The organism is Kitasatospora sp. NPDC059146, from assembly GCF_042786665.1.
GTDB lineage: Bacteria > Actinomycetota > Actinomycetes > Streptomycetales > Streptomycetaceae > Kitasatospora.
The window spans coordinates 1-49127 of sequence record NZ_JBHZCY010000069.1 but is presented as its reverse complement, the minus strand read 5'-3'; the positions used below and the strand labels follow the sequence as shown (position 1 = coordinate 49127).

The window sequence follows — 49127 nt, the reverse complement described above, 5'->3', positions numbered from 1 at the left end:
CGACGGCGACCACCGGGTGCGGGAAGTCGATCATCGCGAGCCGCTTGACCTGCCGCTCCGCGGTGAGCACCACCGGGCGCGGGCCGTCCTGGAAGTCGGGGTGGCGCGGGCCGCCCCGGCCGGAGCGGCTGACCGGCGGCAGGCCCGGGTCGAGGACCAGGGCGAGGCCGGCGAACTTGCCGGTGGGGACGTGGATGACGTCGCCCGGCTTGAGCTGCTCGATGGACTCGACGGCGGCGGCGCGGCGCTGGCTGCTGCCCTCGCGGGCCAGCTCGTTCTCGCGGTCCTTGAGCCGGCGGCGCAGCTCCATGTACGCGTCGAAGTCGCCGAGGTGGCAGGTCATCGACTCGCGGTAGCCGTCCAGCCCCTCCTCGTTGCGCTGCACCTGGCGGGCGATGCCGACGACCGAGCGGTCCGCCTGGAACTGGGCGAAGGAGGTCTCCAGCAGTTCGCGGGAGCGGTGCCGGCCGAACTGGGAGACCAGGTTGACGGCCATGTTGTAGGAGGGCCGGAACGAGGACTTGAGCGGGTAGGTGCGGGTGCCGGCCAGGCCGGCCAGCGCCTCCGGGTCGAGGCCGCGCTGCCAGAGCACCACGGCGTGGCCCTCGACGTCGATGCCGCGCCGCCCGGCCCGGCCGGTGAGCTGGGTGTACTCGCCGGGGGTGATGTCGGCGTGAGTCTCGCCGTTCCACTTGACCAGCTTCTCCATGACCACCGAGCGGGCGGGCATGTTGATGCCGAGCGCCAGGGTCTCGGTCGCGAAGACGGCCTTGACCAGGCCCTTCACGAAGAGCTCCTCGACCACTTCCTTGAACCGGGGCAGCATCCCGGCGTGGTGGGCGGCGATGCCGCGCTCCAGTCCGTCCAGCCACTCGAAGTAGCCGAGGACGTGCAGGTCCTCGTCGGGGATGTCGGCGCAGCGCTCCTCGACGATGGCCCGGACCACGGCGCGGTCGGATTCCTTGTTGAGCCGCAGGCCGGAGCTGAGGCACTGCTGGACGGCGGCCTCGCAGCCGGCCCGGCTGAAGATGAAGGTGATCGCGGGCAGCAGGCCCTCGGCGTCGAGCCGGTCGATGACGTCGACCCGGCCCGGCGTCCAGACCTTGCCGGGGCGGCCGTTGGGCATGGAGCGGCCCCGGCCGCGGCCGAACCGGTCACGCGGGTTGCGGTCGAGCTCGGAGCGGGCGAGCCGGACCAGCTCGGGGTTGACGGCCTTGCCGGGGTTCTTGAGGCTGTGCTTGGGGCGGCCGTCCCGGTCGGGGTCGGCGAACAGGTCGTACATCCGGTTGCCGGCCATCACGTGCTGCCACAGCGGGACGGGGCGGGTCTCGGAGACGATCACCTTGGTGCCGCCGCGGACGGTGTCCAGCCAGTCGCCGAACTCCTCGGCGTTGGAGACGGTCGCGGAGAGCGAGACGAGGGTGACCGACTCGGGGAGGTGGATGATGACCTCCTCCCAGACGGCGCCGCGGAGGCGGTCGGCGAGGTAGTGCACCTCGTCCATCACGACGTAGCCGAGGCCGTCGAGGGTGCTGGAGCCCGCGTAGAGCATGTTGCGGAGCACCTCGGTGGTCATGACCACCACGGGGGCGTCGCCGTTGACGGAGTTGTCACCGGTGAGCAGGCCGACCTTGGCGGCGCCGTAGCGCTTGACCAGGTCCCCGTACTTCTGGTTGGAGAGCGCCTTGATCGGCGTGGTGTAGAAGCACTTGCGGCCGCCCTGGAGGGCCAGGTGCACGGCGAACTCGCCGACGATGGTCTTCCCGGAGCCGGTGGGGGCGGCGACCAGGACGCCGGAGCCGGCCTCCAGGGTCTCGCAGGCCTCCAGCTGGAAGTCGTCCAGCGGGAAGTCGTACAGCTGCTGGAAGCCGTACAGGGCGGTGGCCTGCTCCTTCGCCCGGCGACGGCTGGCCGCGTACGCCTCGGCGGGGCTGAGCTCCTGGTCTTCCTGGGGCTCTGGATCGGGGGTGTTCATCGCCGTCCGGGTGTGGTTGGTGTGATCTCGCATCTCAGCGAGAGGTTACCCGGGAGGAGTGACATCGATAGCACCGTTTTCCGAGGCACCGTTTTCAGAGCCGGGAGATCACTCCTCTCTCAGATCCATAGTTGCAAATGTCTTCAAGTGATCAGAGTCCGGCAAGATCCGAGCGACTCCGGTCATTCGCGGTGGAGTCCGGGATTCGCTCCCTACCTTCGTGAGCCAGGGCCGCGAGCGACGCGATCACCGCGCCGTCCCCGGCCACCGACTCACGGGAGGACCGCCACGATGGCGAACCTGGAGACGTCCCTCAAGGACTCCATGTCGATCGACGGCGCGATCGGCGTCGCCCTGGTCGACTACGGCAGCGGCATGGCCCTCGGCACCCTCGGGGACGGCGGCGAACTGGACCTCAACGTCGCCGCGGCCGGCAACACCGACGTGGTCCGCGCCAAGATGCGGGCGATGGAGGCGCTCAACCTGCTCGACAACGAGATCGAGGACATCCTGATCACGCTGACGCACCAGTACCACATGGTCCGGCCGATCACGACGCCCAGCGGGCGCGGGCTGTTCCTCTTCCTGGTGCTCCACCGCAACCGTTCCAACCTGGCGATGGCCCGCCACCGGCTCAAGCAGATCGAGCTCTCGCTGGAGATCTGAGCCCGCCGACACCAGGGAAGGGGGGCCTCGTGACGATCGGAGTACCTCCCGGCCGACGGCCGGGGGAGCTGTACCAGGCCAAGGCCGAGTTCTTCCGGATGCTCGGCCATCCCGTCCGGATCCGGGTGCTGGAGCTGCTGCAGGCCGGACCGACACCCGTCCGCGGACTGCTCGCCGAACTGGAGGTGGAGCCCTCCAGCCTGTCCCAGCAGCTCGCGGTGCTGCGCCGGTCCGGCATCGTCACCGCCACCCGGGACGGCAGCACCGTGGTCTACGCGCTGGCCGGCGGCGACGTCGCCGACCTGCTGCGAGCAGCCCGGCGGATCCTCACCGGGCTGCTCGCCGACCGCGACCTGCTGCTCGCGGAACTGCGGGCGGCGGGCGACCAGGGCCCGGCCGGCCCCGCGCCCACTCCTTGAACAGGGGCCGGTCGGCCGCGTGCCTACTCCTTGAACAGTTCCACCAGCGCGTCCGCGAGCCGCTCGTAGTCCGCCGCCCGGTTGTACAGCTGGGCGCTGACCCGCAGCACCGCGCCGTCGGGACCGGGCCGGACGGCGACCCGGATCCGGTGCCGCCGCCACAGCTCGCCCAGCAGCGCCTGGTACTGCGCCTCGGTGTCGCCGCACCCCGCCGGCAGCCGTACGGCGCGCATCCACACCCCGGGCGTCGCGGGCAGCGCCCGCAGACCCGCCCGCTCGACCAGCACCCGCTGGCCGTACGCGGCGAGCGCGGCGTTGTGGGCGGCGACCGCCCCGACGCCCAGTTCGCGCAGCAGCTCGAAGCCGGCCGGGGCGGCCAGCCACGGGGTGTAGTCGCAGGTGCCGCGCCACTCGACGTTGGCCGGGAAGCCGCGGTGGTGCTCCCAGGACAGCGCGAGCGGGCGCACCCGGGCGGTCCACTCCGGGCGGACGGACAGCACCCCGGTGGCGCGCGGCGCGAAGGCCCACTTGTGCAGGTTGCCGAACCAGAAGTCGGCGTTCGGGTCGACCGGCCCGGGCAGCATCCCGGGGGCGTGGGCGCCGTCCACCACGGTGGTCACCCCGCGTCCGCGCAGTTCGGCGACCAGGGCCGGGGAGGCCACCGCACGGGCGGTCAGCGAGGTGATCCGGTCCAGGACGGCGACGGTGGTGCGGTCGTCCACGGCGGCGAGCACCGCGGCCCGGACGGCGGCCTCGTCCGGGGCGTCCAGCGGCACCTCGGCGACCACCAGCTCGGCCCCGGTCTCGGCGGCCCTGCGGGCGACGGCCTGGGTGACGGCGCCGTAGCCGTGGTCGGTGACCAGGATCCGGTCACCGGGGGCGAACGGGATGCTGTCCAGGGCGATCGCGGCCGCCTCGGTGACGTTGGCGACCAGGGCCAGCCGCTCCGGGTCGGTGGCCAGGTCGGCGGCGATCCGCGCCCGGGCACCGGCGATCCGGGCCGGCAGGTCGGCGAAGAAGCCGTCCGGGTCCAGCTCGTGCTCGGCCCGCAGCTCCTGCTGCACCCGCTGCACCGGGACCGGCACGGCCCCGAAGGAGCCGTGGTTGAGGTGCGCGGCCTGCGGCGAGACGCTGAACAGGCCCTCGGCGGCGGGCAGCGGGACCGGGGGCTCGGCGGTGCTCAGGTCGTCGACCACGGCGGTACTCCCTCTGGTGATGTGTGACATTGCATGCGTCAGGCTACGGCCCGGCCCCTGTTCCGTACACGTCTTCGGGGCGATCCATTGAGTTCCCGCCGGACCGACTGGGAAACTCCGCCTGACCGCGGAGACCGCGACGGAACGGGGAGAGCACAGGATGAGGATCGAAAGACCGGGACCGGTCGGGCAGCGGCAGTGGACCCCGCTGACCATGGCCAACGCGGGGCTCGCCTTCGGGCTGGAGCTCGCCCTGCTGGCATCGCTCTGCTACTGGGGGTTCAGGACCGGCTCCGGCCTGGGCACCCGGCTGCTGCTGGGCCTCGGCGCACCGGCCCTGGCGGCCGCGTTCTGGGGGCTGTTCCTGGCCGCGGGCGGGCCGAGGTTCCGCCAGCCGCTCGGCGTGGAGATCGTGCTCAAGCTGCTGGCCCTGCTCACCGGGGCGCTCGCGCTGCACGCCGGCGGGCGGACCACCCTGGCGGTGGTCTACGCGGTACTGGTGGTCGTCAGCGTGACCGTGGAGTACACCGTACGCTGACCCCGCAGAAGGGTTCGCGCCGTCCTCCGAAGGCACCGGCCGGCGGCGACTGCGCAGGGTAACTCCGCTGTCCGACAACGATCGTGGCGCCCCGGGAACGGAGTGTTCGGTCACGTCCGATAAGCTGGGACTTCAAGAGAGCTTGAAGTCGAGCGGCAGCGACGAGTCAAGGAGCGGTGACCATGACCGGGACGGCACCCGTCGACCTGCTCAGCGTGGGCGAGGTGGCCCGCCGGGCCGGGATCGCCACCTCCGCCGTGCGCTTCTACGAGGAGCAGGGGCTGATCTCCTCCGAGCGCTCGGCCGGCAACCAGCGCCGCTACCGGCGGCACGTCCTGCGCCGGATCTCGCTGATCCTGGTCGCCAAGCGGCTCGGCATCCCGCTCGCCGAGGTCGCCGAGGTGTTCACCGGGCTGCCCGAGGACCGGATGCCGGGCAAGCACGACTGGGAGCGGATCTCCCTCCGCTGGGCCGAGCAACTGCGCGCCCGCCGAACCGAGTTGGAGCGGCTGGAGGACGAACTGACCGGCTGCATCGGCTGCGGCTGCGTCTCGCTGCGCCGCTGCCGGGTGCTCAACCCCGGTGACGAGCTCGCCACCGAGGGGCCCGGGCCCCGGCTGCTGCTGCCCTCCGAGGAACAGCAGGGGGAACAGTAGGGGGACCAGCGGGGGGAGCAGTGGCGGGTTGGTACCCGGTCGGACGCGGCCCTCGTGAGGTTCCCCGCCACGCCCGACCGGGGGCTTTTCCGGTTACGGCTGCTCCGGGAAGTGGCAGGCCGCCTGGCGCCCGCCGACCCCCACCACCTCCAGCAGCGGCCGTTCCGTCCGGCAGCGCGCCTGCGCCTTGGGGCAGCGCGGGTGGAAGCCGCACCCGGTGGGCGGGTCGGCCGGGCTCGGCGGGTCGCCGAGCAGCACGATCCGTTCCCGGGCCCGCTCCGCCGCCGGGTCCGGCAGCGGGACGGCGGACAGCAGCGCCCGGGTGTACGGGTGCGCCGGACGGCCGTACACCTCGGCCTTGTCGCCGATCTCCACGATCCGGCCCAGGTACATCACCGCGACCCGGTCGCAGACCCGCTTGACCACCGAGAGGTCGTGCGCGATGAACACGTACGCCAGGCCCAGCTCCCGCTGCAACTGCTCCATCAGGTTGACCACTTGGGCCTGGACGGAGACGTCCAGCGCGGAGACCGGCTCGTCCGCGACCACCAGCTTCGGCGAGGTGGCCAGCGAGCGGGCGATGCCGATCCGCTGCGCCTGGCCGCCGGAGAACTCGTGCGGGTAGCGGTCGAGGTGCTCGGGGATCAGCCCGACCAGCTCCATCAGCTCGGCCGCCCGGCCGCGCGCCGCCGCGGCACCCGCGCCCTGGACCAGCAGCGGCTCGGAGATGATCCGGGCCACCGTCTGCCGGGGGTTGAGCGAGGAGTACGGGTCCTGGAAGACCATCTGCAGGTGCCGCCGGTGCGGCCGCAGCCGGGCCTGGGACAGCCCGCCGATCTCGGTGCCGTCGAAGGTGACGGTGCCCGAGGTGGGGTCGAGCAGCCGGACGATCATCCGGCCGGTGGTGGACTTGCCGCAGCCGGACTCGCCGACCAGGCCCAGGGTCTCGCCCGCGGCGAGGTCGAAGCTCACCCCGTCCACGGCCCGGACCGGCGCACCGGCCCGGCCGGTGCGGCTGCGCCGTCCGGCGAAGGTCTTCACCAAGTCCCGCACGGACAACAGCGGTTCGGCCATCAGAGGGCCCCTTCCGGCACCAGTGGCAGATGGCAGGCGGCCCGGTGGCCGGCCCCGGGCGGGCCGGACGGGTCGAGCGGCGGGCGCTCGGCCAGGCAGCGGGCGTGCTCCTCCGCGGTCGCCGCGGTGGTGCGGGCGCAGCGCGGGGCGAAGGAGCAGCCGGGGGCGGGGGTGAGCAGCGAGGGCGGGCTGCCGGGGATGGCCCGCAGCGGGGCGTCGTCGGAGTCGTCCAGGCGCGGCAGCGAGTCCAGCAGCCCGCGGGTGTACGGGTGTGCGGGTGCGGCGAACAGCCGTTCCGCCGGGGCCTGTTCGGCCGCCCGGCCGCCGTACATGACCAGCACTTCGTGGGCGACCCGGGCGACCACGCCCAGGTCGTGGGTGATCATCACGACGCCGAGCCCGCGGTCCTGTTGGATCCGGGCGATCAGGTCGAGGATCTGCGCCTGGACGGTGACGTCCAGCGCGGTGGTGGGCTCGTCGGCGATCAGCAGGTCCGGTTCGCAGGCGAGTGCCATGGCGATCATGACGCGTTGGCGCATGCCGCCGGAGAACTGGTGCGGGTACTCGTCGACCCGGCGGGCCGGTTCCGGAATGCCGACCTCGGCGAGCATCTCGACGGCCCGGGCCCGGCCGGCCTTGCGGCCCGCCCGGAAGTGCACCCGGTAGTGCTCGGCGATCTGCTCGCCGACGGTGTAGAAGGGGTGCAGGCTGGACAGCGGGTCCTGGAAGACCATGGCGATCCGCCGGCCCCGGACGGCGCCCAGCTCCCGCTCCCCCAGACCGGTCAACTCCCGTCCGTCGAGCCGGATCGAGCCGGAGACGGCGGCGCCGCGGTGCAGGCCCATCAGGGCCAGCGAGGTGACGGACTTGCCGCTGCCGGACTCGCCGACCAGGCCGAGGGTGCGCCCGGCCTCGACGGTGAAGGAGATGCCGTCCACGGCCCGGACGGTGCCGCGCGGGGTGTCGAAGGCGACCTTGAGGTCCTCGACCTCCAACAGGCTGGCCATCAGTACCTCACTCTCGGGTCGACGTACGCGTAGAGCAGGTCGACCAGCAGGTTCGCGACGACGATGAAGAAGGCCGCGAGCAGGGTGACGCCGAGGATCACGGGCTGATCGGAGCGGGCCAGGCCGTCGTAGAACAGCCGGCCGACGCCGGGCAGACCGAAGATCGACTCGGTGATGACGGCCCCGGCCAGCAGCCCGCCGAGGTCCATCCCGAAGATGGTCAGGATCGGTGTCGTCGCGGAGCGCAGCCCGTGCTTGACGGTCACCGTGCGCGTCGGCATCCCCTTCGCCCGGGCGGTGCGGATGTACGGCTCGGCCATCGCCTCGATCATCGAGGTGCGGCTCTGCCGGGCGTACATGGCCGCGTACAGCAGGGCCAGGGCGGTCCAGGGCAGCAGCAGGTTGGTGGCCCAGTCGAGCGGGCCGTCGGTGAACGCGTGGTACGAGGGGTAGGGCAGCAGCCCGGCCGTGCGGACCACGCCCCAGATCAGCATGATCGAGGTGAAGTAGACCGGCAGCGAGGCCGCCCCGACCGAGAGCACCATCAGGGCCCGGTCGGTGAAGCCGCCCTTGCGCAGCGCCGAGGTGACGCCCGCGCCGAGGCCGAGCAGCAGCCAGAGCACGGCCGCGCCGAGGGCGAGCGAGACGGAGACCGGCAGGCGGTCGGCGAGCAGGTCCCGGACCGGCAGCCCGTACTCGTAGGAGTAGCCGAGGCAGGGGAAGCCGCAGTGCACGGCACTCGGGCCGGTGCCGTAGTCGCGGCCGGCGAAGATGCCGGTCAGGTAGGTGGCGAACTGCTCCCAGACCGGTTTGTCCAGGCCCATCGCCGCCTTGACGTCGGCGAGCCGTTCGGGGCTGCAGGTCTTGCCGCAGGCGGCCGCGGCCGGGTCGTTGGGCAGCAGGTAGAAGATGGTGAAGGTGATGGCGCAGATGGCGAGCAGGATGCCGGCCACGCCGAGCAGGCGGCGGCCGAGGTAGAGGATCACGACCGGCCTCCGCGGGGGTCGGGGTGGCGGTTCACGAGCGGGCTCCCCGGGGGTCGAGGATGTCGCGCAGCGCGTCCCCGAGCAGGGTGAAGGCGAGCACGGCGAGGAACAGGAAGGCGGTCGGGATGAGGAAGTAGGTGGGGTCGGTCTCGTAGTGGGCGATGCTCTCGGCGATCATCTGCCCCCAGGAGGGGGTGGGCGGGCGGACGCCCACGCCGAGGTAGCTGAGCGCGGCCTCGGTGGCGATCATGCCGGGGATCAGCAGCGTGGTGTACGCGATGACCGGGCCGGAGACGTTCGGCAGGATCTCCCGGGTGAGGATCCGCCAGGAGCGGGCGCCGCCGACCCGGGCGGCCTCGACGTACTCGCGGTGCTTGAGCGAGAGGGTCTGGCCGCGCACCACCCGGGCGATGCCGGGCCAGGTGAACAGGCCGATCACCAGGGTGATCAGCAGGATCCGGTTGACGTCCTTGGCCACCGACATCATCGCGATCATGAAGATCAGCGAGGGGAAGGACATCGTGAGGTCCATCAGCCGGGACAGCACGGCGTCGGTCCGGCCGCCGAAGTAGCCCGCCGAGACGCCGGCCAGGGTGCCGGTGACCACGACCACCGCGGTCGCGGTGAACGCGATCAGCAGCGACACCTGGCCGCCGTGCAGCACCCGGGCGAACAGGTCGCGCCCGGTGATCGGCTCCACGCCCAGCCAGTGCCGGGTGCTGATGCCGCCGAAGTCACCCCTGGGCATGCCGCCCAGGTAGGCGTCCACGGCACGTTTGTCGAACTCCTCGGGGGACCAGCCGCCGAGCGCGCTCAGCGGGCCGGCCAGGGCGGCCGCCAGGACCAGCACGCCGACCGTGACCAGGCCGAACCGGGCCGAACCGCGGGCCCACAGCTGGTCCAGGACGAGCCGCCACGGCCCGCGCCCGGCCGCCACGGCGGGGCCCGCCGGCGCGCCCGCCGGCGCCGAGGGGGCTTCGGTGGTGGTGCTCATCGCGCCGCTCACTTGCCCTTGGCCGGGTCCTTGAGACCGACCACGGCCAGGTCGATCATCCCGGCGTAGCCCGAACTGCCGAACGCCCCGGCCACGTTGGTGCCGACCATGAGCGGGCGGCGCTGCCACATCAGCGGGACGGCCGGGGCCTTGCGCAGCAGGTCCTCGTCCAGCTGCTGCCAGGCCTTGTTGGCCTCGTTGACGTCCGGCATGGCCGCGATCGCGTCCATCCGGTCCATCGTGGCCTGGTCCCGGAACTGGCTGTAGTTGCCCTGGTTGCCCTTGTCCTTGATGGTGCGTCCGTCGAACAGGAACGGCAGGAAGGTCGCGGCGGAGGGGTAGTCCGGGCACCAGCCGTTGATGGTCAGCTCGGGAGCGTTCTTCGTGTCGCCGAGGGTGTCGGTGAAGGCGGACGGGTCCACGGTGTTGACGGTGACCTGGACGCCGGCCCTGGCCAGCGACTGCTGGATCGCCTCGGCCCGGGTCTTGTCGTTCTGCGAGACGGTCAGCCCGACCTTGAGGTCGGTCTTCCCGGCCGCCTTGAGCAGGGCCTTGGCCTTCTCCGGGTCACCGGCCGCCGGGATCTTCAACGGGTCGGCCGTGGCCCCGCCGGTGAGCGAGGGCGGCAGGAAGGAGGTCGCCACGTCGGCCATCGCCGGGCCGCCGAACGCGGTCACCTGGGCCTCCCGGTCGACGGCCCACATCATCGCCTCGCGCACCTTCGGGTCGTCGAAGGGCGCCTTGGCGGTGTTCAGGTACAGCATGTCCGTGCAGCCGGTCCGCTCGGCCGCCATCCGGGACTTGACGTCCGCCTTGGGCAGCACCTTGGCGACCGACTCGTGCTGCATCCAGGGCATGTTGAGGGCGTTGGCGTCGGCGCCCTCGCTGGCGATGATCCGGTCGTCCGCCTGGCCGCCCTTGATGCCCTCGGTGACCACGATCCGGTCCGGGTAGGCCTTGCGGACGGTGTCGGTGGCCTGGTCCCAGTGGGTGTTGCGGACCAGCACCAGCTGCTTGCCCCGGTCGTAGGTCTCGATCTTGTACGGGCCGGAGGAGAACGGCCGGGAGTCGTACTGGGTGCCCTTCTCCTGGGACTGCGGCACCGGGGCGAAGGTCGGCAGGGTGACGGTGTCCGAGAACTCGGCGACCGGGCGCTTGAGGTGGAAGACGATCGTCCGCTCGTCCGGGGTCTCGATGCTCGCCAGGTGCTCGCCGGTGAGCGGGCCCTTGTAGTTCTCGCCGCCGGCCAGGTACTGGATCGCGTAGTCCGGTCCGCCGGTGAGGTCCGGGGAGAAGGAGCGCTCGACGTTGTACTTGATGTCGGCGGACCTGATCGGGCTGCCGTCCTCGTACGTGAGGCCTTCCTTGAGGGTGAAGGTCCAGGTCTTGCCGCCGTCCGCGGACTTGCCCAGGTCGGTGGCGAGGTCCGGGACGATCTCGCTGCCGGCGGCCCCCGGCTCGGCCTTGAAGGTGGTCAGGGTGCGGTAGAGCAGCCGGGTGCCGAAGTCCATGTGCGGGACGGTCCAGTTGCGGGCCGGGTCGAGGTGGGCGAAGTCCTGGTTGGTCAGGACGGTGAGGGTGCCGCCCTTGGCCGGGGTGCCGCCGATGACCGAACCGCTCTCCGCGCCCGGGCCCTTGGTGCTGCTGGGGGCCGCGTCGTCGCCGGTGTCGCTCTTGTCGTTCTTGCAGGCCCCGAGGCCGAGGGTGAGGGTCGCCGCGAGGGCGGCGGCGAGGAGGGCATGGCTGCGCCTGGTCATGTGGCAACTCCGCTGTGGGGGGGCCTGCATCGGTCAGCGGGGCCGGCTCTGGCCGCGCCGCTGTGTGACCCGTAACATAGTAATGTGAAATTGCACTGCACAAGAGGTGGCGCCCGCCGTTACCCAGCTGTGTCCCACCAGCCCCAGCTCCCCACCCCCGCCTAGGAGTTCACCGGTGACCCAACCCCAGCCCCGGCTCGCCACCGGCAGCCACGACCTCCCGGTCTCCCCCGCCCTCGACGCCTTCATGGGCACCGCCTGGGCCGCCACCCCGCTCCCCGCCGACCAACGCGTCCCCGGCTACCCCGAGTTCGCCCGCCGCCGGGCCCGGCTCTCCGCCGCCTTCCCCGGCGAACGGCTGATCGTCCCCGCCGGACGCCTCAAGGTCCGCTGCAACGACCTCGACCACCGCTTCCGCCCGCACAGCGCCTACGCCTGGCTCACCGGCCTCACCGGCGAGGACCAGGCCGACCACGTCCTCGTCCTCGAACCGGCCGGCCCCGAGGGCCACGAACCCGTCCTCCACGTACGGCCCCGATCCCCGCGCAGCGGCGGCGAGTTCTACCGCGACCGGCGCTACGGCGAGTTCTGGGTCGGCCGCCGCCCCGACCTCGACGAGACCGCCCGGCTCACCGGACTGCGCACCGAACACCTCGACGACCTCGACACGTTGCTCGCCGGACCGCAGCCCCCCACCCGGGTGCTGGCCGGCACCGACGCCCTCGTCGACCGGGCCACCGGGCGCGGCTCCTTCCCCCAGGACGACGAACTCGCCGCCGTGCTCTCCGAGTTGCGCCTGGTCAAGGACACCTGGGAGGTCCAGCAGCTGCAACTCGCCGTCGACCACACCGTCAGCGGCTTCGAGGACGTCGTCCGCGCCCTCCCCGCCGCCCTGCGCCACCACCGCGGCGAACGCTGGATCGAGGGCGTCTTCGACCTGCGCGCCCGCGCCGAGGGCAACGGCCCCAGCTACACCACCATCGCCGCCTCCGGCGCCCACGCCTGCGTCCTGCACTGGATCCGCAACGACGGCGCCCTCGACCCGGACGCCCTGCTGCTGCTCGACGCCGGCGTCGAGACCGACACCCTCTACGCCGCCGACATCACCCGCACCCTCCCGCTCAGCGGCACCTTCACCCCGGTCCAGCGCCAGGCCTACGAACTCGTCCTCGCCGCCCAGAGCGCCGGCATCGCCGCCCTGCGCCCGGGCGCCCGCTTCCGCGACTTCCACCGCGCCGCCATGCGGGTCATCGCCGAAGGCCTCGCCGACTGGGGGGTCCTGCGCGTCCCCGCCGAGCAGGCCCTCGCCGACGACAACGGCCTGTACCGCCGCTACACCCTCTGCGGCAGCGGCCACATGCTCGGCCTCGACTACCACGACTGCGCCAAGGCCCGCGCCGACCACTACGTCGACGGCACCCTGGAAGCCGGCATGGTCCTCACCGTCGAACCCGGCCTCTACCTCCAGCCCGACGACGAAACCCTCCCCCTCGAACTCCGCGGCCTCGGCATCCGCATCGAGGACGACCTCGTCATCACCGAGGACGGCGCCCACCTGATGTCCGGCGCCCTCCCCCGCACCGTCCCGGCCATCGAGTCCTGGATGTCCACCCTGCTCAGCTGAGCCGGGCCCCCCGCGCGCTCCGCCAGAGGTCCGCCACGAGCTGCTCCGCCGGGCCGGTGGCGGCCAGGCGGTGGGCGGTGCCGGCCCAGAGGTGCATGGCGGCGGTGTCGGCGCGGCGGGTGGCGGCGGTGCGCAGGGGGGCCGTGAGGTGGTGCACCTCGGGGTAGGCGGGCGGGGCGTACGGGCCGTGGCGGTCGATGAAGGCGTTGCGCAGGCCGCGGGCGGGGCGGCCGGTGAAGGCGCGGGTGACCACGGTCTCCGGGAGCTCGGTGAGCGCGGCCCGGTGGGCCGCCGAGGCGCCGGACTCGTCGGAGCGCAGCAGCGCCGTCCCCAGCTGCACCGCCGCCGCACCGGCCCGCAGCGCCGCCGCGACCGCCGGGCCGTCGCCCAGCCCGCCCGCGGCGATCAGCGGCAGCGGCGTCACCGCCCGTACGGCGGGCAGCAGTTCCAGCAGCGGCAGTTCCCCGGGCCGGTCCGTCACCCGGTGGGTGGCGCGGTGTCCGCCGGCCTCCGGGCCCTGGACGCACAGGGCGTCCATGCCGACCGCCTGCGCGGCCCGCGCCTCCTCCGGGCCGGTGACGGTGCCGACCTGCAGCGTGCCCACCGCGCGCAGCGCCGCCGCCTCCTCGGCCGTGGGCAGCCCGAAGGTGTACGAGACGACCGGTACCGGGTCGGCCACCAGCGCGGCCAGCTTGGCCTCCCAGTCGTCCCGGTCCGGCCCGATCTCCTCCGGCAGCGCGACGCCCCAGTGCTCGGCCTCGGGCCGCAGCCGCTCCCGGTAGGCGGCGACGGCCGCCGCGTCCCCGGGCGGGGCCGGCACGAACAGGTTCACCCCGTACGGCCGGTCGCTCGCCTTCCGCACCTCGGCGATCTGCTCGGCCATCGCGGCGGCCGACTTGTAGCCCGCGGCGAGGAACCCCAGCCCGCCGGCCCGGTTCACCGCGGCCACCAGCTCGGGGGTGGAGGTCCCGCCCGCCATCGGGGCGCCGATCACCGGCACGGCGAGGTCATCGAGACGGACGGTCATCGGAGCGGCTCCTCAGGCGGCTGCGGGCACGGATCGCCCCCACCCTACGCCCGGCCGGCTCAGCGGATCAGCCCCCGCCCGCGCGCCTCCCGCACCGCCGCGGTGCGCGAGTCCACGCCCAACTTCGTGTAGATGTGCACCAGATGGGACTTCACGGTGGCCTGGCTCAGGTGCAGCCGCTGGCTGACCTGCTGGTTCGTCAGCCCGTCCGCGACCAGCCCGAGCACCTCGGTCTCCCGCGCGCTGAGCGCCGCGGCCGGCGTCCGCATCCGTTCCAGCAGCCGGTCCGCCACGCTGGGCGCCAGCGCGCTGCGGCCCGCCGCCGCGGCCCGGACCGCCTGGGCGAGTTCCTCCGGCGGCGCGTCCTTCAACAGGTAGCCGGTGGCGCCGGCCTCCAGGGCCGGCAGGGTGTCGGCGTCGCTGTCGTAGGTGGTGACCACCAGGACCTTCGGCGCGCCCGCCCGGGCGGTGATCGCGGCGGTGGCCTGGGCCCCGTTCATCGCCGAGCCGGGCCCGAACTGGAGGTCCATCAGCACCACGTCCACGCCCGGTCCGGCCGCCAGCTCGACGGCCCGCTCGGCGGTGGCGGCCTCGGCGACGATGGCGAAGTCCGGTTCGCTCTCCAGCACCGCCCGCAGCCCGGCCCGCACCACCGGGTGGTCGTCGGCGATCAGCAGCCGGATCACGGCCCGGCCTCCGGCGCCGGGGCGACGGGCAGTTGCACGGCCAGCGCCGTCCCCTCCCCGGGCGCCGACTCCACGGTGAAGCTGCCGCCGAGCGCCCGGGCCCGGGCCCGCATGGAGGGCAGGCCGAAGCCGCCTTCCCCGTCGGTGCGGCCGGCCACCGCCGCCGGGTCGAACCCGGCCCCGTCGTCGAACACGTCCAACGCCACCTCGCCCTCCATGTAGCTGAGTGTCACCTCGGCCCGCGAGGCCTTCGCGTGCCGCACGGTGTTGCCGAGCGCCGACTGCGCGATCCGCAGCAGCGCCACCTCCTGCGCGGCGGGCAGCCGCACCTGCTCCCCGGAGACGTGCAGGTGGACGGGCAGACCGCTGTGCGCCGTGGTGGTCGCGCACAGCCGCTCCAGCGCGACGGACAGCGGATCGCCGTCCAGCGCGGGCGGGGTGAGCGCGCGGACGAAGCGCCGGGCCTCGTCCAGGTTGTCCTGGGCGGCCTGCCGCGCCTGCTCGACGTACCCGGCGGCGGCCTCGGTGCGCTCGGGCAGCGCCCGCTGGGCCGCCCGCAGCAGCAGCTGGATGGAGCTGAGGCTCTGCGCGAGGGTGTCGTGGATCTCCCGGGCCAGCCGCTCGCGCTCGGCGAGCACGCCGGCCGCGTGGTGGGCGGCGGCGAGGTCGGCGCGGGCGGCGGTCAGTTCGTCGATCAGCCGGCGGCGTTCCTCGCTCTCCCGGTACAGCGCCTGGTAGCCGAGCACGGTGGCGGTGGCGACGGCCGCGCCGAGCAGCGGCCCGATGGAGGCGGCCAGGTTGAAGGCGTGCTGGTGGAAGGACCATCCGGCGATCGCCGCCGCGGCCGTCAGGCCGACCGCGACCAGCCCGCTGCGCCGGCCGAGCAGGTGCAGTTCCAGGAAGTACAGCGGGAACGCCAGCCACACCCCGTCCTGGGTGGCGACCAGCACGCCCGCCCAGGTGACGCCGAGCAGGGCCAGCCAGAGCGCCGCGCCCCGACGGGACCGGTGCACGGCGGCCAGCCTCGGTCCGACGGCGTACACGGCGGCCATCGCGGAGGCCGCGGCGCCCACGGCGGCCGGGTCCCCGCCCCGGGCGGCGAAGGCGGCCCGGGCAACGGCGAGCGCCAGCAGGCCCGCCACCAGCAGGTGCAGGCAGAGCCGGAGGACGAGGGCGACGGGAGTGGTTCTGGATCGTTCGGTCGCCATCCCTCCAGCCTAAGTTCCGGCCCGGTGCCCGGCATCAATCAAAAGGTTGAACTCCGCTTCTGCCCTTTGATGCCCAGGATGCAATCCCCGGCGCGATGCCCGCGGGCCCCCTGCTCGGCGACCGTGGGGGCATCGCTCGTTCCGTCCACCGCACCGTCCACCCCACCGTTCCATCCGCCCCACCGCACCGTCCACCGCTCCGCCCGCAGAAAGGCCCACCGTGTTCGTCGCCTGGAGGGATCTGGGGTTCGCCAAGGGGCGGTTCGCCCTGATGGGAACCGTCATCGTGCTGATCACCGTCCTGGTCGGCATGCTGTCCGGGCTGACCGCCGGACTCGGCCGGCAGAACATCTCCGCGATCAGCGGGCTGCCCGCCGACCACCTGGTCTTCGGCAAGCCCGCCGACGGCCAGGAACTCAACTTCACCGACTCCCAGGTCACCCCCGACCAGTGGCAGGCCTGGGCGCGCGAGCCCGGCGTCACCTCCGCCCAGCCGCTCGGCATCACCACCACCAAGGCCGCCGCCGGACAGCGCACCGCCGCGCTCTCCGCCTTCGGCGTCCCCGACGGCTCCGACCTGGCCCCGCAGGGCGGCCTGATCGCCCCGGGCAGGGCGGTGCTCTCCCGGACCGCCGCCGAGAAGCTGGGCGGCCTCACCCCCGGCGCCGGCTTCACCCTCGCCGGGCACCCGCTGCAGGTGGCCGCCGTCGACGGCGACGCCGCCTACAGCCACACCCCGGTGATCTGGACCAGCCTCGCCGACTGGCAGCAGTTCGCCCCCGGCGGCGCCGGCCACGCCACCGTCATCGCCCTCCACACCGCCGCGGGCGCCGACCTGACCGCCGCCGACGCCCACCACGGCACCGTGACCCGCACCCGGGACGACGCCCTCGCCGCGATCGGCTCGTACACCTCCGAGAACGGCTCCCTCCAGCTGATGCGCGGCTTCCTGTTCGCCATCTCCGCCCTGGTCATCGGCGCCTTCTTCACCGTCTGGACGATCCAGCGCAGCGGCGACATCGCCGTGCTCAAGGCGCTCGGCGCCTCCACCCGCTACCTGCTGCGCGACGCCCTCGGCCAGGCGGTACTGCTGCTGGTGCTCGGTACGGCCGTCGGCACCGCGATCGCCCTCGGCGCCGGCTCGCTGATCGGCTCCGCCGTGCCGTTCGTCCTGGACGCCCCGACCCTGCTGCTGCCCGCCGTCGTCATGATCGCCCTCGGCGCGATCGGCGCGGCCCTGTCCATCCGGCGGATCACCTCCGTCGACCCGCTGACCGCCCTGGGGAGCGCCCGTTGAACGAGCGAAGCGAAGTGACCATCGAAAGGTGCGCGTGGGCTCATGCCCCCGCCGAGCGAAGCGAGGCGGGCGCATGAGCTTGGAACTCGACCGCATCACCCTGACCTACCCGGACGGCGACGGCCGGCTCACCGCCCTGGACGACGTCTCGCTGACCGTCCCCAAGGGCACCCTCACGGCCGTCGTCGGCCCGTCCGGCTCCGGCAAGTCCAGCCTGCTGGCCGTCGCCGCCACCCTGATCGGCCCGGACACCGGCCGGGTCGTCGTGGACGGCACCGACACCGCGGGCCTCGGCCGCGCCGAACTCACCGCCCTGCGCCGCACCCGGATCGGCATCGTCTTCCAACAGCCCAACCTGCTGCCCTCGTTGACAGCCGCGGAACAGCTCCAGGTGATGGCCCACCTCGACGGCCGCTCCCCCCGCAGCGCCCTCCCCCGCGCCCTGGAACTCCTGGACGCCGTCGGCCTGCGCGACCAGGCCGCCCGCCGCCCGCACCAGCTCTCCGGCGGACAGCGCCAGCGGGTCAACATCGCCCGCGCCCTGATGAACGACCCCACGGTGCTGCTGGTGGACGAGCCCACCAGCGCCCTCGACCACGAACGCGGGGCGGCCGTCCTGGAGTTGATCACCGAACTCACCCACCGCCGGGCGACCGCCACCGTCCTGGTCACCCACGACCGCACCCACCTGACCGCCGTCGACCAGATCGCCGAGGTCCACGACGGCCGCGTGACCATCCCCGCTCCGACCCGTTAGAAGAGGAGGTCGTCCACGCTCAGGGCCACCACCGCGCCGATCGACTCCGGCAAGGTGAACTCCCCCGAGGCGTGGACGGCCTGCTCCCGGTACACGCCGTCCACAGGGTCCGTCATCACCAGGACCCGACGCCCGATCCGGTCCACGACCACGTAGACCGGCACCCCCGCGAGCGCGTAGGCGGCGGGCTTCCTGGTGAGATCGCTGCACAATGCGGCCGAGGTCACCTCCAGCACGAACCGGAAGATCTTCGGGTCGTAGCAGTTGTACGTGACCATGTGATCGTCGCTGTCCGCATCGACGATCGACAGGTCCGGCATCGCGAAGTCATCGGGCCCGGTCGGCAGCCAGATCGCGATCCGTTGGAAAACCTCGGTATCTCCATCGTCCGACCCCGCCGCAGAGCAGGCCCTCCGCACACGGTTCAGGACCCTGGCATGCCGCATGTCCGGCACCGGTTCAACGGACACCTCGCCACCGAGCACCTCCACCCGGCGCCGGGGAAAGCGCTCGAAAAGGGCGTCAGCCAAGTGGAGCACGAAGACGACTACTTCTTGGTCATGAGTACGTCGTCCACCGAGAGCGTCACCGTTGTCCCGATCGACTCGGGCAGCGTGAACGACTGCCCCGGATGGTGTACCGCGTGCACCCGGTACTCGCCGTCCTTGGGGTCGGTGAGCACCATGACCCGCTGGTTCGTCCGGTCCACGATGACGTAGACGGGCACCCCTGCCTCGGCGTACAGCAGAGGCTTGACCTTCAGATCAGTCGTGAAGTTCGACGATGTCACTTCCAGTACAAGACGGAAGACCATCGGGTCATAGCAATTGAGCTCGATCAGGTGTTCTCGGTAGTCGGCATCGACGACACACAGATCCGGAACCGCATAATCGGACGGTCCGCTCGGCAACCACAGACCCATCCCCGGGACCACTCGGGACACATCACCATGGAGCCCCGCCGCCGACAAAGGGATGATCAGGTCGGTGAGCATGTCATTGTGCGGCCCGTCCGGAGGCGGCGTCACCGTGATCTGTCCTCCAAGAACCTCGACCCGGTGCCCCACGAGTCGATCGGAGATCAGCTTTGCGGCTTCGAGCAACGTCACCTGCTCGAAGGGTCCTTCCACTGCGGCGGCGGACATGGAAATCCTCCTGGCTGCCGATGTCGGGACCATCATGGTAGAGCGCGGGCACCCTCCGACGCCCGATCCTCCGCATTCACCCGAACGGGTGGTTTAGCCCCCTACCGAGCCCGGAGCCGCAAGCCCGGGCGCTCCGCCTCGGCCTCCTCGTCCTGGCCCGCCCAGAGCGAGCGGACGTGGCTGAGGTGGCGGGTCATGCAGGCCTCGGCCGCCTCCGCGTCGCCGCTCAGCATCAGGTCGAGCAGCTCGACGTGCTCCTCCGCCGAGGAGACCAGCTGCCCCAGCTCGTCCAGCCGGGTCAGCCCGTACAGCCGGGAGCGCTTGCGCAGGTCGCCGACGACCTCCACCAGCCGGGCGTTGCCGGCCAGCCCGAGCAGGTCGAGGTGGAACTGCCGGTCCGCCTCCAGGTAGCCGATCAGGTCGTGCTTGCGCGCCGCCGCGACGATCGCCTCGGCCTCGGGGCGCAGCCGCTCCAGCTGCTCCTTGGTGGCGGTACGGGTGACCAGGCCGACGGTGGGGACCTCGATCAGGGCGCGGATGCCGGTGTAGTCGTCGAGGTCGCGCTCGGTCAGTTCGGTGACCCGGAAGCCCTTGTTGCGGACGGCCTCGACCAGGCCCTCCCGGGCGAGGTCGAGCATGGCCTCGCGGACGGGGGTCGCGGAGACACCGAAGTCGGCGGCGAGGGCGGGGGCGGAGTAGACGACGCCGGGGCGCAGTTCGCCGGAGATCAGGGCCGCCCGGAGCGCGTGGGCGACCTGGTCGCGGAGCCGCTCCTGCACGGAGATCAGGGTGCGGGACTTGAGCTCGGCCATGGTGTTCCTCCGGTGGGTGCAGAACACCAGCGTACAATGTCACGTTACGTTGAGCGTGCAACAAGCCGGGAATCCGAACAGCCTGTCACGGTCGCCGCCGCCGACGTTCATGGTGGCAGCGACCACCGGTCGGCACAACGGTCGACGCCACACCGGCGACCGCCGGAACACCCTCGGACGAACGGAGAGACCGGAACGTGGGCATCGAGATCGCCCTGCACGACGGCCGGCCCGGCGCCGGCCGCACCGCCCCCGCCCTGCTGCACCTGTCCACCGGCCACGGCCCGGCCCTCGCCGCCGCCCTGGCCGCGCACACCCGGCCCGCCGACCACCGGCTCGCCCGGATCGACCCGTACGGCGACACCCACTTCAACGAGCAGGACGCGGCCGCCGCCTTCGAGGAGGCCACCGCCCTGCTCGCCCGCTGCACCACCGAACCGCAGCGGGCGGCCGTCCGCGACCTGCGCAACCTGCTCGCCAACTGCGCAGCTATACCGGGGAGTTGGCTCAGCCTCTACGGGGACTGAGGCGACGACGGCGCCCCGGCCCGGTACACCTCCGCCGCCACCGCCAGGTCCTCCCAGGCCATCCCGACGCTCTTGAAGAACCGCGGCCGCCCCTGCGGCAGCAGTGCGTCGCCGCGCAGCAGCTCGGCCAGGTTCCACACCTGCCGCCGCCCGAGCGCGCCCGCCAGCAGCAGGTCCCCGGCCTCCCGGGCCGCGACGGCCCGCGCCTCCACGTACAGTTCGGCCCGCCCGACCAGCACCTCGTCCACCTCGCGGGCGTCCGGCTCGTGCGAGCCGACCGCCGCGACGGCCGCGTGGTCGGGCACCAGCGCACCGTCGAACAGCGGGGTGCGCGCGGTCGTGCAGCAGACCACCACGTCCGCCCGCCCGACCGCCTCCGGCCCGCCCACCGAGGCGGTCAGCCCGAGCGCCCGGCCGTACTCGGCCAGCGCGCCCGCCCGTCCGGCGTGCCGCGCCACCACGGTGAGCCGCCGCAGCGGCCGCACGGTGAGCAGCGCGTCCAGGTGCCCGTAGGCCTGCGGCCCGGAGCCGAACACCACCACGTGTTCGGCCTCCGGGACCGCGAGCCGCGCCAGCGCCGCCGCCGTCACGGCGGGCGTGCGCAGGGCGGTGAGGGCCGCGCCGTCCAGCAGCGCCAGCGGCTGGAGCGTCGGCCCGTCCAGCAGCAGGTAGCTGCCGGTGATCCGGGGCAGTCCGCGCGCGGGGTTGGCCGGCGCCACCCCGGCGATCTTCACCCCGGCGTACGGCCCGGCGGCGGCGGGCATCAGCAGCAGCTCGCCGGCGGGCACCGGTACGGCCGACCGGGCGGGCGCCGCCTCCGGGTCGAGCCCGTCCAGCAGCACCCGCTCGATCGCCCGCACCGCCCCGGCGGGCCCGATCCCGCCGGTGCCCGGCACGGCGTACTGGAGCGGCTCAGCCCCCGCGCCGGGCAGCTCATCAGGGGTCACGGCATCGGGGGGCACAACATCGGGGGTCACAGCGTGAACCCCGGCGCGTCCCCGGGCTCCAGCACGAACAGGTGCTCCCCGGTGCGGTACGCCGTCCCGCCGACCTCGGTGACGACGCCCTCCCCCAGCGGGTCGCCGCCGCCCACCACCCGCCCGGTGAACACGGTGCCGATGACGGACTCGTGCCGCAGCTCCTCGCCCGGCGCGATCCGCCCTTCGGCGGCGAGCACCGCGAGCCGCGCGGAGGTGCCGGAGCCGCACGGCGAGCGGTCGATCTGCCCGTCCGCGAACACCACGACGTTCCGCTGGCTCAACACCCCCTCCTCCGCAGGAAGTTCGTCGTACAGCACGACCCCGTACACCCCGGAGAGCCGCGGGTCGGTCGGGTGCGCGACGGCCTCCGACCCGGCCAGCAGCGCCCTGATCTCCCGCCCCGCGGCGACGAGTTCGGGCAGCAGCCCGGGCTCGACGGCGAGCCCGAGGGCGGCGGCCGGCACCGAGGCGTAGCACGCCCCGGAGTGCGCCACCGCGACCTCGACCGTCCCCCGCGAGGTCTCGACCGGCAGCTTCAAGGCGCTGACCCGGCTCAGCACGTTGCGGAAGGTGACCCCGGTGGTGCGCCCGCCGCTCCGCCGCACCAGCGCGGTGACCCGCCCGGAGGGGACGTCGATCCGCACCCGGGCCACGCCGTCCGCGGGGGCCGGGACCAGCCCGGAGTCCACGGCCCAGGCGCCGAGCGCGATGGTGCCGTGCCCGCAGGCGGTCGAGTAGCCGTCCTTGTGCCAGAACAGCACGCCCAGGTGGGCCTCGTCGTCGTCCGGCGGCACCAGGAACCCGCCGTACATCCCGGCGTGCCCGCGCGGCTCGTGCACCAGCAGCCGCCGGACCTCCTCCAGCGCGCTCGGCCGGGGCGCGGTCGCGCTGCCGCCCGCGCCGATCGCGATGGCCCGCCGCTCGGCGACGCTGTCGCCGGGGATCGGGGGCACGCCGTCCAGCACGATCCGGAACGGCTCGCCGGCCGTGTGGTAGTCGACCGTACGGACGCACAGCACCGGCCCCGGCCCCGCACCCGGCGCCGTCCCGACCCCTGTCCCCGTCCCCGAGCCCGTCCCCGCTGCCCTGCCCGGCATCACAGCCCCCCGCCCGGCAGCACGCTGACCGTCCGGCCGACGGTGTAGAACTCCAGTGCCGCCCGGCCCTGTTCGCGCTCCCCGTGGGCCGCGCCCTTGGTCCCCCCGAACGGCAGGTGGAAGTCGACGCCGCTGGACGGGGCGTTGACCCGGATCATGCCCGCGTCCAGCCGGTCGGCGACGGCCAGCGCCGCGTCCAGGCTCCGGGTGTGCACCGAGGTGGCCAGGCTGTGCGGAGTGTCGTTGGCGAGCGCGACGGCCGCGTCCAGGTCGGCCGCCGCGTGCAGCACCGCGACCGGTCCGAAGAACTCCTCGCGCGCCAGCGGGTGTTGCGGGGGGACGTCGGCGAGCAGGGTCGGCTCGACGTACCAGCCGGCCCGGTCGGGCGCGCCCCCGCCGACCAGCACGCTCGCCCCGTCCGCGACGGCCGACTCGACCGCCGCCACCAGCCGCTCCCGCGCGTCGGCGCCGATCACCGGCCCGCAGACCGTGTCGTCCACCGCCGCCAGCGCCTTGACCAGGGCCTCGCGCAGCGGCTCGTACGCCGTCCCGACCGCGATCACCCGGCTGGTCGCCGTGCACTTCTGTCCGGCGTACCCGGCGATCGCGGCCGCGATGTGCCCGGCGGCCAGTTCCACGTCCGCGTCCGGCAGCACCAACGCCGCGTTCAGGCCGCCGAGTTCGGCCTGCACCGGCACCCCGCGCCCGGTGGCGGCCAGGACCACGGCCCGGCCGACGCCGGTGGAGCCGGTGAAGGAGACCACGTCCGCCGCCGCGACCAGCGCCGCCCCCTCCTCCGCGCCGCCGGGCAGCACCGCGAGCACGTCCGGGGGCAGCACGGCCGCGGCCAGCTCGGCCAGCCGCAGCGCGCACGCCGTCGCCTCCGGCGCGGGCTTGAGCACCGCCGTGTTGCCGACCGCCAGCGCCGGAGCGGCCTTCCAACTCGGGATCGCCAGCGGGAAGTTCCACGGCGCGATCAGCCCGGCCACCCCGTGCGGGCGGCGCCGGGTGAACAGCAGGCCCGGCCCGGCGGCGGTCTCGTGCACCGCGCCGGACGGCTCGTACGGCGCCTGGGCGTAGTAGCGCCAGATCGCCGCCGTCCGGGCGACCTCCCCCCGCGCCTCGGCGAGCGGCTTGCCGACCTCGCGCACGATCAGCGCGGCGAGTTCCTCGGCGTGCGCCTCGACCGCCTCGGCGATCCGGCCCAGCGCGGCCGAGCGGGCGCCGGCACCGGCCGCCAGCCAGCCGCCCTGGGCCGCCCGGGCCCGCCCGACGGCGGCCCGCACGGCCTCGGCGCCGGGTGCCTCGACGGCGACCACCAGGTCGGTCGGGTCGGCGGGGTTGTACGAGGTGATGGTCACAACTAGCAGCCCTTCAAAGCGCGTTCGGGAGGGAGCGTCAGAGCAGGAAGCCCGCCGGGAACGGGTCGTCCGGGTCGAGGAAGTACTGGGCGGTGCCGGTGATCCAGGCCCGCCCGGTCACGGTGGGCACCACGGCCGGCCGCCCGGCCACCTCGGTCTCCTCGACCAGCCGCCCGGTGAAGGTGGTCCCGATGAAGGAGTCGTTGCGGAAGTCCCGCCCCAGCGGGAGTTCGCCGCGCGCGTGCAGCTGGGCCATCCGGGCCGAGGTGCCGGTGCCGCAGGGCGATCGGTCGAACCAGCCGGGGTGGATGGCCATCGCGTGCCGGGAGTGCTCGGCGGTGGAGCCGGGGGCGAGCAGCTGGACGTGGTGGCAGCTGTGGATGGAGGGGTCCTCCGGGTGCACCGGCCGGTCGGGGCTCGCGTTGATCGCGTCCATCAGGGCCAGGCCGGCGTCCAGGATGTCCTGCTTGCGCTCGCGCTCGAACGGCAGCCCGAACTCGGCGAGCGGCAGGATGGCGTAGAAGTTGCCCCCGTACGCGAGGTCGTAGCCGATGGTGCCGTGGCCGGGCACCTCGATCTTGCGGTCCAGCGCGACGGAGTACGAGGCGACGTTGCGGATGGTGACGGCCTTGGCCGCGCCGCCCTCCACCCGCACCTCGGCGACCACCAGTCCGGCGGGGGTGTCCAGCCGTACCGTGGTGACCGGCTCGACCACCGGCACCATCCCGGTCTCGACCAGCACGGTGGCGACGCCGATGGTGCCGTGCCCGCACATCGGCAGCAGCCCGGAGACCTCGATGTAGAGCACCCCGAAATCGGCGTCCGGCCGGGTCGGCGGCTGGAGGATCGCGCCGCTCATCGCGGCGTGCCCGCGCGGCTCGTACATCAGCAGGGTGCGGAAGTGGTCCAGGTGCTGCTGGAAGTGCACCCGGCGTTCGGCCATGGTGGCGCCGGGGATGACGCCGAAGCCCCCGGTGATCACCCGGGTCGGCATGCCCTCGGTGTGCGAGTCGACGGCGTGGAACACGTGACGGCTGCGCATTCCGCACAACTCCTCTGAAGAAGCGGTTGGTTGAGGCCGGCTGCCCGCACAGCCGGCCGTACGACGGGTGGTGCCGGTAGTACCAGTGGTGCTGGTGGTGCCGGCCCGTGTCGGGCAGGCCCTACGCCAGCCCCTCCGCGAGGGCCTTCTCGGTGGCCGCACGCACGGCCGCCTCGATCTCCGGCTCCAGCGGCTGCCGCGGCGCCCGGACCGGCCCGCCGGGGCGTCCGGCGATGTCCATGGACAGCTTGATGGCCTGGACGAACTCGGTCTTGGAGTCCCAACGCAGCAGCGAGTGAAGCGACTTGTAGAGCGGCAGCGCGGTTTCCAGGTCGTGCCCGACGGCCGCGCGGTACAGCGCCGCGGACGCCTCGGGCAGCGCGTTCGGGTACCCGGCGATCCAGCCGACGGCCCCGGCCAGCGCCAGCTCCAGCAGCACGTCGTCGGCGCCGATCAGCAGGTCCAGCCCGGGCGCCAGCTCGGCGATCTCGTAGGCCCTGCGGACGTCCCCGCTGAACTCCTTGACCGCCACGATCGAGCCCTCGCCGTGCAGTTGGGCGAGCAGCGCGGGCACCAGGTCGACCTTGGTGTCGATCGGGTTGTTGTACGCGACGACCGGCAGCCCGGCCCGGGCGACCTCCGCGTAGTGCGCCCGCACCGAGGCGTGGTCGGCCCGGTAGGCGTTGGGCGGCAGCAGCAGGACGGAGCCGGCGCCGGCCTCGGCGGCCTGCTCGGCCCAGCGGCGGGACTCGGCGCTGCCGTAGGCGGCGACCCCGGGCATGACCCGGGCGCCGTCGCCGGCCGCCTCGACCGCGACCTCGACGATCCGGGTGCGCTCCTCGGCGGTGAGCGTCTGGTACTCGCCCAGCGAGCCGTTCGGGACGACGCCGTCGCAACCGGACTCGATCAGCCAGCGGACGTGCTCGGCGTAGGCGTCGTAGTCGACGGAGAGGTCCGGGCGCAGCGGGATCGTGGTGGCGACCATGATGCCGCGCCAGGGGCGGGTGGTGTCGTGCGGGGTGATGGACACGTTGGGCTCCTTGGTGAGGTGTGACATTTTATAAACAGTGACAGGCCGGAGACAAGGGTCCCCGCCCGAGACGTTCCGACGGATCGGGCCCGGCCTACTCCCCCGGGCCGGCCGCCAGCTGCGAGAGCGGCACCGGGCAGGCCATCGGCCGCCGGTCCGCCCCCGGCTCCGCAGCGCCGGACAGGCAGGCCACGGCCGGACCGCACATCCGCCCCTGGCACCAGCCCATCCCCGCCCGGGTGAGCAGCTTGACGGTCCGGGGATCGCCCGCGCCCAGCTCCTCCACCGCTTCCGCGATCCGCGCGACCGGCACCTCCTCGCACCGGCACACGTCGGTGTCCGGCCGCAGCCACCCGGTCCAGCCGGGCCCGGGCCGGTGGGCCGCCGCCATCAGCGCGGCGAACTCCCGCAGCCGGGCCCGGCGGCCCAGCAGCGCCCGCCCGGGCAGCACCCCGGCGACCGCGTGCGCGGCCAGCTCCCCCTCGGCGAGCGCGAGGTCCGCACCGCCGACGCCGTTGGTCTCCCCCGCGGACCACAGACCCGGGACGGAGGTGCGCAGCCTGGCGTCGACCCGCAGCGCGACCGCGCCGTCCGGCCCGGTGAGGGTGTCCGCGCCGAGTTCGGTGGCCAGGTCGACCTGCGGCAGCAGCCCGTGGCCGACGGCGAGCGCGTCGCAGGCGATCCGCCGCTCGGTGCCGGGCAGCGGCCGCCAGTCGGCGTCCAGCCGGGCCACGGTGACGCCGGTGACCCGGTCCGTCCCGTGCGCCTCGACCACCGCGCTGCGCGGCCGCAGCCGTACGCCGTGCCGCAGCAGCGCGCCGCCGTGCCCGGCGCCCTCGACGAGCTTGGCGGGGACGGCCGCCAGCACGCCGGGGCGCCGGGCGTACCCGAGGTAGCCGCTCGCCTCGACCACCGCCGGGACCTCCGCCCCGGCGGCGACCAGCGAGGAGGCCGCGGCGAGCAGCAGCGGTCCGCTGCCGGCCACCACGATCCGCCGGCCGGGCAGCACCAGCCCGGCCTTGAGCATGGCCTGGGCGCCGCCCGCGGTGACCACCCCGGGCAGCGTCCAGCCGGGGAAGGGCAGTTGGCGCTCGTACGCGCCGGTGGCGAGCAGCACCGCCCCGGCCCGGAGGGTCGCCCGGTCGGCGGCCTGCGGGCCGCGGGTGACGTGCAGGGCGAAGCCGTCGGCGGTCCGCTCCAGCGCCCACACCTGGTGCCCGCCGCGGAAGTCGGCCCGCGGGTGGGCTTCGAGCCGCGCGGCCAGCCCGGCGTACACCGGCCAGCGGTGGTGCAGGCGGTCCGGACGGCTCGCGCCCAGTCCGGGCGCCGGGTGCCGGTAGTACTGCCCGCCGGGCCGGTCCGCGCCGTCCAGCAGGACGCAGCGCAGCCCGAGGTCGGCGGCGGTCACGGCGGCGGCCAGCCCGGCCGGCCCGGCCCCCACCACGGCCAGGTCGTAGGCCGACCCGGAGCGCCCGGCCGACCCCGAGCCCTCGGACGACTCGGAACGCTCAGACGGCGAGATCGGCACGACCGTGGCCCTCCTGACTGGTGACGACGGTGCCGGGCTCGGCGGGCAGCAGGCACAGCCGCTGGTTGGCCCGGCCGTCCACGGTGGCCAGGCAGTCGAAGCAGGCGCCGATCCCGCAGAACGCCCCGCGCGGCCGCCCGCCGGTCCGGGTGGTGCGCCAGGCGAGCACGCCGTCGGCCCAGAGCGCGGCGGCGATCGACTGCCCGGGCAGGGCGCGGACGGCCCGCCCGTCGAACTCGATCAGGTGCCCGGGCCCGGGGTCGGCCCCGACCAGCCCGGCAGGGGTTCGGCGACGCGTCACCGGCTTCTCCATTCCGTCGTCCAGCTCATCCGATCCGATCCGTCCACGGCCCGGCCCACACCGACACCCACGCCCGCCACCCCGCCCACGCCCGTCACCCCGCCGGGAACCGGTCGGCCCGGAACGGCGCGAGGTCCAGCCCCGGCCGCTTGCCGGTCAGTTGCTCGGCGATCAGCAGCCCGGTGGCGGGCGCCAGCCCGATCCCGGCCCCCTCGTGCCCGCAGGCGTGGTAGAGCCCCGGCACCCGGGGGTCCTCGCCGATCGCGGGCAGGTGGTCCGGCAGGTAGGGGCGGAAGCCCCGGTAGACGCGCATCACGGTGACGTCCGCGAGCACCGGGAACAGCTCCGCCGCCTGGACGGCGAGCCGGCGCAGCACCTCCTGGGAGAGGGTCCGGTCGAAGCCGACCCGCTCCCGGCTGGCGCCGATCAGCACCGGTCCGCCCGGGGTCCCCTCGACCACGGCGGAGGTCTGCAGATCGGCCGAGCCGCTGGCCACGTCCGCCACGTAGTCGGCGGCGTAGACCTTGTGCCGGACGATCCTGGGCAACGGCTCGGTGACCAGGACGAACCCGCGCCGGGGCAGCACCGGCAGGTGCGCCCCCGCCAGCGCGGCCAGTTCGCCGCCCCAGGTGCCGGCGGCGTTGACCACCGCGGGGGCGGCCAGTCGGCGCCGGGCGGTCCGTACGCCGCGCACCGCGCCGTCCGGGCCGCGCTCCACGGCCGTCACGTCCTCCCCGGTGATCAGTTCGGCGCCCGCCCGGCGGGCCTCGCGCAGCAGGTGGGCGGCGGCGAGCGCGGGCTGCACCTGGGCGTCCTGGGGGTAGTGGTAGCCGCCCGCGAGCCCGGGGGCGAGGTGCGGCTCCAGCTCGCGCAGCCGCTCGGCCGGAACCTCCTCGGCGCTCACCCCGGCCGCGGCCTGCCCGGCGGCGAAGGCCCGCAGCGCCTGCTGTCCGGCCTCGGTCGAGGAGACCACGACGCCGCCCTTGGGCTCGTACTCCACGGCCGGGCCGAGCTGTTCGGCGAGTTCGCGCCAGAGCCGGGTGCTGAGCAGGGCGAGGTCGAGTTCGGGCCCGGGTTCCTTGTCGGAGACCAGCAGGTTGCCCTCGCCCGCCCCGGTGGTGCCACCGGCGACCGGCCCGCGGTCGACGACGGCGACGGCGAGTCCGGCCCGGGCGGCGTAGTAGGCACAGGCGGCGCCGACGACTCCGGCGCCGACCACGACGACGTCCAGTGGAGGTGTCCAGGTCTTCAGCACGCCAGTAATATGTCACATGCCATCTGCTCTGCCAAGAGTCCCCTGCCCTTCCCCGGAGAGTCCCCCGAGAGTCCCCGGAACGGCGGACGGCCCCGGCCCCCCCACGAAGCGGGAACCGGGGCCGCGGCCCGATCACTCACCGGCTCAGGTGATGTCGTCCATCTGCTCCCGCCGTGCGCCCGGCACCGGAGCGGCGCCCGCCGCCGGCGTCGCCGAGGCCTCGACCGTCTCCGTACCCGCCACCGGCTGCACCGAGAGGTCCACCTCGGAGGCCTCCTCGTCGTCCAGCTCGGCGTCCGGGTCGTTCCGGCGCTTGCGCCGGTCGTTCATGATCGAGATGCCCACCGCGATGAAGTACAGCGCCCAGATCGGCGCGGCCAGCGCCAGCATGCTCAGCGGGTCGGCGCTCGGCGTCGCGAAGGCCGCGAACACCGTGATGCCCATGACCATGCCGCGCCACCAGCCGAGCAGCCGCTTGCCGGTGACCATCCCGACCTGGTTCATCATCACCAGCAGCAGCGGGAACTCGAAGGCGAGGCCGAAGACCAGCACCATCCGGGTCGCGATGTCGAGGTAGTCCTCGGGCGGCAGGATCGGCGTGGTGTTGTTCGGGGTGAACGAGATCAGCACGTCGACCGTCGTCGGCAGCACCAGGATCGCCACGGCCACACCGGCCAGGAACAGCGGCGCCCCGCAGAGCATGAAGACGACCGCGTACTTCTTCTCGTGCCTGTGCAGACCGGGCGCCACGAAGGCCCACACCTGGTACAGCCAGATCGGCACGGTCCCGACCACGCCGGCCGTCAGCGAGACCTTCAACATCCAGGTGAAACCGGCGGTCAGACCGATGTTGGAGACCTGGGCGCACTTGCCGTGGTACTGCCCGGCGGTCTCCACGGTGCAGCGCGGCAGCGGCTGCAGCAGGAAGTCCTCGATCTGCTTGTGGTAGATCGCCGCGATGACGGTGATCACCAGGATCGCCAGGACCGACTTGACCACGCGGTTGCGCAGTTCCCGCAGGTGATCGGCGAGGGCCATCCGCCCCTCAGGATCCTTGGGCGCCTTCTGCGGCGCCTTGGAGAGCTTGCTCAACCCCGGTCCTCAACTCGTGCGTCGAGGCCCGCCGGTCGACGGGCCTCCGTGGTCGCTCGCGGCACCCGTGCCGCGTACCTCGGGTACGTCACGCGCGCCGCGCTCAGTGCGGGCGCTCGCCGCCGGGCACACCCGGGGCGCCGGGCGCCGGCTCGACGATCCGGGCCTCCGGCTGCGCCGAGCCCTGCGCCGAGACCTGCGGCGGCGCGGACGGCCGGACGGCCGACGCACTGCCCTCCGGCTCCTCCTCCGAGCGCATCGCCCTGGCCTCGCTCTTGAGGATCCGCAGCGACTGCCCCAGCGAGCGCGCCAGGTCGGGCAGCCGCTTGGCCCCGAACAGCACGACGGCCACCACCACGACCACCACGATCGCGGTCATCGAGAAGCGCATGCGCCGACCACCTTCAGCATCCGCGGCCCGACAGGCCGCCCGCCGCGGATGGTAACCGCTGCGGATGACGCCCCGACGACGGCCGCCCGAACAGGACAGCGGCCCCGACCGGCAGGACTGGAGCCACTGAGAGCGTAACCCGCCCTCACCTCAGGACAGCAGCCCCCGTACCGGCGATGACCCGGCCGTGCTATCGGGCGGGAACGGCCTCGGCCAGCTCCCCCGCCGCCTCGGCCAGCGCCCGGGACGCCGCGTCCACGCCCTTGGCCAGCGCCCGCACGTCCAGCCAGAGCCGGATCGCGAGGACCCCGAGGACCAGCAGGCCCGCGGTGGCGAGCAGGACGGCGGCGACGAGCATCCAGGACATGCGCCCCACCCTATACGGGGGTCACCCCTCCGCCGGGACGAGCCGCATGGTGCGCACCCCGGCCGCGGTGAGCGCCTCGACGATCTTCTCGCCGGCCGGTTTGCGGACCGCCGCCCCGCAGAGCGGGCAGCCGAAGCTGTAGTGCGCCTGCGCGGGAGTCCGGCCGAGGGTCAGCCGGAACTCCTCGGCCGGGAGCTCGACCTTCTCCCGGCACTGCGAGCAGTACACCTTGAATCTCGTCCCGGGCTCCACCGCTCAGTCCCGCCCCTCCCCGTAGGCGGCCAGCGCCTCCCGCGCGGCCGAGCGCGCCTGCTCGGCCGGCTCGGGCGGCGAGACGATCCGGCCGTCCCGGCCCAGCCGCAGCGCCAGCGGGCGCAGCTGGGAGGGGTCGGCGCTGCGCAGGGTGATCCGCAGCCCCCCGTCGGGCAGTTCCTCGGCCCGGTCGTGGGTGTAGTACTCGGCGACCCAGCGGCCGCCGGAGGAGACCTCGACCACCACCTCCGGGTCGTCGGCGGCCGGGTTGACCAGCCCGCCGCTGAGGTCGCGCGGCTCGCGCCGGGGCGGGTCGGCCGGGACGTCCAGGACGCGGATCTCGGCGACCCGGTCCAGCCGGAACATCCGGTGGTCCTCCGAGGTGCGGCACCAGGCTTCCAGGTAGGTGTGGCCCTCGGTGAGCAGCCGGATCGGGTCGACCTCGCGCTCGGTCATCCCGCCGCGCCCGTGCGAGTAGTAGCGCAGCCAGAGCCGGCGGCCCTCGCTGAGCGCGCGGTCGATGTCGGCGAAGACGTGGCTCTCGGCCTCGAAGGTCACGCCGACCCGGGCGCTGCCCTCGGCGCTCTCCCCCGCGGCGTTCTCGATCTTGGCGACGGCCCGGGTGAGGGCCTCCCGGTCCCCGGCCCGCAGACCGGGCAGCCCGGCCACCGCCCGGGCGGCCACCAGCAGCGCGGTCGCCTCGTCGGCGGCCAGCCGCAGCGGCTGGGCCACGTCGTCGACGTTGTGCCACCAGATCCGCTCGCCGTCGGTGTCGATGTCGAGCAGGTCACCGCCGCGGAAGCTGGTGCCGCACATCGGCAGCACGTTGAGGTCCGCGATCAGCTCGCGCTCGCTGATCCCGAACGCGCGCGCCACCTCGGCGACCTCGGCCCCGGGCCGCTCGCGCAGGTAGGTGACCAGCGACAGCATCCGTCGCGTCTGGTCGATCGCATTGCTCATGCCCGAACGTCCTCCGTGTCCAGCCCCGCGACCGCCCGCAGCCGGTCGATGACATCCGCCCGCAGCTCCTCCGGGCCGAGCACCAGCACGTCGGGCCCGAACTCCGCGAGGTCGGCGCCCAGCCCGTTGCCGTACGGGATCTCCAGCTCGTCCCAGACCTCGTCGACCCGGGTGCTGCCGAGCGCCTTGGTGCGCAGCGGGAAGCCCGCGCCCCGGCGGACCCGGACGGTCGCGGTGGCGGTGGCCCCCTCACCGGCGAACTTGGCCACGGTGGCCCGGACGTCCACGTGCTCGGGCACGGTGCCCAGGAACGCCCCGCTCCTGGCCTTCACCCTGCCGGTGATCCGGCTGAGCCGGAACACCCGGGCGTCGCCGCGGTCCCGGTCGTACCCGGCCAGGTACCAGTGCCCGCGCCAGCACTCCAGCGCCCACGGCTCGACGCTGCGCTGCTCGACGGCCGCGGCACCGGCCTTGCGGTACTCGAAGGTGACCGGGCGGCGGTCCCGGGCGGCGGTGAGCAGCGGCTCGAACGCGGCCTCCCGGGCGGGGATGCGCGGCTCCAGGGCGGTCCGGCCCTCGGCCTCGGTGAACGGCACCCCGGCCGCGCGCAGCTTCTGCAGCGCGCCGCTGGCCGCGCCGGACATCTTGGCCTGCTGCCAGACCCGGGCGGCCAGGGTCAGCGCGGCCGCCTCCTCGGCGTCCAGCGCGATCTCCGGCAGCCGGTTGCGGTCGGCGCGGGCGAGGTAGCCCAGCTCACCGTCCAGCGTGCTCTCGTCGACGTCGATCACCAGGCCGAGCTCGCGCAGGTCGTCCTTGTCCCGCTCGAACATCCGGTTGAAGGCGTCCTCGCTGCTGTTCTGCCAGGCTTCGCGGTAGGCCTCGATGGATTCCCGCAGCTCCTTCTTGGAGAGCGGACGTCTGGTGTTCATCAGGCACAGGGCGAGATTCATCAGCCGCTCTGCCTTGGCGATCGCCATCGCTGACCCTTCCGGTGTGCCGCGCCGCGCGCGGGGTGCGCCAACCGGGCGATCCCCACCCGGCGGGACCGACCGTACCGGTAGCGGTACGCACTGCAAAAGCCGCGTCCCGCGGCCGGTCCCCGGGAGCCGCCGTCCGGGCCCGGGAACGGCCTCGGGCCGGGCCCCCGAAGGGGTCCGGCCCGAGGTCACAGCAGGCTCAGACGGCCAGCAGGTCGACCACGAAGATCAGGGTCGAACCCGCCGGGATGAGCGGCGACGGCGACTGGTTGCCGTACGCCAGGTGCGACGGGATGGTCAGCTCGCGACGGCCGCCGACCTTCATGCCCTTGACGCCCTGGTCCCAGCCCTTGATGACCCGGCCGCCGCCCAGCGGGAAGCGGAACTCGTTGGGGCTCCGGTTCCAGCTCGCGTCGAACTCCTCGCCGGTCTCGAAGGTCACGCCGACGTAGCGGACGCTGACGTTCTGACCCGGCTTGGCCTCCTCGCCGTCACCGACGACGATGTCGCGGATCTGCAGCTCGGTCGGGGCGTCGCCGATCGGGAAGTCGATCTCGGGCTTCTCGTTCAGGTTCACAGCCATGGTCCCTCTTCTCACGTTCCCAAATTCCCTACACGACCAAGCGGCGGACACCCGTGCCGCGGTCCGTCCGGACCACGGTACGGGCGCCCGCCGCCCGCCGGGACGCGGCCACGCGGCCGCACCCGAAGGTCACACGCGCACCATTGTCCCCGAAAAGTCGATCAGCCCTGACCGGCGTCCAGGATGTCCACCACGAAGACCAGGGTCGCACCGGGCGGGATGTCGCCCTGGCCCTTGTCGCCGTAGCCCAGCGAGGCCGGGATCACCAGCTCGACCCGGCTGCCGACGGTCTGGCCCGTCAGCCCCTGGTCCCAGCCCTGGATGACCTGGCCGCCGCCGACCGCGAAGGAGAACGCCTGGCCCTTGCTGAGCGAGGAGTCGAAGACCTTGCCGTCCTTGGCCAGCGCGCCGGTGTACTGGACGACGACCTTCTCGCCCTTCTCCACCGCCGGCCCGGTGCCCTTGATCAGGACGTGGGTCTTCAGCTCGGTCGGGTCCTTGGCCCCGGCCACCGGGGTGATGTCGGCCGGCTTCTTGCCGTTGTCCTTGACCTGCGGGAAGTCGGCCGGCGGCGGGGTGACGGTGCCGCTGACCACCGCGTCGGGCGCGTTGGCGTTGCGGACGTCGATCACGAAGATCAGGTTGTCCTTCGGGCCGATCGACATGTCCGGCTTGCCCTGGGAGCCGAAGCCGGCCGCCGGCGGGGCCACCACCAGCAGTCGGCTGCCGGCCTTCTTGCCCATCACGGCCTGGTCCAGCGCGGGGATCAGCGCGTCGGTGCCGGCCTGGAAGATCTGCGGCTTGCCCTTGTCGTCGTACGAGCTCGGGATGTCCTTGCCGGTGTTCCAGTCCTTGGCGGTGTAGTCCACCGAGGTCCAGGAGTTCTTGTCCACCTTGGGGCCGTTGCCCTCGGACAGCACCTTCACCACGAAGGAGCCGTCGGAGGCCTCGCCCGGCACCTGGATCTCGGCCTTCTTGCCGAAGTCACCGGTGACGGTCGGCAGCACCTTGGCGCTGTCCTTGATCGGCGGCACCGGCTCGGCGGTCGGCGTGGGCGGCGCGGACTTCGTCGCGTCCGGCTGGGCGGCCGAGGCGGTGTCCTTCGACGAGTCCTTGTTCACCATGTACAGCGTGATGCCGCTGCCGACCAGCAGCACGGCGAGCACCGTGCCGAGGATCACGCCCAGCTTGCCGACGCCGGGCGGGTTCTCGTCGTACCCCGCCTCCGAGCTGTCGGCCTTGCGCACGTTGCTGGCGAAGATCTGCGGGGCCTCGTCGTCGTCCGACTTGGGTCCGGCCGCGCGCGGCTTGTCACCGGGCTGCGCCCAGCCCGCCTGCTGCGCGAGGATCGCCGGGGGCACGACGATCGACTCACGGTCCGCCGTGGCCTGCCCTCCCGGGCGGGAGGCGGCCGGGTCACCCGCAGAGCCGTCGTTCGCCGCGGTGCCGGCCGCGCCCGGGCTCGGCGTCTTCTCAGTCATGACTCCCCATCCATCTCGCCACGAGGTCTTCCAGGTCTGCGCCCGGCGTGGTGAGCGCCGGCCTGCCGCCGTACCCGTCCGCCCCGGACCCCGGCGCCGGGCGGCGCCTGCCACAGTGCGAGGGCAGTATGACAGCTCAGGATGAGGACGGACGCTTTGTTGTACGAGCGTCCGCCCAAGCGTACGGAATCCTCCCGGCGACTTCCTAGAGCGCCCGCTAGACCGCTTCCAGAATGTCGATCACGAAGACCAGCGTGGAGTTCGGCGGCACCGACCCCTGGGCCTGGTCCTTGTAGCCCAGGGCCGGCGGCACCACCAGCAGCACCCGGCTGCCCACGTTCTGCCCCACCAGCCCCTTGTCCCAGCCCTCGATCACGCTGCCGGTGCCGATCTGCACGGCCTGCGCCCCGCCGTGGGTCCAGGAGGCGTCGAACTGCTGCCCGTTGCCCCACAGCACCCCGGTGTACTGCACGATCAGGGTCTGCCCGGTCTTGACCTGCTTGCCCTCGCCCTTGATCAGCACGGCCTGCTGGAGGTCGGCGGGGGCGGCCTGCCCGGCCGGGACGGTGATCCCCGCCGGTGCCTTCCCGTTGTCCTTGACCTGCGGCAGCGTCGCGGCGGGCTGGGTCATGTTGCCGGTCAGCGTGGAGTCCTGCGGCAGCGCCTCCACGATGTCCAGCACGAAGACCACGGTGTCGCCCTTGTTGACGCCCAGCTGGGTGGAGCCCTGCTCGCCGAAGGCGGCCGCCGGCGGGGCCACCACCAGCAGCCGGGTGCCCACCTTCTTGTCGATCACGGTCTGGTCCAGCGCCGGCACCAGCTGCCCGCTGCCGGCCTGGTAGAGCTGGGGCTTGCCGTTGTCGTCGTACGAGCTGGGCAGGTCCTTGCCGGTGGTCCAGTCCTTCGCCGTGTAGTTGACCGTCACCCAGTCGCCCTTGCCGACCGTCGACCGCTCACCGTCCGTCACCGTGTTCACCACGAACTGGCCGCTGGGCTGCTGGCCCTCGGGGATGGTGATGGTGGCCTTGCTGCCGAAACCACCACCCGAAAGAGTGGGCATCGGGGAGGCCTCGCCCACCGGCGCCGGCACCGTCGGGGCCGCGCTCGGGGTGGACGGCGTCGCCGGTCCGGCCGCCTTGGGCGAGCTGCTGCAAGCGACCGCGAGCAGCAGCGGCAGGGTGAGAAGCAAACCGGCGGTGCGGCGCACGGTGGTCCTAACTGTCGGTCGAAGTCGGCTCTCCCGACTCGACGGACAGCGTATGCCCGGCATGCGTCCGGCCCCGGTAGACACCACCGGGGCCGGTCAACGCCGAGGGCACGGCGGTCGGTCACACGCCGACGGTCACATGCCGGCGATCAGCTTCTCCACCCGCTCGTCCACCGAACGGAACGGGTCCTTGCACAGCACGGTGCGCTGCGCCTGGTCGTTCAGCTTGAGGTGCACCCAGTCCACCGTGAAGTCCCGGCGCTGCTCCTGCGCCCGGCGGATGAAGTCCCCGCGCAGCCGGGCCCGGGTGGTCTGCGGCGGGACGGACTTGGCCTCGAAGGTCTTGAGGTCGGTGGTCACCCGCTTCGCCTGGCCCTTGCCCTGGAGCAGGTAGAACAGGCCGCGCCGGCGGTGGATGTCGTGGTACGCGAGGTCGATCTGGGCGACCCGCGGGTTGGACATGCTCATCTCGTGCTTCTCGCGGTAGCGCTCGATGAGCTTGTACTTCATGATCCAGTCGATCTCGGTGGCCACCGTGTCGAGGCGCTCGGTGCGCACCGCCTCCAGGGTGCGGCCCCACAGTTCGAGCACCTGGGCGATGGTGCCGGTGTTGATGCCCTTGCGGTCGGCGAACTCCAGGGCCTTGCTGTAGTACTCCTCCTGGATGTCCAGCGCGCTGGCCTCCCGGCCGTTGGCCAGGCGCACCTGGTGGGTGCCGGTGAGGTCGTGGCTGACCTCGCGGATCGCCCGGATCGGGTTCTCCAGGGTGAGGTCGCGCATCACCACGCCGGCCTCGATCAGCCGCAGCACCAGGTCGGTGGAGCCCACCTTGAGCAGGGTGGTGGTCTCCGACATGTTGGAGTCGCCGACGATCACGTGCAGCCGGCGGTAGCGCTCGGCGTCCGCGTGCGGCTCGTCCCTGGTGTTGATGATCGGGCGGGAGCGGGTGGTGGCGGAGCTGACGCCCTCCCAGATGTGCTCGGCCCGCTGGCTGACGCAGAACACCGCGCCGCGCGGGGTCTGCAGCACCTTGCCCGCGCCGCAGATCAGCTGGCGGGTGACCAGGAAGGGGATGAGCACGTCGGCCAGCCGGGAGAACTCGCCGTGCCGGGCCACCAGGTAGTTCTCGTGGCAGCCGTAGGAGTTGCCGGCCGAGTCGGTGTTGTTCTTGAAGAGGTAGACGTCCCCCGCGATGCCCTCCTCGTGCAGCCGCCGTTCGGCGTCCACCAGGAGTCCTTCGAGGATCCGCTCGCCCGCCTTGTCGTGCGTGACCAGCTCGGTCACGTCGTCGCACTCGGGGGTGGCGTACTCGGGGTGGGAGCCGACGTCGAGGTAGAGCCGGGCGCCGTTGCGCAGGAACACGTTGCTGCTGCGGCCCCAGGAGACGACCCGGCGGAACAGGTACCGCGCGACCTCGTCCGGCGACAGCCGACGCTGCCCGCGGAACGTACAGGTCACGCCGTACTCGTTCTCCAGCCCGAAAATCCGGCGGTCCATGAGCACTCCATTCTCTGTCGGAGCTGTCCGAAACCGCCTCCACGACGACTGGGCCGCCGCAGGGGCACCGGAGTCCCGTACGCCGGCGGTCCGGCCGCCGTACGGGACTCCGCAGGCACTGCTACTCCGGCGCGCTCGCCGCCGGGTTCTCGTCGTCGTCCGACTCGGCGGACTGGTCCCCGTCGAGCAGCCGGCCGAGCTGGTTGCCCAGGATCCGCTTGAACTTGCGCTGCTGGAACCGCTGGCGGTCGAGGACCGCGACCTCCAGTTGTTCCGGGGTGAGGGCGCGCGGGCTGCCCCCGTTGGGGTCGCGGGCGAGCGAGTCGACCGCGACCTTCACCGCCTCGGTGAGGCTCAGTCCGGCGCGGTGGCGCTGGCCCAGGTAGTTGCCGATCGAGTCGGCGTTGCCGCCGACCACGACGTAGTTCTTCTCGTCGACGACCGAGCCGTCCGGCGTGAGCCGGTAGATCTGGTCGTTGTCGGCGGTGCGGCCGACCTCGGCGACGATCAGCTCGACCTCGTACGGCTTCTCGCCGACCGAGGAGAAGATGGTGCCCAGGGTCTGGGCGTACACGTTGGCCAGGCCGCGGGCGGTGACGTCGGCCCGGTCGTAGGAGTAGCCGCGCAGGTCGGCGTAGCGGACGCCGCCGATGCGCAGGTTCTCGAACTCGTTGTAGCGGCCGACCGCCGCGAAGGCGATCTTGTCGTAGATCTCGGAGACCTTGTGGAGCGCCCGGGAGGTGTTCTCGGCGACGAAGACGATGCCGTCGGCGTAGGTGAGCACGACCACGCTGCGGCCGCGAGCGATGCCCTTGCGGGCGTACTCCGCGCGGTCCGCCATGGCCTGCTGGGGCGAGACGTAGAACGGTGTCGACACCGGCGGTCGTCCCTTTCCTGTGAGGTGATGGCTAGATCAGCGGGGCCTGCGGGCCGTTGGGCCGGGTCAGGCGCTCGTCGGTGATGGCGACCGCGATCGCCGCGACCTCCGCGTTGTCGAGCCGGCGGAAGCCGTCCGCGGTGATCAGCGAGACGATCGGGAAGATCTTGCGGGCGAGGTCCGGGCCGCCGGTGGCGGAGTCGTCGTCGGCCGCGTCGTAGAGCGCCTGGACGACCAGGGTGGCGGCCTGCTCGGCCGTCAGGTCGTCGCGGTAGAGCTTCTTGAGCGAGCCGCGGGCGAAGACCGAGCCCGAGCCGGTGGCGGTGAAGCCGTGCTCCTCGGAGCGCCCGCCGGTGACGTCGTAGTTGAAGATCCGGCCGCGGCCGAGGTCGAGGTCGTAACCGGCGAAGATCGGCACCACCGCGAGGCCCTGCATCGCCATGCCGAGGTTGCCCCGGATCATGGTGGTGAGCCGGTTGGCCTTGCCCTCCAGGGAGAGCACCGCGCCCTCGATCTTCTCGTAGTGCTCCAGTTCCAGCTGGAACAGCCGGACCATCTCGACCGCGAGGCCGGCGGTGCCGGCGATGCCGACGGCGCTGTACTCGTCCGCCGGGAAGACCTTCTCGATGTCACGCTGGGCGATGACGTTGCCCATGGTCGCGCGGCGGTCACCGGCGATCACCACGCCGCCGTCGAAGACCGCGGCCACGATCGTGGTCCCGTGCGGGGCCTCGACCACGGAGCCTTCGGGGAGCCCGCGGTGGCCGGGCAGCAGCTCCGGCCGGTGCTCGGCGAGGAAGTCCAGGAACGAGGAGGACCCCGGGGTCAGGAAGGCAGCCGGTAGACGCCCGGTGCCACGAGTGTTGGCTTCCACACGATTCCTTCCAGGTAGCTTGAAGCGCGCATTGCCCGCACCCTACCCGCCGACGATCATCGTCCAACGCGTGGAGGGGCCGGTGCCGGGACGGCCGGGCGGACGGCGCCGCCCGACCGTCCCGGACGGTCACGACCGTGAATTCCCGATGACCGGGTACGGGCTATTGCCCGCCCTTCTGCACGAATCCCCGGACGAAATCCTCGGCGTTCGACTCGAGCACTTCGTCGATTTCGTCGAGCACCGCGTCGACGTCGTCGCTCAACTTTTCCTGGCGTTCCTTGAGGTCGTCGGAATTCTGGGTTTCCGCGACCTGCTCCTCGACCTCCTCGGAGGAGCGGTTTGCCCGCTGCTGGCCGCCGCCGGTGTCCTTGCTCGCCATTTCCCTCACCCCGCTCGAATCGTCTGGCACGGTTTGGTCGGTCGGTCGTTGCCGGTTGGCACCGACCCTATACACAAGGTGCGACTGCCGCTCCCGGTTTGCCGGTGGTGCTCCCTGTCCAACACCCGCTGCCACCCCGGATGATTCCCATTCGGCGGACGTTCACCCGTGGTGATCGAAAAGTTACCCGCCGGAGAGGACGCGCAGCAGGTCCTCCGCCGTGCGGCAGCGGTCCAGCAGCTCCTTGACGTGGTTGCGGGTGCCGCGCAGCGGCTCCAGAGTGGGCACCCGCTGGAGCGAGTCCCGGCCCGGCAGGTCGAAGATGACCGAGTCCCAGGAGGCCGCCGCGACGTGCTCCGCGTACTGCTCCAGGCAGCGGCCGCGGAAGTACGCCCGGGTGTCCTCCGGGGGCTTGGAGACGGCCCGTTCGACCTCTTCCTCGGTCAGCAGCCGCTCGAACCTGCCGCGGGCCACCAGGCGGTTGTAGAGGCCCTTCTCGGGCCGCACGTCGCTGTACTGGAGGTCCACCAGGTGCAGCCGCGGGTTGTCCCACTCCAGGGCGTCCCGGCTGCGGTAGCCCTCCAGGATCTCCCGCTTGGCGATCCAGTCCAGTTGCCGGGAGAGCGACATCGGGTCGCGCTCCAGCCGCCCGAGGACGTCCTCCCAGCGGGCCAGCACGTCCAGGGTCTGCTCGTCGGCGTCGGTGCCGAAGCGGTCCTCGACGTACTTGCGGGCCAGTTCGAAGTACTCCAGCTGGAGTTGGACGGCGGTGAGCTTGCGCCCGTTGCGCAGCGTGATCAGGTGCTTGAGCGTCGGGTCGTGGGAGACCCGGTGCAGGGTGCGCACCGGTTGGTCGATCGCGAGGTCGGAGGCGATGAAGGAGTCCTCGATCATCGACAGGACCAGCGAGGTGGTGCCCAGCTTGAGGTAGGTGGAGATCTCGGAGAGGTTGGCGTCCCCGATGATCACGTGCAGCCGGCGGTACTTCTCGGCGTCGGCGTGCGGTTCGTCCCGGGTGTTGATGATCGGGCGCTTGAGGGTGGTCTCCAGGCCGACCTCGACCTCGAAGTAGTCCGCCCGCTGGCTGATCTGGAAGCCGTTCGCCGAGCCGTCCTGGCCGATGCCGACCCGGCCGGCGCCGGTGACCACCTGGCGGGAGACGAAGAACGGGGTGAGGTGGCGGACGATGTCGGCGAACGGCGTCGCCCGCTTCATCAGGTAGTTCTCGTGGGTGCCGTAGGAGGCGCCCTTGTTGTCGGTGTTGTTCTTGTACAGGTGGATGTTCTGCCCGTTGGGCAGTTCCAGCGCCCGCAGCGCGGCGGCCGCCATGATCCGCTCGCCGGCCTTGTCCCAGAGCACGGCGTCGCGCGGGTTGGTCACCTCGGGCGAGCTGTACTCGGGGTGCGCGTGGTCCACGTAGAACCGGGCCCCGTTGGTCAGGATGACGTTGGCGAGGCCGATGTCCTCGTCGGTCAGCTGGCTGGCGTCCGCCACCTCGCGCGCGAGGTCGAAGCCCCGCGCGTCGCGCAGCGGGTTCTCCTCCTCGAAGTCCCAGCGGGCCCGCCGTGCCCGGTGCATCGCCGCCGCGTACGCGTTGACGATCTGGGACGAGGTGAGCATGGCGTTGGCGTTGGGGTGCCCGGGCACGGAGATCCCGTACTCGGTCTCGATGCCCATCACGCGCCGTACGGTCATGCGGCCCTCCTTGCCCGGTGCCCCGCCCCCGGCGGGCGGAACACGCTGACGTACCGCTGAACAACACCGGCGCCGGACATCTGCCCGCGGACGGTGGGTCGAGCCTATTTCCGTGCCGTACGGCGGGCCCCGAGACGCGCCGTCCGGCTGCGGGGCCGCGAGGCGCCACAGCCGGACGGGGTGCGTACAGCTCCGGGGACCGTCGCCGGCCCGGACAACCGCGTGCTTACAGGTACTGCCCCGTGTTGGCGACAGTGTCGATCGAGCGGCCGGACTCGGCGCCCTGCTTACCGGTGACCAGCGTGCGGATGAAGACGATCCGCTCGCCCTTCTTGCCGGAGATGCGGGCCCAGTCGTCCGGGTTGGTGGTGTTCGGCAGGTCCTCGTTCTCCTTGAACTCGTCCACGCAGGCGGCGAGCAGGTGGGAGACGCGCAGACCGCGCTGACCGTGGTCGAGGAAGTCCTTGATGGCCATCTTCTTCGCCCGGTCGACGATGTTCTGGATCATGGCGCCGGAGTTGAAGTCCTTGAAGTACAGGACCTCCTTGTCACCGTTGGCGTAGGTGACCTCCAGGAAGCGGTTCTCCTCGGTCTCCGAGTACATCCGCTCCACGACCGACTGGATCATCGCCGCCACCGTGGCCCCGACGGAGCTGTCGTGCTCCTTGAGGTCGTCCGGGTGGAACGGCAGCGAGTCCTTGAGGTACTTGGAGAAGATGTCCTTCGCGGCCTCGGCGTCCGGGCGCTCGATCTTGATCTTGACGTCCAGGCGGCCGGGCCGCAGGATCGCCGGGTCGATCATGTCCTCGCGGTTCGAGGCGCCGATGACGATGACGTTCTCCAGGCCCTCCACGCCGTCGATCTCGGCGAGCAGCTGCGGGACGATGGTGTTCTCCACGTCCGAGCTGACACCGGAACCGCGGGTGCGGAACAGGGACTCCATCTCGTCGAAGAAGACGATGACGGGCGTGCCCTCGCTCGCCTTCTCCCGGGCCCGCTGGAAGACCAGCCGGATCTGCCGCTCGGTCTCGCCCACGTACTTGTTGAGCAGCTCCGGGCCCTTGATGTTGAGGAAGTAGCTCTTCCCCTGGGGGCGGCCGGTGACCTCGGCGACCTTCTTGGCCAGCGAGTTGGCGACCGCCTTGGCGATCAGCGTCTTGCCGCAGCCGGGCGGGCCGTAGAGCAGCACGCCCTTGGGCGGACGCAGCTCGTACTCCTTGAAGAGGTCGGCGTGCAGGTACGGCAGCTCGACCGCGTCGCGGATCAGCTCGATCTGGTTGCTCAGGCCGCCGATCTGGCGGTAGTCGATGTCCGGGACCTCTTCGAGGACCAGCTCCTCGACCTCGGACTTCGGCACCACCTCGTACACGTAGCCGGAGCGGGGCTCCAGCAGCAGTGCGTCCCCCGCCCGGACGGTGATGTCCCGCAGCGGTTCGGCGAGGCGCACCACCCGCTCCTCGTCGGTGTGGCCGATGACCAGGGCGCGCTCGCCGTCCTCGAGGACCTCCTTGAGGGTGACGATCTCGCCGATGCGCTCGAAGGCCATCGCGTCCACGATGTTGAGGGCCTCGTTGAGCATCACTTCCTGGCCGCGCCGCAGTTCGTCGAGGGCGACGTTCGGGCTGACGTTGACGCGGAGCTTGCGACCGCCGGTGAAGATGTCGGCGGTACCGTCCTCGTTCGCCTCGAGGAAGGTGCCGAAACCGGCCGGGGGCTGTGCCAGCCGGTCCACTTCCTCCTTGAGGGCCACGATCTGGTCGCGGGCCTCGCGCAGGGTGGAGGCGAGTCGTTCGTTCTGGGCGGTCACGCCGGCCAGGTTGGTCTGGAGCTCGACGATCCGCTCTTCGAGGATTCTCGAATTGCGCGGCGAGTCGGCGAGCTTGCGGCGCAGTACGGCGATTTCCTGCTCAAGGTACGAGACCTGAGCGGCCTCGTCGGAACCACGAGCGGGCCTGCCGGTGCTGCGGTTGTAGTCGTCATCGTGGGCTGCCACGGTCCTCACCTCCTCCGGGGAGCTGGACGCTTCCAGACCCTACCTGGGACCAGGGGTCCGTAAACCCCTAGATCAAGAAAGATGGAACGGGCGTGTCCGATCTTCGCCCCAGCGTGCTTCCCCTCTGCTAAGGGGATACCCACCGCGCACCACCCAAAGCGGGCCAGATGTATCGTCGGGCGAAGTGATATCCGATCGCGACCGCGGTAGTGGGTCCGATCGTTGTACGAATGGCGGGATTGCCCCCGGAATAGGGGCGACCCGGGACAGAAACGGCAGGGGACCATGTCGGTGACCGAGCAGAACGCGGCAGCGGCCGACGAGCTGGAGGTGTGGATCGACCAGGATCTGTGCACCGGCGACGGCATCTGCGTCCAGTACGCACCGGAGGTCTTCGAGCTGGACATCGACGGACTCGCGTACGTGAAGGGCGAGGACGACGAACTGCGCCAGCAGCCCGGGGAGACCGCCCCGGTGCCGCTGACGCTCCTTCAGGACGTGGTGGACTCGGCGAAGGAGTGCCCCGGCGACTGCATCCACGTGCGCCGGGTCGCCGACCGGGTCGAGGTCTACGGGCCCGACGCCGAATAGGGTTTCGGGCCGCGCGGAGGGTTCAGGTCGCGCTGACCGGGGCGGCGGTCTGGGAGCGTTCCCAGCCGCCGCCCCGGTGCGTCCAGGTGAGGTCGAGTGAGAGGTCGGGGCGGAAGCGCGGCACCTCGTCGCTCGAATACCCCTGCGCGCGGCCGGTGATGGCGCCGTCGGAGCGCACCGTGAGCCGGCTCAGGGTGAGGTTCTCCCGGTCGGTCAGCAGGGTGGCGACCACCACCGGGCGCTGGTCCGGGCCGAAGCCGAGCAGGTAGACGGAGTCCGGCGGGGTGCCGGTGTCGGTGCCGCACTGCGCGGCGACGACCGTACCGGGACGGCCGTCGCCCAGTTCGGCGGGCACGCTGAGCACCGTCCTGACCGGGAACGGGCCGCAGTCCATGGGCAGTTGGGCCTTGGCCGGATCGGGGGCCGCGCCGGCCGCGAGCGCCTTGGGGGCGCCGCCGCGGGCGGGCAGCGGGGTGCCGGTCGCCGGGGAGGCGGCGAGTGCGGCGGCCACCACCGCGCCGCAGCCGGCCAGGGCGAGGGCCCAGTGCCAGGGTGCGGTCCGCGCGTGACCGGGCCGGGTGCGGCCCTGCGGTGTCTGCTGTCCGGCCGTCGCCGTCGTCCCGACCGCGGTCTCCACCCGGCGTCCCCTCCAGAGCTCCAGGAGCGTGTGAGCGAGCATCGTCCCACACGGAGCCTGCGGGCCGGCGGCCGGGGAGCCGAAGGGCGCGCCGGTGCCGAAAGCGACGAGCGACAAGCGAGGAACGAGCGCCGGAGCGAGGACCGTCGGCGCCGGGTCAGAGCGCCCGGAGGCGAGCCGGCCGAAAAACGAAGGGGTGGCGCGAGCGCGATGCTCGCACCACCCCTGCTGTTCCGGCCGGGCTCAGCCCAGGTCGGGCTGCTCGGAGTCGGTGTCGCGGGCCGCCTTGCGGGCCGCGGCGCGCTCCTGGAGGGACGGCTCGGGCGCCCCGTTGTCGTAGTCCTCGCCGTAGGCGCCCTTGGCCGGGCGGCGGCGGCGCAGCGGCGGCTCGACGCCGTCCGCCAGGCGGCGGGCGGTGAGCAGGAAGCCGGTGTGGCCGATCATCCGGTGGTCCGGGCGGACGGCCAGGCCCTCCAGGTGCCAGGTGCGGACCATGGTCTCCCAGGCCTGCGGCTCGGTGAAGGTGCCGTGGTCGCGCAGCGCCTCGACGGTCTTGGACATCTGCGTCGTGGTGGCCACGTAGCAGCAGATGAGACCGCCGGGGACGAGCGCCCGGGAGGCGACGTCCAGGCACTCCCAGGGGGCCAGCATGTCGAGGATGACGCGGTCGACGTCGGTCTCGACCAGGTTGTCCTGGAGGTCGCCGACGGTCAGCTTCCACGCCGGGTGCGGGCCGCCGAAGTAGCGCTCCACGTTGCCCTGGGCGATGTCCGCGAAGTCCTGGCGGCGCTCGTAGGAGGCCAGCAGGCCCTGCTCGCCGACGGCGCGCAGCAGGTACGTGCTGAGCGCGCCCGAGCCGACACCCGCCTCGATCACCCGGGCACCGGCGAAGATGTCGGCCATCGCCAGGATCTGCCCCGCGTCCTTGGGGTAGATCACGGCGGCGCCGCGGGGCATGGACAGGACGTAGTCGGGGAGCAGGGGGCGCAGCGCGAGGTACGGGACGTTCCCCGTGGTGCGCACGACCGTGCCTTCAGGAGCGCCGATCAGCTCGTCGTGCGGGAACGCACCCTTGTGGGTGTGGAACTGGTTCCCGGCCTGGAGCGTGAACGTGTAGTGGCGACCCTTGGGGTCGGTCAGCTGGACCTGGTCCCCGACCTGGAAGGGCCCGCGTCGGCGGGCGGCACCGGTCGGTTCGGACATGCGGCCAATCCTAAGGGAAGCGGGGCGTCCCGCCTCACCAGGCCCTGCTCAGCGGCCGGAGACCGCCGCCGTGAGGCGCTGTTCGATGTCGCTGAGCGCGGCCACGCCGTAGACCCGGCCGTCCGCCTCGACCACCAGGTACTCCCCCGCCGGGGTGGCCTGGACGGCCCGCAGCAGGTCCTCGCCGCCGAGGTCGGCGTCCAGTCGCAGCCCGGGTTCGAGGTCGCGGGCGAGCGGGCCGACGACCACCCAGGGGCGGCGGTGCTCCGGTACGGCCCGTACCGCGGACTCCCGGACGATGGCGATCGGCTCGCCCCGGCCGTCCACCACCACGACCGCGCCGGCCTGGGCCTCGCGGGCCCGGCGCATCGCCTCGCCGAGCGGGGTGTCGGCGGTGACCTCGACGGTGCGGCGGGCGAGGTCGCGCAGCCGCAGGGCGGGCAGCGCCTCCTTGAGCCGGGCGTTGCGCAGGCTCCCGGTGGCGCCGTTCCAGATGATCGCGGCCAGCACGGCGGCCAGCACCGCGTCCACCAGGGTGTCGGTGGTGGTGCGCTCGGCGCCGCGGGAGGCGCTGACCAGCGGCAGGCCGAACAGCACCACGACGGCCAGGCCCCGGCCGATCCAGGCGGCCGCCACGGTGCCGGTCATCGCCCTGCCGGTGATCGCCCAGACCACCGCGCGCAGCATCCGGCCGCCGTCCAGCGGCAGGCCGGGCAGCAGGTTGAAGGCGGCGACCACCAGGTTGGAGACCATCAGGCCGGTCAGCAGCACCCCGGGCACGCTGGACAGTTCGACGGCGCGCAGCGCGAGGTAGAAGACCCCGCCGAGCACCAGCGACAGCAGCGGGCCGACGAAGGCCAGCCAGAACTCGCGCCAGGGGCTCCCGGCCTCGTTCTCGATCTCGGAGACGCCGCCGAAGAACTGCAGCTGGATCCGCCGCACCCCGAGCCGGTAGCGCAGCGCGACCAGGGTGTGGGCGAGTTCGTGCACCAGGACGGAGGCGTAGAAGGCGACCGCGAAGAAGAACGCGAGCAGGTAGCGCTCACCGCTGCCGAGTTCGGGCAGCACGTCGCCGAGCTGCCCGCCGAACACCCAGGTGATCAGCGCGGCGATGACGAACCAGGACGGGGTGACGTAGATGGGCACGCCGAAGGGCCGCCCCATCAGGAGGCCGCCGCCGTGCTCCGGCGGGCGCCCCTCGGGGCGTCCGCCGTCCTGCGGTGGCTGGTCGGAGGTCTGCTGCCCCCTGGTGTCGCTCACCGTGATCCCTTCGGTCGTCCGCCGTCGTGCCCCGGTGCGCCCACGCTACGTGATCGCGGCCACCCGGCGGCGCGCGCCCCTCTGCCAGGCTTCATACCCACTGGACCGGCCCCGGACCGGACCGGCCCCCGGCCGACTGCCGGGAAGGGGCAGCGCGGCAGCCCGGTGGCAGCGGGATGACAGCAAAGGGCAATAGGGTCGTAGCCATGCAGCAGACCGACACCAGCAGCGCCGCCGGGGCTCCGGCGCGACCGGCGGCGCCCCCGACCGGGCTGTCCCCGTCCCGTGCGGGGGACTTCCTCACCTGTCCCCTGCTGTACCGGCTGCGGGTGATCGACCGGCTGCCCGAGCCGCCGAGCCCGGCGGCGACCCGGGGCACGCTGGTGCACGCGGTGCTGGAGCGGCTGTTCGACAGCCCGGCGGCCGAGCGGACGCCGGAGCGGGCGCTGGGCCTGCTGCGCCCGCAGTGGGAGCGGCTGCTGGGCGAGCGCCCGGAGCTGGGCTCGCTGTTCCCGGACGACCCGGACGGCGCGGCGCTGACCGGCTGGCTGGCGGACGCCGAGAAGCTGGTCGGCCAGTGGTTCCGGCTGGAGGACCCGACCCGGCTGCACCCGGTGGAGCGCGAGCTGTACGTGGAGACGGCCCTGGAGTCGGGGCTGCTGCTGCGCGGCTACATCGACCGGGTGGACGTCGCCCCCACCGGTGAGGTCCGGCTGGTGGACTACAAGACCGGCCGGGCGCCCTCGCGGGACTTCGAGGGCAAGGCGATGTTCCAGATGAAGTTCTACGCACTGGTGGTGTGGCGCTGGAAGGGCGTGATCCCCAAGCGCCTCCAGCTGGTCTACCTGGGCGGCGGCGGGGACGTGGTCAGCTACGACCCGGACGAGGCCGACCTGCTCGCGGTGGAGCGCAAGCTGCAGGCCCTGTGGGAGCGGATCGCGCAGGCGGTGGCCACCGGGGACTTCCCGGCCACCCGCAACCGGCTCTGCGACTGGTGCGACCACCGGGCCAGCTGCCCGGAGTTCGGCGGCACCCCGCCGCCGTACCCACTGCCGGTGCCGCCGGCCCGCACCGCGGACGGGCTGGCCCGTACGTCGGACGAGAGCGATCCCACGGGGGATCCGATGAGCAAGGAGTCCTAGTGACGATCCGAGTGCTGCTGGTCGACGACCAGCCGCTGCTGCGCACCGGTTTCCGGATGATCCTGGAGGCCGAATCGGACCTCGTGGTGGTCGGCGAGGCCGGTGACGGTCAGCAGGCGCTGGACCAGGTCCGGGCGCTGCAGCCCGACGTGGTGCTGATGGACATCCGGATGCCGCGGATGGACGGCGTCGAGGCGACCCGCCGGATCGCCGGCCCGGGTCGGGACGGCCCGGCCAAGGTGCTGGTGCTGACCACCTTCGACCTGGACGAGTACGTGGTGGAGGCGCTGCGCGCCGGCGCCAGCGGCTTCCTGCTCAAGGACGTCCCGGCGGAGGAGCTGGTGCAGGCGATCCGGGTCGTCGCGGACGGCGCGGCGATGCTGGCCCCGAGCATCACCCGCCGACTGCTGGACATGTACGCCACCAAGCTGCCCTCGGGCGAGGAGGCGCCGCCGCAGGCGCTGAGCGCGCTGACCGAGCGGGAGTTGGAGGTGTTGAAGCTGGTGGCGCGCGGGCTGTCGAACGCGGAGATCGCGGCCGAGCTGTTCGTCAGCGAGACGACCGTGAAGACCCACGTCGGCCATGTGCTGACCAAGCTCCAGCTGCGCGACCGGGTGCAGGCGGCGGTGTACGCCTACGAGAGCGGTCTGGTGCGGCCGGGCGCGCTGTAGCCCGGGGAGCACGACGGCGGCCCGCCCGCTCCGCCCCGGGACACCGGGGGG

General features: G+C 72.9%; 50 protein-coding genes. 11 read left to right on the top strand and 39 right to left on the bottom strand.

Going from position 1 to position 49127, the window contains the following annotated elements:
• A partial coding sequence (locus tag ACFXPX_RS26650; protein WP_380643647.1) for a DEAD/DEAH box helicase occupies window positions 1–1975 on the bottom strand: 1975 nt, incomplete at its 3' end.
• A 291-nt stretch (window positions 1976–2266) separates the two neighbouring features.
• Here ACFXPX_RS26650 and ACFXPX_RS26645 point away from each other — a divergent pair.
• Together ACFXPX_RS26645 and ACFXPX_RS26640 are read left to right on the top strand one after the other, a co-directional pair.
• A complete protein-coding gene (locus ACFXPX_RS26645) occupies window positions 2267–2641 on the top strand; it encodes a hypothetical protein (protein WP_375890856.1) in 375 nt (124 codons plus the stop codon).
• 29 nt (window positions 2642–2670) lie between these two features.
• Window positions 2671–3060 (top strand): ArsR/SmtB family transcription factor, encoded by a 390-nt coding sequence (locus ACFXPX_RS26640; RefSeq protein WP_375890855.1) that lies wholly within the window; start codon window positions 2671–2673, stop codon window positions 3058–3060.
• A gap of 23 nt (window positions 3061–3083) precedes the next feature.
• Here the strand turns inward: ACFXPX_RS26640 and ACFXPX_RS26635 are convergent, their stop codons facing one another.
• A complete protein-coding gene (locus ACFXPX_RS26635; RefSeq protein WP_380643642.1) occupies window positions 3084–4256 on the bottom strand; it encodes an aminotransferase class V-fold PLP-dependent enzyme in 1173 nt (390 codons plus the stop codon).
• A gap of 160 nt (window positions 4257–4416) precedes the next feature.
• Between ACFXPX_RS26635 and ACFXPX_RS26630 the strand changes: the two genes are divergently transcribed.
• Both ACFXPX_RS26630 and soxR read left to right on the top strand, forming a co-directional pair.
• Entirely contained in the window at window positions 4417–4794 is a 378-nt protein-coding gene (locus ACFXPX_RS26630) for a DUF2568 domain-containing protein (RefSeq protein ID WP_375890851.1), read from the top strand.
• Between the two features lie 182 nt (window positions 4795–4976).
• Window positions 4977–5450 carry a redox-sensitive transcriptional activator SoxR gene (gene soxR, locus ACFXPX_RS26625; RefSeq protein ID WP_375890850.1) on the top strand — a complete coding sequence of 158 codons (474 nt, stop codon included), beginning with the start codon at window positions 4977–4979 and terminating at the stop codon, window positions 5448–5450.
• 93 nt (window positions 5451–5543) lie between these two features.
• Here the strand turns inward: soxR and ACFXPX_RS26620 are convergent, their stop codons facing one another.
• The 5 genes from ACFXPX_RS26620 to ACFXPX_RS26600 are packed head-to-tail and all read right to left on the bottom strand — an operon-like array spanning window position 5544 to window position 11268.
• Entirely contained in the window at window positions 5544–6524 is a 981-nt protein-coding gene (locus ACFXPX_RS26620; protein WP_380643640.1) for an ABC transporter ATP-binding protein, read from the bottom strand.
• Window positions 6524–7531 (bottom strand): ABC transporter ATP-binding protein, encoded by a 1008-nt coding sequence (locus tag ACFXPX_RS26615; RefSeq protein WP_380643638.1) that lies wholly within the window; start codon window positions 7529–7531, stop codon window positions 6524–6526. Before ACFXPX_RS26615 ends, ACFXPX_RS26620 begins: the two co-directional genes overlap by 1 nt.
• Entirely contained in the window at window positions 7531–8517 is a 987-nt protein-coding gene (locus tag ACFXPX_RS26610) for an ABC transporter permease (RefSeq protein ID WP_380643635.1), read from the bottom strand. Before ACFXPX_RS26610 ends, ACFXPX_RS26615 begins: the two co-directional genes overlap by 1 nt.
• Before the next feature lie 31 nt (window positions 8518–8548).
• The gene (locus tag ACFXPX_RS26605) at window positions 8549–9511 is read right to left on the bottom strand and encodes an ABC transporter permease (protein WP_375890842.1); all 963 of its coding nucleotides are present in this window, start codon (window positions 9509–9511) and stop codon (window positions 8549–8551) included.
• Window positions 9512–9519: 8 nt separating this feature from the next.
• On the bottom strand, window positions 9520–11268 hold the full coding sequence (locus ACFXPX_RS26600; RefSeq protein WP_380524715.1) for an ABC transporter substrate-binding protein: 1749 nt from the start codon (window positions 11266–11268) through the stop codon (window positions 9520–9522).
• A gap of 175 nt (window positions 11269–11443) precedes the next feature.
• Between ACFXPX_RS26600 and ACFXPX_RS26595 the strand changes: the two genes are divergently transcribed.
• Window positions 11444–12892, top strand: coding sequence for an aminopeptidase P family protein (locus ACFXPX_RS26595; RefSeq protein ID WP_380524714.1), 1449 nt, complete (start codon window positions 11444–11446; stop codon window positions 12890–12892).
• Here ACFXPX_RS26595 and ACFXPX_RS26590 read toward each other — a convergent pair.
• From ACFXPX_RS26590 to ACFXPX_RS26580, 3 genes are read right to left on the bottom strand one after another with little or no spacing between them, the layout of a single operon-like run.
• Window positions 12885–13919: a nitronate monooxygenase gene (locus ACFXPX_RS26590; RefSeq protein WP_380591431.1), complete on the bottom strand. Its 1035-nt coding sequence runs from the start codon at window positions 13917–13919 to the stop codon at window positions 12885–12887. The genes ACFXPX_RS26595 and ACFXPX_RS26590 overlap by 8 nt on opposite strands.
• 59 nt (window positions 13920–13978) lie before the next feature.
• Window positions 13979–14605, bottom strand: coding sequence for a response regulator (locus tag ACFXPX_RS26585; RefSeq protein ID WP_375890835.1), 627 nt, complete (start codon window positions 14603–14605; stop codon window positions 13979–13981).
• On the bottom strand, window positions 14602–15813 hold the full coding sequence (locus ACFXPX_RS26580) for a sensor histidine kinase (protein ID WP_380524713.1): 1212 nt from the start codon (window positions 15811–15813) through the stop codon (window positions 14602–14604). The genes ACFXPX_RS26585 and ACFXPX_RS26580 overlap by 4 nt, the downstream gene beginning before the upstream one ends.
• 220 nt (window positions 15814–16033) lie before the next feature.
• Between ACFXPX_RS26580 and ACFXPX_RS26575 the strand changes: the two genes are divergently transcribed.
• Window positions 16034–17110 (top strand): ABC transporter permease, encoded by a 1077-nt coding sequence (locus ACFXPX_RS26575; RefSeq protein ID WP_380643633.1) that lies wholly within the window; start codon window positions 16034–16036, stop codon window positions 17108–17110.
• Window positions 17111–17183: 73 nt separating this feature from the next.
• Window positions 17184–17867, top strand: a complete 684-nt coding sequence (locus tag ACFXPX_RS26570) for an ABC transporter ATP-binding protein (RefSeq protein WP_375890829.1) — start codon at window positions 17184–17186, stop codon at window positions 17865–17867.
• Here ACFXPX_RS26570 and ACFXPX_RS26565 read toward each other — a convergent pair.
• From ACFXPX_RS26565 to ACFXPX_RS26555, 3 genes are all read right to left on the bottom strand, one after another.
• A complete protein-coding gene (locus tag ACFXPX_RS26565; RefSeq protein ID WP_375890827.1) occupies window positions 17864–18406 on the bottom strand; it encodes a Uma2 family endonuclease in 543 nt (180 codons plus the stop codon). The two genes, ACFXPX_RS26570 and ACFXPX_RS26565, sit on opposite strands and share 4 nt — an antisense overlap.
• A gap of 8 nt (window positions 18407–18414) precedes the next feature.
• Window positions 18415–19011: a Uma2 family endonuclease gene (locus tag ACFXPX_RS26560; RefSeq protein WP_380643629.1), complete on the bottom strand. Its 597-nt coding sequence runs from the start codon at window positions 19009–19011 to the stop codon at window positions 18415–18417.
• A 101-nt stretch (window positions 19012–19112) separates the two neighbouring features.
• A complete protein-coding gene (locus ACFXPX_RS26555) occupies window positions 19113–19823 on the bottom strand; it encodes a GntR family transcriptional regulator (RefSeq protein WP_375890824.1) in 711 nt (236 codons plus the stop codon).
• Window positions 19824–20020: 197 nt separating this feature from the next.
• On the opposite strand from ACFXPX_RS26555, the gene ACFXPX_RS26550 reads away from it, so the two are divergent.
• Window positions 20021–20350, top strand: a complete 330-nt coding sequence (locus tag ACFXPX_RS26550) for a hypothetical protein (RefSeq protein WP_375890822.1) — start codon at window positions 20021–20023, stop codon at window positions 20348–20350.
• Here ACFXPX_RS26550 and ACFXPX_RS26545 read toward each other — a convergent pair.
• From ACFXPX_RS26545 to arc, 23 genes are all read right to left on the bottom strand, one after another.
• A complete protein-coding gene (locus tag ACFXPX_RS26545) occupies window positions 20338–21297 on the bottom strand; it encodes an ornithine cyclodeaminase family protein (RefSeq protein WP_380643627.1) in 960 nt (319 codons plus the stop codon). The genes ACFXPX_RS26550 and ACFXPX_RS26545 overlap by 13 nt on opposite strands.
• 26 nt (window positions 21298–21323) lie before the next feature.
• Entirely contained in the window at window positions 21324–22349 is a 1026-nt protein-coding gene (locus ACFXPX_RS26540) for a proline racemase family protein (RefSeq protein WP_380643625.1), read from the bottom strand.
• Between the two features lie 77 nt (window positions 22350–22426).
• Window positions 22427–23788, bottom strand: a complete 1362-nt coding sequence (locus ACFXPX_RS26535; RefSeq protein WP_380643622.1) for an aldehyde dehydrogenase family protein — start codon at window positions 23786–23788, stop codon at window positions 22427–22429.
• Between the two features lie 37 nt (window positions 23789–23825).
• The gene (locus tag ACFXPX_RS26530; protein ID WP_375890815.1) at window positions 23826–24830 is read right to left on the bottom strand and encodes a proline racemase family protein; all 1005 of its coding nucleotides are present in this window, start codon (window positions 24828–24830) and stop codon (window positions 23826–23828) included.
• Window positions 24831–24951: 121 nt separating this feature from the next.
• A complete protein-coding gene (locus tag ACFXPX_RS26525) occupies window positions 24952–25815 on the bottom strand; it encodes a dihydrodipicolinate synthase family protein (RefSeq protein WP_380643645.1) in 864 nt (287 codons plus the stop codon).
• A 139-nt stretch (window positions 25816–25954) separates the two neighbouring features.
• Window positions 25955–27388, bottom strand: a complete 1434-nt coding sequence (locus ACFXPX_RS26520) for an FAD-dependent oxidoreductase (RefSeq protein ID WP_380643620.1) — start codon at window positions 27386–27388, stop codon at window positions 25955–25957.
• Window positions 27369–27701 carry a (2Fe-2S)-binding protein gene (locus ACFXPX_RS26515; protein ID WP_375890812.1) on the bottom strand — a complete coding sequence of 111 codons (333 nt, stop codon included), beginning with the start codon at window positions 27699–27701 and terminating at the stop codon, window positions 27369–27371. The genes ACFXPX_RS26520 and ACFXPX_RS26515 overlap by 20 nt, the downstream gene beginning before the upstream one ends.
• An 82-nt stretch (window positions 27702–27783) precedes the next feature.
• Window positions 27784–28944 (bottom strand): NAD(P)/FAD-dependent oxidoreductase, encoded by a 1161-nt coding sequence (locus ACFXPX_RS26510; RefSeq protein ID WP_380643617.1) that lies wholly within the window; start codon window positions 28942–28944, stop codon window positions 27784–27786.
• Window positions 28945–29088: 144 nt separating this feature from the next.
• Window positions 29089–29982: a twin-arginine translocase subunit TatC gene (gene tatC / locus ACFXPX_RS26505; RefSeq protein ID WP_375890940.1), complete on the bottom strand. Its 894-nt coding sequence runs from the start codon at window positions 29980–29982 to the stop codon at window positions 29089–29091.
• Between the two features lie 157 nt (window positions 29983–30139).
• The gene (gene tatA / locus ACFXPX_RS26500; protein WP_380524703.1) at window positions 30140–30427 is read right to left on the bottom strand and encodes a Sec-independent protein translocase subunit TatA; all 288 of its coding nucleotides are present in this window, start codon (window positions 30425–30427) and stop codon (window positions 30140–30142) included.
• Between the two features lie 190 nt (window positions 30428–30617).
• Window positions 30618–30794: a hypothetical protein gene (locus ACFXPX_RS26495; RefSeq protein ID WP_360230298.1), complete on the bottom strand. Its 177-nt coding sequence runs from the start codon at window positions 30792–30794 to the stop codon at window positions 30618–30620.
• 21 nt (window positions 30795–30815) lie between these two features.
• Entirely contained in the window at window positions 30816–31022 is a 207-nt protein-coding gene (locus tag ACFXPX_RS26490) for a hypothetical protein (RefSeq protein ID WP_333493513.1), read from the bottom strand.
• A 27-nt stretch (window positions 31023–31049) separates the two neighbouring features.
• Window positions 31050–32006 (bottom strand): helix-turn-helix transcriptional regulator, encoded by a 957-nt coding sequence (locus tag ACFXPX_RS26485; protein WP_375890807.1) that lies wholly within the window; start codon window positions 32004–32006, stop codon window positions 31050–31052.
• A complete protein-coding gene (locus ACFXPX_RS26480) occupies window positions 32003–32983 on the bottom strand; it encodes a helix-turn-helix transcriptional regulator (RefSeq protein WP_375890805.1) in 981 nt (326 codons plus the stop codon). The genes ACFXPX_RS26485 and ACFXPX_RS26480 overlap by 4 nt, the downstream gene beginning before the upstream one ends.
• Window positions 32984–33182: 199 nt before the next feature.
• Window positions 33183–33566, bottom strand: a complete 384-nt coding sequence (locus tag ACFXPX_RS26475) for an FKBP-type peptidyl-prolyl cis-trans isomerase (protein WP_375890804.1) — start codon at window positions 33564–33566, stop codon at window positions 33183–33185.
• A 161-nt stretch (window positions 33567–33727) separates the two neighbouring features.
• The gene (locus ACFXPX_RS26470) at window positions 33728–35047 is read right to left on the bottom strand and encodes an FKBP-type peptidyl-prolyl cis-trans isomerase (protein WP_375890802.1); all 1320 of its coding nucleotides are present in this window, start codon (window positions 35045–35047) and stop codon (window positions 33728–33730) included.
• 217 nt (window positions 35048–35264) lie between these two features.
• The gene (locus ACFXPX_RS26465) at window positions 35265–36254 is read right to left on the bottom strand and encodes an FKBP-type peptidyl-prolyl cis-trans isomerase (protein ID WP_380524702.1); all 990 of its coding nucleotides are present in this window, start codon (window positions 36252–36254) and stop codon (window positions 35265–35267) included.
• A gap of 135 nt (window positions 36255–36389) precedes the next feature.
• The gene (gene pafA / locus ACFXPX_RS26460; RefSeq protein WP_375890798.1) at window positions 36390–37751 is read right to left on the bottom strand and encodes a Pup--protein ligase; all 1362 of its coding nucleotides are present in this window, start codon (window positions 37749–37751) and stop codon (window positions 36390–36392) included.
• Window positions 37752–37872: 121 nt separating this feature from the next.
• Window positions 37873–38628, bottom strand: coding sequence for a proteasome subunit alpha (prcA, locus tag ACFXPX_RS26455; protein WP_375890796.1), 756 nt, complete (start codon window positions 38626–38628; stop codon window positions 37873–37875).
• A gap of 31 nt (window positions 38629–38659) precedes the next feature.
• Complete coding sequence (gene prcB / locus ACFXPX_RS26450; protein WP_375890794.1) at window positions 38660–39502, bottom strand: proteasome subunit beta; 843 nt, start codon at window positions 39500–39502, stop codon at window positions 38660–38662.
• Window positions 39503–39665: 163 nt separating this feature from the next.
• Complete coding sequence (locus ACFXPX_RS26445; protein WP_030286125.1) at window positions 39666–39884, bottom strand: ubiquitin-like protein Pup; 219 nt, start codon at window positions 39882–39884, stop codon at window positions 39666–39668.
• Window positions 39885–40067: 183 nt separating this feature from the next.
• A complete protein-coding gene (dop, locus tag ACFXPX_RS26440; protein WP_375890792.1) occupies window positions 40068–41579 on the bottom strand; it encodes a depupylase/deamidase Dop in 1512 nt (503 codons plus the stop codon).
• Window positions 41580–41805: 226 nt separating this feature from the next.
• Window positions 41806–43572 carry a proteasome ATPase gene (arc, locus tag ACFXPX_RS26435; protein WP_380524701.1) on the bottom strand — a complete coding sequence of 589 codons (1767 nt, stop codon included), beginning with the start codon at window positions 43570–43572 and terminating at the stop codon, window positions 41806–41808.
• A 285-nt stretch (window positions 43573–43857) separates the two neighbouring features.
• On the opposite strand from arc, the gene ACFXPX_RS26430 reads away from it, so the two are divergent.
• Window positions 43858–44163 (top strand): ferredoxin, encoded by a 306-nt coding sequence (locus tag ACFXPX_RS26430; protein WP_375890788.1) that lies wholly within the window; start codon window positions 43858–43860, stop codon window positions 44161–44163.
• Between the two features lie 22 nt (window positions 44164–44185).
• Here the strand turns inward: ACFXPX_RS26430 and ACFXPX_RS26425 are convergent, their stop codons facing one another.
• The 3 genes from ACFXPX_RS26425 to ACFXPX_RS26415 all read right to left on the bottom strand — a co-directional run bounded on the left by ACFXPX_RS26425 (window position 44186) and on the right by ACFXPX_RS26415 (window position 47263).
• Window positions 44186–44800 carry a hypothetical protein gene (locus tag ACFXPX_RS26425; RefSeq protein ID WP_375890787.1) on the bottom strand — a complete coding sequence of 205 codons (615 nt, stop codon included), beginning with the start codon at window positions 44798–44800 and terminating at the stop codon, window positions 44186–44188.
• 243 nt (window positions 44801–45043) lie between these two features.
• A complete protein-coding gene (locus ACFXPX_RS26420) occupies window positions 45044–46003 on the bottom strand; it encodes a tRNA (adenine-N1)-methyltransferase (protein WP_375890785.1) in 960 nt (319 codons plus the stop codon).
• A gap of 48 nt (window positions 46004–46051) precedes the next feature.
• Window positions 46052–47263 (bottom strand): site-2 protease family protein, encoded by a 1212-nt coding sequence (locus tag ACFXPX_RS26415; RefSeq protein ID WP_380524699.1) that lies wholly within the window; start codon window positions 47261–47263, stop codon window positions 46052–46054.
• 206 nt (window positions 47264–47469) lie between these two features.
• Between ACFXPX_RS26415 and ACFXPX_RS26410 the strand changes: the two genes are divergently transcribed.
• Together ACFXPX_RS26410 and ACFXPX_RS26405 are read left to right on the top strand one after the other, a co-directional pair.
• Entirely contained in the window at window positions 47470–48405 is a 936-nt protein-coding gene (locus ACFXPX_RS26410) for a RecB family exonuclease (protein WP_380643614.1), read from the top strand.
• Window positions 48405–49076, top strand: coding sequence for a response regulator transcription factor (locus ACFXPX_RS26405; protein ID WP_063346919.1), 672 nt, complete (start codon window positions 48405–48407; stop codon window positions 49074–49076). Before ACFXPX_RS26410 ends, ACFXPX_RS26405 begins: the two co-directional genes overlap by 1 nt.
• The last annotated feature ends 51 nt before the right edge of the window (window positions 49077–49127 follow it).

Coding starts and splice junctions, on each gene's coding strand:
- ACFXPX_RS26645 (WP_375890856.1), top strand. CDS start 2,267: ATGGCGAACCTGGAGACGTCCCTCAAGGACTCCATGTCGATCGACGGC.
- ACFXPX_RS26630 (WP_375890851.1), top strand. CDS start 4,417: ATGAGGATCGAAAGACCGGGACCGGTCGGGCAGCGGCAGTGGACCCCG.
- soxR (WP_375890850.1), top strand. CDS start 4,977: ATGACCGGGACGGCACCCGTCGACCTGCTCAGCGTGGGCGAGGTGGCC.
- ACFXPX_RS26620 (WP_380643640.1), bottom strand. CDS start 6,524: ATGGCCGAACCGCTGTTGTCCGTGCGGGACTTGGTGAAGACCTTCGCC.
- ACFXPX_RS26615 (WP_380643638.1), bottom strand. CDS start 7,531: ATGGCCAGCCTGTTGGAGGTCGAGGACCTCAAGGTCGCCTTCGACACC.
- ACFXPX_RS26605 (WP_375890842.1), bottom strand. CDS start 9,511: ATGAGCACCACCACCGAAGCCCCCTCGGCGCCGGCGGGCGCGCCGGCG.
- ACFXPX_RS26600 (WP_380524715.1), bottom strand. CDS start 11,268: ATGACCAGGCGCAGCCATGCCCTCCTCGCCGCCGCCCTCGCGGCGACC.
- ACFXPX_RS26590 (WP_380591431.1), bottom strand. CDS start 13,919: ATGACCGTCCGTCTCGATGACCTCGCCGTGCCGGTGATCGGCGCCCCG.
- ACFXPX_RS26580 (WP_380524713.1), bottom strand. CDS start 15,813: ATGGCGACCGAACGATCCAGAACCACTCCCGTCGCCCTCGTCCTCCGG.
- ACFXPX_RS26570 (WP_375890829.1), top strand. CDS start 17,184: ATGAGCTTGGAACTCGACCGCATCACCCTGACCTACCCGGACGGCGAC.
- ACFXPX_RS26560 (WP_380643629.1), bottom strand. CDS start 19,011: ATGTCCGCCGCCGCAGTGGAAGGACCCTTCGAGCAGGTGACGTTGCTC.
- ACFXPX_RS26555 (WP_375890824.1), bottom strand. CDS start 19,823: ATGGCCGAGCTCAAGTCCCGCACCCTGATCTCCGTGCAGGAGCGGCTC.
- ACFXPX_RS26530 (WP_375890815.1), bottom strand. CDS start 24,830: ATGCGCAGCCGTCACGTGTTCCACGCCGTCGACTCGCACACCGAGGGC.
- ACFXPX_RS26525 (WP_380643645.1), bottom strand. CDS start 25,815: ATGGTCGCCACCACGATCCCGCTGCGCCCGGACCTCTCCGTCGACTAC.
- ACFXPX_RS26515 (WP_375890812.1), bottom strand. CDS start 27,701: ATGGAGAAGCCGGTGACGCGTCGCCGAACCCCTGCCGGGCTGGTCGGG.
- tatC (WP_375890940.1), bottom strand. CDS start 29,982: ATGGCCCTCGCCGATCACCTGCGGGAACTGCGCAACCGCGTGGTCAAG.
- tatA (WP_380524703.1), bottom strand. CDS start 30,427: ATGCGCTTCTCGATGACCGCGATCGTGGTGGTCGTGGTGGTGGCCGTC.
- ACFXPX_RS26495 (WP_360230298.1), bottom strand. CDS start 30,794: ATGTCCTGGATGCTCGTCGCCGCCGTCCTGCTCGCCACCGCGGGCCTG.
- ACFXPX_RS26485 (WP_375890807.1), bottom strand. CDS start 32,006: ATGAGCAATGCGATCGACCAGACGCGACGGATGCTGTCGCTGGTCACC.
- ACFXPX_RS26480 (WP_375890805.1), bottom strand. CDS start 32,983: ATGGCGATCGCCAAGGCAGAGCGGCTGATGAATCTCGCCCTGTGCCTG.
- ACFXPX_RS26475 (WP_375890804.1), bottom strand. CDS start 33,566: ATGGCTGTGAACCTGAACGAGAAGCCCGAGATCGACTTCCCGATCGGC.
- ACFXPX_RS26470 (WP_375890802.1), bottom strand. CDS start 35,047: ATGACTGAGAAGACGCCGAGCCCGGGCGCGGCCGGCACCGCGGCGAAC.
- pafA (WP_375890798.1), bottom strand. CDS start 37,751: ATGGACCGCCGGATTTTCGGGCTGGAGAACGAGTACGGCGTGACCTGT.
- ACFXPX_RS26445 (WP_030286125.1), bottom strand. CDS start 39,884: ATGGCGAGCAAGGACACCGGCGGCGGCCAGCAGCGGGCAAACCGCTCC.
- dop (WP_375890792.1), bottom strand. CDS start 41,579: ATGACCGTACGGCGCGTGATGGGCATCGAGACCGAGTACGGGATCTCC.
- ACFXPX_RS26430 (WP_375890788.1), top strand. CDS start 43,858: ATGTCGGTGACCGAGCAGAACGCGGCAGCGGCCGACGAGCTGGAGGTG.
- ACFXPX_RS26420 (WP_375890785.1), bottom strand. CDS start 46,003: ATGTCCGAACCGACCGGTGCCGCCCGCCGACGCGGGCCCTTCCAGGTC.
- ACFXPX_RS26410 (WP_380643614.1), top strand. CDS start 47,470: ATGCAGCAGACCGACACCAGCAGCGCCGCCGGGGCTCCGGCGCGACCG.